We start from the raw sequence: 54,522 nt of genomic DNA on the forward strand, positions 1-54,522 counted from the left end.
ACCCTGGAGAAATCGCATGAGGACCAGCAGGACCGCGGCCCAGTAGCCGATGCTCTCGTACGACGGGATCAGTCCGATCAGAATGGTCGGCACGCCCATGAGAAGCAGTGTGATGAGCAGCATCGATTTCCGGCCAACCTTGTCGCCAAAGTGTCCGAAGACAACACCGCCCAGCGGACGCGCGAAGAAACCAACCGAGTAGGTCGCGAACGCGGCGAGGGTTCCGGTCAGTGGGTCGAACGACGGGAAAAAGATCTTGTTGAAGATCAGCGCCGCCGCCGTGCCGTAGAGAAAGAAGTCATACCACTCGATGGTGGTTCCCATCATGCTGGCCAGGCCAGCAGTGACGTACTGGCTGCGCGAGCGCGCAGCCTGAGCAACAGGTTTAGTCATGGTGACATCCTTTGAGTTGAACCGGGACATCAGCGGTCACTTGACCGCAAGCGACGGCACGCCGTGGGTCTGGCGAGCCCAATAGTCGAAGGTCGCTTTGACGATGGAGGGCTTGAGCAGGTAGTCGTGTGCTTCGGCGGCGAGTTCGTCGTTGACGGGGGTCAAAGGACCAAATGCCTGGGCCCGAATCTGCATGCGTGCGGCCCGCTCCAGGTACACCGAAAGATAGGTTGCTTCCTCGCAGCTGGCGCCGGCCGTCAGATACCCATGGTGCGCCAGGATGATCGAACGCTTGTTGCCTAGCGCTTTGGAGATGATGACGCCCTCCTGGTCCGCAATGGGCACACCCGGCCATTCACCGAGGAAGGCGCAGTCGTTGTGCAACGGCGTCATGTCCATCTGGGAGATGACGAGCGGCTGGCGTGCTGCGGCCAGCGCGGACGCCCAAGGCGAATGGGTGTGGATGATCGAGTTGACGTCTGGGCGTGCGTCGTACACCCAGAGATGAAAGCGCGTGGCAGGATTGGCCATGCCCTCGCCCGAGAGGGTGTTCAGATCACGGTCGACTTCAATGAAGTCCTCCGGCGTCGCCTCATCGAAGCCGAGGCCGAAGCGCAAGGTCCAGTAGGCACCTTCCCGCTTGGAGCGAAAACTGATCTGACCTGCAAGGCCTGCTTCTTGCTCCGTCATCGCAAGGATGCGGCAGGCGTAGGCCATCGTTTCCTGAATGCTGCGCTCTGCGCTTTGCAAGTGCTTGGCCATATCCTGCGTCGCGCGCTGGTCGAAGTAAGACTTGTCTCTGAGTGGGGCGTTCATGGTGGTTCTCCGATATGGAACAAAATCTTCGGCGTGGGCACCGAAGTCAGAGTCATTCTCTTGATCCACGTCAAAGACGGCCATAGCCTTGGCCTCATAGCAGCTATTCCTGCCCGCCGCCCCCCATCCCCGCCGCGACATGCGTCGCGCACTGAATCAGATCGGCCGTCAACGCCGAGGGCGTCCGGTCGGCCCGCGTGATCAAGACGACTCTGCGACGCAGCATCGGGCGTGCCACTGGCACCTTGCGCAACCCATGCTCTTCCAGGAGCTTTTCAGGAATTCGGGAGGGCAGGATGCAATCGCCGATGCCGGAGGAAACCAAGCGGAGCATCACGTCGATGGTCTCGACCTCCGCCACGAACATTGGCTGAAGACCAGCACTATGGATCATGCGCCGAAGTGCGTATTGCGGTGGAAATCCCACCAACCGCATCTCCAGCTTGGTGAGGTCTTGGGCCCCCACGATGGCGCTGTCACACCGCACGATGAGCGCCATCTCGCACTCAATCAGCGAACGAGAAGTCAAGGCGCCTGAGTCAACCGCGGAATCGTAGACAAAACCCAGGTCTGCCTTGCCGCTTTCAACGAGAGCCACCACCTCCGGCGAACTGCGGCCCATGAGTGAAAGGTTGACGTGCGGGTGCGTGCTTACGAAGCTTGCGATGACGTCACTCGTGAAGTAGTAGCTCAGCGTGTGGACTGTCGCCAGGCGGACCGTTCCGTGCGTGACGCCCTGTCTGCGGACGCTCTCCACGGCAGCGTCTATGTCCCGGTACGCGGGGCGCGTCGCTTCATAGAGCTTCACTCCGGATTCTGTGAGCTCCAGCCCTCGCCCGGTTCGGATGAAGAGCGCCTGTCCTAGCGTCGCCTCCAGGGTCGCAAGCTGCTTGCTGAGGCCCGACTGGGTCTGATCCAGAACATCAGCCGCCTTCGAGAGCGATCTCAATTCGGCGATCGACAGGAAGTAACGAAGCTGCCGGTCAAATATCTCCATGTTCAATTCCTTGAGGTGTTACTTCGAGCGGCATGCAAGTATCGCGCCTCCAGCTGTGTTTCTTGTGGAAATTTCATAAAGAGGCTTTCAGCGCATCCTGTCAGCCAATGCCAAATCGCTTTCTGTCATGGCTGCTATGAAACTTCCGCTATAGCTCGCTTCACGGTACCGTCAAACAATCTGCCAAGTTCTCAGATTAACCAAGACAGGATGAAAACATGAGTCAATGGCATTCGACATTCAAATCAACAATGACCAGGTTGGCCGCGACGTTTGTCTTTGCTCTCGCGGGGGTCGCCGCAAACGCCCAAACAAGCAAACCGCTCACGATCGTGGTGGCCTATCCAGCGGGTGGCAGCACGGATGCGATGGCGCGCATCATGGCCGACAAGATGAAGGTGCCACTCGCGCGCCCCGTCATTATCGACAACAAGCCAGGCGCCGGTGGGCGGCTCGGCGCGGGCTTGGTGAAGAACATGGCCGCGGACGGTTCGGCAGTCCTTTTCGGATTGAATGCCTTAATCGTCCAGTCGGTCATCTACGCAGGCAAGAACAACTTCGACCTGGTGCAGGATTTTGTCCCTGTTGCAAAGGCGACAAGCATTCCCATGGCGATCGCTGTTCCTTCGAATTCGCCAATCAAAACAATCGAAGACCTGAGAAATTTCACGAATACACACAAGAAAGAGAGCAGCTTTGGCAGCTCCGGGCCTGGTTCACTTGGCCACCTCACCGGTGTTCGGCTCGCCAATGCCATGGGCATCGAGTGGACGCACATTCCCTACAAGGGAGGCGCCCCGTTGGTCAGCGATCTGCTTGGCGGACACGTGCTGGCCGGCGTCGATGCGCTGGCAGAGTACGTCGAGAATCACCGAGCGGGCCGCATGCGTGTGATCGCCGTGTTCAGCCCGCAGCGTTCGCCCCTCGTCCCGGAAGTGCCTACCATTGCGGAACTCGGCGTGAAGGGTGTCGATACCGAGGCGTGGTGGGGCTTCTGGGCTCCGGCAAAAACTCCGGCTCCGGTAGTGGCCCAGCTTCAGGAGTCCATCAATAGCGCGCTGCAGGACCCCGATGTTGTAGCTCGTTTGAGCAAGCTGACCGCCAAGGTGAGTTACTTGCCGTCCCAACAGTTTGGGAAGCTGGTGAAGAGTGAGTTTGACCTTTGGCCCCCGCTGGTGCGCGAGGCGAAGATCTCACCGGAGTGAGTTCCAGAAGGGGAGCTATACGCGGTCTCGGATTAAGGACTGAAATGCGTCTCTACGACACACAGCGGTCCGGCAACGCCTGGAAGGTGAGGCTTCTCGCGAGCCTGTTGAACATCCGCCTTGAGCGCGTGACGCTCTCTATCGATGCCGGGGACCTTGGCAGCGCCGCGTTTCGCCGAGTGAATCCACTGGCACAGGTCCCGACCCTGGAACTGAACGACGGGCGGACGATCTACGAGTCGCAGGCGATCTTGCACTACCTCGCGCACCGAACTTCCCTCTGGCCGGAGGACCGCTTCGGCCAGTCGCAGGTGCTGACATGGCTTTCATTCGAGCAATCGCAGCACATGCATCCGCTGGCGCAGTTGAGGCTTCGGCTCGCACTTCACCGCAGCGCCGATGCGAGTGCGCCCGAGATGCTTGCGCTTCGCGCGCAAGCGCTGAAGGCGCTCACGCAACTGGACGCTCGCTTGAGCGCTCAGGCTGCTGCCAACGGGCCTGATGCCTGGGTCGCCGGTACTTCGATCTCGATCGCGGATGTGGCCTTGTATCCGTACACACGACTGGCGCCCATGGGGGGCATTGACCTCAGCGCTTTCCCGTCGATCTGTGCCTGGCTCGAAAGGATAGAGGCGCATCCGGGCTACGAACCGCTCATCCCAGGCCAGCCGGATCTGAACTACACAACCAAGGAAAATTCAAAATGAACCAGCAAGTGGATACCTTCCATCTGGACAAGAGCGAGCTGATCGCCAGGTCGGAAGCCCAGATGCAGCAGCACCTTCACGGAGATGACTACACATTGGCCCAGAAGGTCGCGCTGACGTGTCGGATTCTCTTCGACAACGGCCACGACTCCGGTCTTGCCGGCCAGATCACCGCGCGTGACAGCAAGGGCTTCTGGACGCAGCGACTCGGGCTGGGCTTCGACGAGATCTCCGCAGGCAATCTGCTGCTGGTCGACGAGGACATCAACGTGCTTGAAGGTGACGGGATGCCGAACCCGGCCAATCGCTTTCACGCCTGGGTCTACCGTGCGCGGCCTGACGTGAACTGCATCATTCACACCCATGCGGTTCACACCGCAGCGCTGAGCATGCTGGAAGAGCCCCTGCAGGTCTCCCACATGGACAACTGCGTGCTGTACGACGACGTGGCGTTTGTGGCGAAGTGGCCCGGCGTCCCTGTGGGCAATGACGAAGGTGAACTGATCTCCCATGCGCTCGGCGACAAGCGGGCCCTTCTCTTGGCTCACCATGGCTTGCTCGTCGCATGCTCCAGTGTCGAAGAAGCTTGCGTGATTGCGCTGGCGTTCGAGCGCGCGGCAAAGATGCACCTCCTCGCTGCAGCGGCGGGAACGATCCAGCCAATCATGCCCGAACTCGGCCGGGAGGCGCATGACTGGATTCTCAAACCGAGCCGCAATGCTGCCGGATTCGCCTATTACGCGCGTCGCAGCTTGAAGCAGAACGCCGATTGCCTCGGTTGACCAAATGACCCATATGAACGATCGCAGTCAACTATCAAAGTTCGGCATCAGCACCCAGCTCTCCATGCTGGGGCGGAACCCTGACGAGCAGTCCGGCTTCGTCAATCCACCCCTGTTCAAAGGGTCGACCGTGGTCTACAAGACGCTGGACGACCTCCAGAACAGGCGCAACCGCTTCCCGTACGGCACAGCCGGTTCGCCGACGATCGCCAACCTCGAAGCATCCTGGACTCACATGACAGGCGCGGCGGGCACGGTGCTCTCGCCCTCGGGCTTGGGCTCGGTCGCGCTTGCGCTTTTGGCTACGACGAAGAGCGGCGACCACATCCTTGTGACCGACAGTGCCTACGGCCCCACCAGAAGATTCTGCGATGGCTTGCTGGCACGGTACGGAATTCAAACCACCTACTACGATCCCCTGCTGGGCTCCGACATCGAGTCCCTCATCAAGCACAACACCTCTGTCATCTTCCTCGAGTCGCCCGGCTCAAGGTCGATGGAGATCCAGGATGTGCCCGCCATCGTGGCCGTTGCCAAGAAGCACGGCGTGAAGGTGATCGCCGACAACACCTGGGCAACGCCCGTATTCTTCCAGGCCCATGCGCACGGTGTCGACATCTCCGTCGAGGCGGGGACCAAGTACCTGGGGGGGCACTCCGACATCTTGCTTGGCCTCGCGTCGGCGAATGAAGAGCTGTGGCCGGCCCTCCGGGCCACGTATGACGCGATGGCCATGCTGCCTGGAGCGGACGACTGCATCCTCGCCCTGCGCGGCCTGCGGACCATGCACCTTCGACTCAAGGAGGCGGAGCGCAAAGCCCTCGACCTGGCAGCGTGGTTCAAGGCTCGCCCGGAAGTTCGCGCTGTCCTGCATCCGGCCTTCGAGTCCTGTCCCGGCCATGCCATCTGGGCGCGAGACTTCAAGGGCTCGACAGGCCTCTTCTCGGTTGTACTGGATGAAAAGTTCAAGAAGGACGAGCTCAGCCGGATGCTCGACAACATGTCGATCTTCAGCATGGGCTTCTCATGGGGCGGCTATGAAAGCCTCATCGTTCCTTTCAACTGCAAGGATCTCCGAACCGCGACCACCTGGCCGTATGAAGGCTATGCGTTGAGGATCCAGGTCGGCCTCGAGGATCTGGACGACTTGAAGGAAGACCTGCGCCAGGGGCTTGAACGGCTCCATTGAATTCTGGGAAAGCACGGCTGGAACGATCAGCTCGAGCCTCCCCACTTCTCGCTTCAACCCACCCCAATAGAGGATTTTTACTATGAAATCTCTGTGTTCCTGGTCGGCCGCAGTCGGCGCTCTGTTCTTGACCTGCTTCAGCATCTCGGCTGCGGCTCAGCCTGCGGGAAAGCCTTTGACCATCGTCGTGCCTTACCCGGCCGGTGGCAGCGCTGATCGTGTCGTCCGTGTTCTCGCCGAGAAGTTGCCTGCACAGCTATCCCGCCCCGTCATCATCGACAACAAACCGGGCGCCGGCGGGCGACTAGCTGCGGGATTGGTTAAGAGCATGCCGACGGATGGTTCTGTGGTGATGGTCGGCATCAATGCCCTGGTGCTGCAATCCATCATCTATGCAGGCAAGAATAATTTCGATCTGGTCCGCGACTACACGCCAGTAGCTGCTACCGTGCGCAGCACCATGGCGATTGCGGTGCCTCCGAGCCTTCCCATCAAGAACATCAAGGAGCTGGTGGAGTACTCCAAGGCGCACAAGAACAGTCTCTTCTACGGAAGTTCCGGAAGCGGATCGATGGGCCATCTCACTGGCGTTCGGCTGGCGAAGGCGTCTGGAGTGGAGTGGTCGCATGCGCCCTACAAGGGTGGGGCCCCCCTGGTGGCGGATCTCTTGGGGGGACATGTGCAAGTGGGCATCGATGGATTGGCAGAGTACATCGAACATCATCAACAAGGCCGCCTTCGTGTCATCGCGGTCTTCAGCAAAGAGCGTTCGCCTCTCGCGCCGGAGGTTCCGACCATCGCTGAACAGGGATTTGCGAGCGTGGCGGACGACAGCTGGCATGGCATCTTCGCCGCCGCAGCGGTACCCAAGGCCCAGGTTGCACAGATTCAGGATGCGATCGAGAAGGTGCTCAAGGATCCCGAGATCCAGAGCAAGTTGGCCAAGGCGTCAATGCCGGCCAACTTCATGCCGTCGGCCAAGTTTGGTGAGTTCGTGCGGCAGCAGTTCGCGACTTGGGAGCCGGTGATTCGGAGCGCCAATATCACGCCCGAATGACGATCGGCTGTGGAAGCTCTCTGCGGCCTCATCCGAACCTTGTCAAGCATCAATCACCGAGGCCTTCATGCAACTTGCCAGATTTCCCCGCGTACGACTGGGGCATCTCCCCAGACACCTCTGGAGCCGATGCCGCGGCTCACCGCCTTGCTGGGCGGGCCCAAGTTGTATGTCATCCCCGCTGATCAATTGGCATTGATCCCGTGGGCCAGTGCCACACCGGCAACCGAGGCGCCGGCGACCCAGCATTCGGCTACGACTTGGGTCTTGAGTTCTGGGCTGTAGTCGCGCCGCTTGGGGGCGTTGGGCGCGCCTCGTTTGCCATCGTGTGCATGATCTCCATCGCGCACACGATGCCAGTTCAACGGGTCTATCTCAAGGTGGGTTTGCCGGACGCATACCTTGCGCCTACGTCTTGTGGATGGGCAGGCGCAGAATGCTCTTGACGACGTGAGTCATCGCAGCTGACAGAAGATGTCAGCGCTGGGCTACGTAGAACGCCAGGCCGCTGGAATGCGACGAATAGCTCACCTTGGTTCCAGCAGGAAATTGGATCACGTCACCGGCCTTCAACTCGTAGACCTGTCCGTTCGCTTGATCCTTGACGGTGATCTCGCCCTCCAGCACCAGCTTGAACTCGTCGAAGTCGTAGCTGTAGGGCATGGACTGTCCCTTGCCGATCCGGAACAGTCCGGCCGTGATGGGAGCGCCCTCTTTGCTGGAAGCGCCGAGGTCGTCGCCGAATGCGACGGTATCCGGGATCTTCAGATCGGTGAGTTGCTGGCGTGTAGCGCCCTGGAATACATGGATGCTCATTTGTTTTCTCCTAGTCTATCAATAATTGTTGACTCAAACGGACGCTGGTTCTTTGTGCAGATACGGTGCGATATTTCGCATCGCACGCGAGACGCAGTCTTTTCTCTCGCGTCTTCAATGCATCATTGAATCACCCGCGTCACACCGCGGCCACGTGGATCAGCAGCCGCTTCCGGCGTTTTGCCATTGATCTTGATGACCTGGATATCGCCGCTGAATGCTTGCCCCTGCAGCACATAGCCCTTGGCGTTGATCTGTTTCGCGAGTTCGCCTTCGATGGGCATGTACGGTTCCCAGAAAATCGTGTTCGGTGGCAGCAACTGATGATGGAAGCGCATTGCGGCAACCGCCTCAGGCAACGGCATGTTGAAGTCGTAGACGTTGTTGATTACCTGGAAGATCGAGGTGAAAATACGCGAACCACCTGGCGTACCGATCACGAGCGACACTTTGCCATCCTTGGTCAGGATCGTCGGCGTCATCGACGACAACGGGCGCTTCTTCGGAGCGATCGAATTCGCATCGCTACCGACCACGCCGAACATATTTGCCACGCCCGGCTTGGCCGAAAAGTCGTCCATCTCGTCGTTCAGCAAAATACCCGTGCCTTCCGCTACGACCCCAGAACCGAAAGGACCATTGATCGTATAGGTGTTCGACACGGCGTTACCCCACTTGTCGATCACCGAAAAATGCGTCGTCTCAGCCTTCTCCGGCATCGACGTACCCAGTCCAGGCTGCACGCTCTTCGTGTCCGACGGCGTAGTGGGGTTGACCTCGGCGGAACGCCGCACAATGTACGCGTCGTCGGTCAGTTGCGCGACAGGAACCTTATAGAAATCAGGATCGCCTAGATATTGCCCACGATCGGCAAACACACGCTTTTCGATCTCCGCGATCAAGTGCACGTACTGCACAGAATTGTGGGTTACGTCCTTGAAATCAGGTGCAATGTTTGCCTTCATCTTCAGCAACTGCACGAGGCCAATCCCACCCGAACTCGGCGGTGGTGCCGTGATCACGCGATAGTCGTTCCAACTAGCCTCAATTGGCTGACGCCACACCGCCTTGTATTCCTGCAGATCGCGCTTCGTTATCAGGCCACGTCCGCGCATCGACGCAGCAATCAGGTCTGCCGTCCTGCCGTTGTAGAAGTCTTTTGCACCCTGGCTGGAAATACGCGTCAGTACAGCGGCGAGATCGGGCTGCTTGAAGTTGGCGCCTTGTTTCAGATTGCCGAAATACGTATCGAAGTTGGTCTTGCCGGCGAAGTCTTTTGCAGCCTCGTCGCGCCGCTGCTGCAACTGCTCGCTGACTTCGAAGCCGTTGCGCGCGTACTCGATCGCCGGGGCGAGCACCTGCTTCCATGTTAGCTTGCCGAAGCGGCGCTGTGCTTCCCACATGCCATCGACGGTGCCTGGTACACCCGCAGCACGATAACCAAACAGGCTCATGCCATTGACGACTTTACCCTTGTCGTCAAGATACATGTTCTTCGTTGCAGCCAGCGGCGCGCGCTCGCGATAGTCCAGGAAATAAGGCTTGCCATTGACATAGAGTGTCATGAAACCGCCGCCGCCGATGTTGCCCGCTTCCGGATAAGTCACGGCAAGCGTGAAGGCAATCGCGACTGCGGCATCGACGGCATTGCCACCTTCCTTGAGGATCTTCTCGGCGGCATCTGCACTGTACTTGTCCGCAACAGCTATCGCCGATGCAGCAAGAACAGTCGGTTGCGTTTTTTCAGGCGCTTTCGCATAGGCCGGTGCGGCTTCGAAAAAGCCCGTTGATACAGAAACAAGCGTAAATACTGCAAAGCTAGTTGCGGAAATTTTTGCTCTATCAAATAAGCTCATTTGTTTTCTCCTGGTCTATCAATAATTGTTGACTCAAACGGACGCTGGTTCTTTGTGCAGATACGGTGCGATATTTCGCATCGCACGCGAGACGTAGTCTTCTTTCTCTCCCACCGGGGCGACGTAGTGCAGTGCGCTTTCCGCCGCTTCGACTCCCTCCAGCCGGGCAACGATCCAGGCCGCGAGATACTGCGATGCCAGGCATCCACCGACAGTGGCCACGTTGCCCTTGGCAAAGAAGGGCTGGTTCAGCACCTCGATGCCGGCTTCCTGGACCCAGGGTTTCGTCGTCAAGTCGGTGCATGCGGGGACACCGTCGAGCAAGCCGAGCTTGGCCAGCACCAGCGTGCCGGAGCACTGCGCGCCCAGCAATTGCCGGGAGGGATCGAGTTGCAGCCGCGACATCAGCGCCGCATCCGCAACCACATCGCGTGTCAGAAGGCCGCTGCCCACGATGACCGCATCGGCGGCACTGGCTTCTTCAAGGGTGGCTTGCGATTCAATGACCACCCCATTCATTGAGCGCACGCGTGCGCTGGGGCTGGCGATCGAGACGCGCCAGCCCGGCTTCTTGACGCGGTTGAGGATGCCAAGTGCGATAAGTGAGTCGAGTTCGTTGAAGCCTTCAAAGGTGAGGATGGCGATGTGCATGGTGTCGTCTGCTCCTGGCAAGGTGGGTGGCGATAGGGCATCGTAGGACCAACGCGCAATACAATCAAATTATTGTCATGAATACATTGATGCATGGCCCACGCCCGCTACAAGCAGTTGGTCGACGCGCTCGCCGCTGAAATTCGCGCAGGTCGCCTGCCGCCGGGTACGCGCTTGCCAACCCACCGGCAGCTCGCTGCCAAGGAGGGCCTTGCCCTGGTTACCGCGACCCGCGTCTATGCGGAACTCGAGGCCATGGGACTGGTCAGCGGTGAGACTGGCCGCGGTACCTTTGTCAGAGAGACCTTGCTTCCTCGCGGCCTGGGCATCGACCAGCATGCCGCTGCAGCGGACATGGTGGATCTGAACTTCAACTATCCGTCGCTGCCAGGCCAGGCCGAGTTGCTGCGAGTGGCCTTGCGCCAGCTCGCCGCCTCTGGGGACTTGGAAGCCCTGTTGCGCTACCAACCCCATGGAGGGCGCCAGCACGAGCGGGCGACAGTGGCTCGCCATCTCGCATGCCGGGGTCTCACGGTGACTGCGGGCCAGGTGATGATCGTGAACGGAGCCCAGCATGGGTTGGCAACAACAGTGATGGCGCTGCTGCAGCCAGGTGACGTGGTTGCGGCCGACGCACTGACCTATCCGGGGTTCAAGCTGCTGGCCCAAGCGCATCGCCTGGAGCTGGCGCCTATCCCGGCGGCTGGACACGGCCCCGACCTGGACGCGCTGGAGCGGTTGTGCATGAGGCGTCGGGTGCGGGCCATCTATGCGATGCCGACGCTGAACAATCCGCTGGGGTGGGTGATGAGTGCAAGCCGGCGGCGGCAACTGGTTGCCATCGCCCGTCGGCACGGGTTGCTCATCATCGAGGATGCGGCCTACGCCTTCCTCGCTGAGGATCCACCAGACCCATTGGCAGCGCTTGCCCCTGAGACGACGGTCTACGTCTCGGGGCTTTCCAAGAGCGTAGCAACAGGGCTGCGCGTCGGATTTGTCGCAGCACCGGCTGAATCGGTGCCCAAGCTCGAGCGAGCGATCAGGGCCACCACCTGGAATACGCCCGGCGTGATGACGGCGATCACATGCGGTTGGCTAGCCGACGGCACCGTCACCCGCCTCGAATCGGAGAAGCGCCGGGATGCAACGATCCGGCAAGCGATCGCCAACGACATCCTCGTCAGAATGCCTCGCGTTAGCCATCCCGCGTCCTATTTCGTCTGGCTCCCTCTGGCGGAAGAGGTCCGTGCCGACCAGGTGGCGATGGCGCTCATGCGCGAACGGATCTCGGTGTCAACAGCTGAACCGTTCGCAACGTCCGCCCAGGTGCCGCATGCCATCCGCTTGGCATTGGGATCCGTCGATCTGGACACGCTCCGAGCGGCGCTGAAGAAGGTCAGGCGCGTAATCGATGACCAAACCTATTGAGGCCCAGGCATCTGGGTGCGCGTGCCTCGCCCCACGACCAATTGCTGCATGAAGTGAGCTGTCGTGCCAGGGGCGACGGAGGTCGGCTTATGTTAAGGCTTGTACGACGCCCGCCCTCTGTGGCGTTCGAGTCAGCACGGGCCCGCTTGCGCGGGCGGGCATCCTGCAACCCTTAACAGTACACGACGCTTTCGCGGCTTGGCATTCACTCGGCACCTCACATCTACAGGTGTGTTTACGACTTTAATTGCTCGGAATAGCGGGTCTTAGTCGCTCACCCTGCCGCGCGAGGCCTTGATCTCCGAGCGCTGGCTTTTCCCGGCCAGGCGCCGCTGCTTGGAGCCATAGGTCGGCTTGGTGGCGCGCCGCGCCTTCGGGGGATTTGAGACGCTGTCCACCACCTCTTGCAGCCGCGCCAGTGCGTCGGCACGGTTCATCTCCTGGGTGCGGTGCTGCTGCGCCTTCAGCACCAGCACGCCCTCCTGTGTGATGCGGCTGTCATTGAGCGCCAGCAAACGCTCCTTGATGGCATCCGGCAGCGAAGAAGCGGCAATGTCAAACCGCAGGTGCACCGCGCTGGACACCTTGTTGACGTTTTGCCCGCCCGCCCCCTGGGCGCGGATGGCGCTGAACTCGACCTCGCGCTCATCCACCGGAAACTTCAGGGGCGCAGGCATGTTTCAGCGCCGGATGGGAGGCATCAAGCCGGCTGGGCCAGCTCAGCCAGGCCAGCGATGGCCAGCGCATAGCCCTTGACGCCAAAGCCGGCCATCACGGCCTTGGCCGCCGGTGAAATATAGGAGTGGTGACGGAAGGCCTCGCGCGCATGCACATTGCTGATGTGCAGCTCGATCAGCGTCACGCCCGCGCCCTTGATGGCGTCATGCAGGGCCACGCTGGTGTGCGTGTAGGCGCCGGCATTGAGCACCACGCCGGCCAGCGTGCCGGCGGCCTGGGCGCGCCCGGCTTCATGGATGGCGTCGATCAGCGCGCCTTCGTGGTTGCTTTGGCGAAAGTCGAGTTTGAAGCCGTGGCTGGCGCAGGCCTTGAGGCACAAGGCCTCGACGTCGGCCAGGGTTTGCGAGCCGTACACGGCGGGCTCACGCGTGCCCAGCAAATTGAGGTTGGGGCCATTCAAGACCAGTACTGTTTTCATGAAAAATCTTTCTGTGGTATCTCTGTTTCAAGCAGGGTTCAGCGCACGTCCTGAAGCGCCACGGTGTGCCCGGTGGCAATCGAGCGCCGCACGGCTTCCACCGTGCGCAGGCTTTGCAAGGCATCCGCAACGGTGATTATCGGTGCCGCCTTGCCCGCGATCAAATCGCAGAAATGATCGAGCTGCGCCGCCAGCGGATCCACGGCCTCCAGCGCCAGGGTGGATTCGACAAAAGGCGTCCACCAGCCCGGCTCCTTGCCGCCTTCCGCATAGGTCCAGGTGCGCAGGGTGGGCACCGCCAGGGAACCCCGCGTGCCGGCGATGAAATAGCAGTCTTCAGACGGATAGCGCGGGTAGGCCGTGTTCTCGCCCGAGGTCTGCTCCCAGCTGCGTGGCGACGCCACGGTATCCGACAGCGTGAAGGTTCCCAGTGCGCCGCTGCCGAACTGCAGCGTCATCACCACCGTGTCTTCCACCGCAAACTGGCGAACCGCGTTGGAGGCCACCGCATGGACGGAAGTCACTTCACCGCACAGGTAACGCAGGTTGTCCATCTCATGGATCAGATTGATGAGGATGGGGCCGCCGCCCGCCTCCTTGCGCCAGGCACCCTGCTCAAAATAACTGTCGGGCTTGTAGAACTGCGCGCTGCCCATGACCGTGACCACACGGCCCAGCTGGCCGGACTGGATGGCGCGCCGGGCCAATTGCAGCGTGCTGCTGTGCCGGCGATGGTGCCCGACCAGCATGGGCACAGGGCTCCGCCCCAGTGCATCGGCCAGTTGCTGGCCGGCTTCCAGCGAGTCGGCCACCGGCTTTTCGATGATGGCGGGCACGCCATGCCGGGCGCAGCTCAAGGCACCCGGCACATGCAGATGATTCGGCGTGGCCAGAATCACGCCATCCGGTTTCTGCACCGCAAAGAGCGCCTCCAGACTCTCAAAATGCGGCACGCCCAGGCTGGCGGCCAGGGCGACCGAGGCCGGCATGGGATCGACCACCGCACACAAGCGGGTGCGGGGATTGGCCTGAAGCAACTCGATGTGCCTGCGACCTATCAGCCCCGCACCGGCCACGGCCAGCTGAAAAATCCGGGTATCGCTGGAGGACATGCTTACTTCGCACCTTCAAAAAAATTGACCAGCAATTGGGCAAAGGCCGCGGGCTGCTCCACCGCACTGAGGTGGGCGGCGTCCAGCGTGCGCAGCTGCGCACCGGCAATCGTGTCGCAAATGGCCTGCGACATCGCCACCGGCGTGGCTTCGTCACGCGTGCCGCCAATGACCAGCGCAGGGCACTGGATACGGCGGTTGCTGGTGCGAAAGTCAATGCCGCTCACGGCCTCGCAGCTGGCGGCGTAAGCCGCTGCATCGATGATTTCCAGCTGATGACGCAGCGCCGCCACACGTGCGGCACCGCCCCCTGCCGCATCGGCGCGGAACTCCGGCGTGAACCAGCGCTGCATGGCGCCCTCGGCAATCGCGGGCACGCCCTGCGCCAGCACCGTGTTCACGCGCGCCTGCCAGCCGACGCGCGCGGCCTCGTCATACCAGTTGGCGGCGTTGGCAATCACCAGGCTTTTAACCAGTTGCGGATGCCTGACAGCCAGCGCTTGCGCGGTCATGCCGCCCATGCTCAGGCCGACAAAGTGCACCGGGCCAGCCGCTTGCGCGGCAATCAGGTCGGCGGCGTCATCGGCCAGCATGTCCAGGGTGTAAGGCCCGGGCACGGCTTCGGATTGGCCATGGCCCCGGTGGTCGTAGCGCAGCACCGTGTAGCGCTCTTTCAGCAAGGCAGCTACACCGTCCCACATGTGGAGCTCACAACCCAGGGCATGGCTTAGCACCATCACGGGGCCCTGGCCTTCTTTGATCCAGTTCAAAACCGGCTTTTTCACGTTCCGCTTCCTCCATCCGCCTTGGCGGCCAGCAGGCCTTTTTCACGCAGGATGTCGCCCGCCACCGCAAAGGCGTGGTTAGCCGCCGGCACACCGCAATAGACTGCGGCCTGCAGGATGACTTCCTTGATCTCGTCCGGCGTGAGGCGCGACTCCGGCGGACCATCCAGTGCGGCCCGCACATGCATGGCAAATTCTTCGTAGGCCTTCAGGGCAATCATGGTGGACAGCACCATCAGGCGCCGCGTCTTGTCACCGAACGCAGGACGCCCCCAGACCTCATTCCAGGCATAGCGCGTGATCAGGTTCTGAAACTCGCCGTTGAATTCATTGCTGTTGGACAAGGACTTGTCCACCCAGGCGTCACCCAGCACCCGGCGCCGGTTGAGCATGCCTTTGTCATAGTCAGTCATGGAATCTTTCGTGCTCATGGCATGGCCTTGCGTTTGTTGGTTTCTGTCTGTTGAATCAGCTCATCCAGTGTCTTGACATGGGCGCGCGTCAGTTCCGCGGCGTGTTGGGCCAGGTCGGGGCTGAACCATTCGTCGGCCGCCGCTAGAGGCAACACCGCCCTGAGCGCATCCAGGTTGGCGCGCATGCGCTGCGTATCCACTTGCAGGCCGGGCAGGGCCTGGGCCATCGCGCGGGCAGAGCCGTGGGCCGACATCAGCAAGCCCGGCCACTCGGCCAGTTCGGCCTGCCAGTTGCCCAGCGCGCGCTCATGCTCTTGCGGCATGGCCGCCAGCAGTGCGGCCACACGTTGCGGTGCGCGTTGCGCGGCGGCCAGCGCCACCATGCAGGCCACTGGATTGCGCTTGTGCGGCATGGCCGACGAGCCGCCGCGCCCGGGCTCCGATGGCTCGGCCAGCTCACCCACTTCATACTGGCCCATGAGGGCAATGTCCTTGGCGATTTTTCCGAGGCTGCCGACCAGCAAGCCCAGCTCACAACCCAGCGCCACCCACTCGTCGCGCTGGGTGTGCCAGGTCGATGCCGGTGCGCGCAGCTTCAGGTCGGCGGCCATGTGCGCAATGACGGCCGGCCCTTTGCCCTTCATCTGCGCCAGGGTGCCCACGGCGCCGCCCAATTGCACGCTCAAGGCATTTTCCTTGCTGAGCTGCAGGCGTTGCAGGCCACGCACCAGCGGCGCGGCCCAGTCGGCGCACTTCAGGCCAAAACTGATGACCGAAGCCGGCTGCATCAGCGTGCGCGCCAGCACCGGATCAGCCGCATGGCGCCGGGCCAGCGCCAGCAAGGCCGTCACGGCCTTGCCGACATCGGCTTCAATCAGGTCCAGCGCGTTACGCGTGACCAGGGCCAGCGCGGTATCGATCACATCCTGGGAGGTCGAGCCGAAATGCACGAAGCCCGCCGCCTCCTTGTTGAAGAGACCCACGGTTTCCTTGAGGCTCTTGACCAACGGGATGGCAATGCTCCCCGCCCGCCCGCTTTCGCGCACGATTTTGGCGACATCGAACAGCTCGACCTTGCAGGTGCCGATGATGGACTGCGCAGCGGCTTCCGGGATCAGGCCGACGCGAGCCTGCGCACGCGCCAGCGAGGCCTCAAAGCGCAACATGGCTTCCAGGAAGTTGCGCTCATTGAACGCCTCCAGGACCTCGGATGTGGATAAAAAACCTTCAAAAATGCTGCTCATGCGATGTGACGATTCCGTAGATAAATGGGGAGGCCGCTCAACGCCTCAGGCGGATCTGGTTGGGCAAGGGGACGGAGCGCCGCAGCACATCCTCACCCAGCCACAGGGCCGAGCGCCAGGCACGCTGGGCCACGGTGGGCAAGGGCATCTGCTGGTAGTCGTCGTTGAACACCTCAAAGCTGTAGTCCCCCCGGTAACCCAGGCCATGGAGCTTGGTCACCAGCGCGGCCAGCGCTTCGCTGTGCACCCCTTCGCCCGGAAACACGCGGAAATGACGCGCGGTCGCAATGCGTTCCTCGACCGATTTGATCTCGGTCCACATGAAGTCGGCCAATTGCACCAGAAATATCTTGTCGGGGTCCAGGATATCCAGCTCGTCGAGCGGCGTGCTGGTCGCAAACATGTGAAACGAATCGAAGCCCAGGCCCAGATTGGGCATGTCGGCCCGGCAAACAATGTCCCAGGCCTGCGGGAATTCGTTCACCACGCGGCCCCAGGACAAAGCCTCGTAGGCGATTTTAATGTTCATCGGTATGGCCAGCATGGCCAGCTTGCGCAGATCTTTGACCAGCGCCTCGATGTCGTCCGTGGCATGCACCGAAGTCGACGAGCAGATGAGCAACAAATGGCAGTCGAGCGCGCTGCACATCTCCAGCATGGACTTGGCGATGTCCATCTTGTAGTCATGCAGATGGCCGGACAGCCCTTCGAAATCACGCAGCACCTGAAAGCCCGTGACGCGCAGGCCGCTGGCACGCACGGCGGCCACGGCGGCGTCCATGCCGTCGGGATGGCCGACCAGATCCCTGGCGGCCAGCATGATCTGCGTGAACCCCGCTTCGCGCACGGCCTTGAGCTTGGCTTCAAGAGGTCCGGCCAGCGAGATGGTGTCCATCCCGAAATCGTCAATGTTTCCGCTGTAGTGGCTCATGATTTCGCGCTCGCTTAACGTTCGTTATGGACCAGCTCGAAACTCACGCTGCCCATCCAGGTTTTGGTCAGGGCGCCCCGGTCTTCGGTGTGCACGCCGCGCGACTCCACAAATTCCACGCCCCGCAGCGTCAGCTCGGAGGCCGCGGCCAGCACGTCGGCGCTGCCCAGGCCGATGCGCTGGAAGTGTTCATCGCCCTCCACGTCCAGCACGCTGGCTTCCGGCTCAATCAGTTGCAGATAAAAGCGCGCCGATGGCTGGCAGGGACTGCGCAGGATGCGCCCCTTGGGCAAGATGCCAAATCGCTCCTCATCGGGCAGCTCGGTAAAACCAAACAGCTCGCGGTAAAACTCGGCCCAGTCCTCGGTGCGGTCGTTGCCTATGTACTGCACAATGCCGAAGAAATGCAGTCCCGCCACCGCCGGCGGCTGCGGATCCACGGTCGGGATAGGCACAAAGTCCACGTCGTAGATAGAAAACTTGTCGTAACGGTCGACAAAATAAATGCGGCTCTTGCCCACGCCGTGGATGGCCGGAATGTTCAGCTCCATGACCTCCACGCGGGACGGCACCGCCCAGGCGCCACGCTCCAGCGCCCGCCGGTAGGCGGCAGCCGCATCGCGCACACGCAGCGCCACGGCGGCAATCACCGGCTTGTCGGTCGGTGCGGCGCCGTCGGGCAGCGCCGGAATGTGGGCATTGACAATCACATTCATGCTGCCCTGCCGGTACAGCATCACCTCACGCGAGCGATGGCGGGCGATCGGGCGAAAGCCCATCATCTCCAGCACCTGCCCCAGCGCCTGGGGCTTGGAGGTGGTGTATTCAATGAACTCGATGCCGTCCAGCCCGAGGGGGTTGGCGACCTCCAGGATGGACTCGCGGTCGCTGGCTGTCGCCTGGCTTTGGATGCTCATGATGCTCTCCGGTTCAATACAGATGGTTCGATAAACAGGTTCAAAGCGGCACACCGGCCGCAGCGGGCACCACGGCGCCAGGCACATGACCGCCGCCCAGGAAAAGCCGCTCGATATTCGGGTCGGCCAGCAGCTCGGAGGCCTTCTTGTGCAGCACCAGCTGCCCCGACTCCAGCGCAATCGCGTCGTCGGCCATCTTGAGCGCGCTCTTGACGTTTTGCTCCACCATCAGCACCGTCGTGCCCTGGGCGGCCAGCTTCTGCAGCAGCTTGAACACGTCCTGCACCACCATGGGCGACAGGCCAATCGAGGGCTCGTCAATCAGCAGCACCTTGGGGCGCAGCAGCAAGGCGCGGCCGACCTCCAGCTGCTTTTGCTCGCCACCCGACAGGGCTGAAGCCTGCGAGTGCAGACGCTCCTTCACACGCGGAAAAAACTCCAGCACCTCGGGAATGCGCTCATGCGTGGTCTTGGTACCCAGCGTGATGCCCCCCAGCTCCAGGTTCTGCCAGACGGTGAGCTGACCAAACAGGTTGCGCCCCTGCGGCACAAAGGCAATGCCCTTGGCCAGCAACTCTTTCTGGCTGGCACCGGAGATGTCCACACCATCGAGCAGGATGCGGCCCTGGCGCGGCTTGAGCAGGCCAAACAGCGTTTTCAGCACGGTGGACTTGCCCGCGCCATTGGGGCCCAGCAGCAAGGTGATGGAGCCGCGCCTGACCTTGAAAGACAGGTTGTTCAGGATCATGAAGTCCTTGTAACCGGCCACCACATCGTCGAATTCAATACAAATATCGTTGGCCATGTCAATTTCCTAAATAGGCGTCAAGCACCTCTTTGTTGCCGCGGATTTCCGCCGGTGTGCCAATCGCCAGCACCCGCCCTTCCACCATCACCATGATGCGGTGGCACAAATCCATCACAAAGTCCATGTTGTGTTCAATCACCACAAAGGAGCTCTTGCGGCCGAATTTCGGATTCTGGTTGAGCTCCTTGAGCAAGGAGGAAATGCCGCCCACCAGGCTGGGGTTGACACCCGCGCAAGGCTCGTCGAGCAGCACCAGATCGGGCTCGGCCATGAAGGCCATGGCAATGTCCACCAGCTTCTGCTGCCCATAGCTGAGCGTGCCGGCCAGCTTGTCGGCCACGTGCCGGATGCGGAACTGGTCGATCAGCGCATCGGCCTTGCCGCCCAGGCCCGAGTCGCCGGGTGCAAACATGCGGCTGAGCATGCTGCCCTTGTGCTCCTGCGCCGCCACGATCAGGTTGTCGCGCACCGTCATCTTGCCAAACACCTGCAGGGTCTGAAAGGTCCGGCCCACACCCTGACGGCTCAGCGCCAGCGGCGAAAGCCCGGTGATGTTCTTGCCATTGAGCTCGATAGACCCCGCGTCCGGGCTGATCTGGCCGAGCACGCTGTTGAACATGGTGGTTTTGCCGGAACCATTGGGGCCGATGACGCCAAAGATTTCCCCCGGCATGACCTCAAATGAAACACCGCCCACCGCCTGAATGGCTCCATAGGCCTTTTTAAGGTCGCTCACTTTGAGCAAAGACTGTGTCATGACGAAACTCCCATACGGCTGGCAGCCGCGGCCTTGGCCGCATTCGTGGCTGAAATCTTGCGCGCTGCCGAAGCTTCCCTGGCCGCACGCTTGGCACGGATGCGATCCGGGATGCTCAGCAAACCATCGGGCAGCCACACCATCAGCACCACCACCGCCGCACCGAACATCGGCAGGTACCAGTTGGCAACGTAAGGCACGTCGCGCAGCCATTCGGGCAACACAACACCGATGGCGGCACCGACGACGGGGCCGAGGAAATAACCAGCGCCGCCCACCACCACCATCAGATACATCATGATGGAGGCGCCCACCGCAAACGGCGCCGGTTCAATGAACTGCACCAGCGAGGCAAACAGCGCGCCCGCCATGCCGGCGTACACCGCGCCGATGGCAAAGCTGAGTAGGGTGTAGTTGCGGATGTCCACGCCCAGGCTTTCGGCGCGTATCGGGTTGTCGCGCAGGGCCGTGAAGGCCTTGCCCCAGGGCGAGCGCAGCAAGCCCCACAGCAGCCCCGCCAGGATCAGCGCGACCGCCAGCACGAAGTAGTAGTAAGACAGGTTGCTTTCCAGCGAAAAGCCCAGCAGCGATGGCCGCGCAATGTTGTTGATGCCGAAGGTGCCGCCGGTGAGCCACTCTTCGTTGCGCATCACCAGCCAGATGGCGGTGTTGAAGCCCAGCGTGGCAAACGCCAGGTAAATGGTCTGCACCCGCAAGGCCGGAAAGCCGAGGATCAGCCCCACCACGAAACAGATCATTGCGGCGGCGGGCAAGCCGAGCCAGAAGCTGAAGCCGGCCTTCATGAGGATGGCCACGGTGTAGGCGCCAATGCCGAAGAAGGCGGCGTGCCCCAGGGACTTCTGGCCGGCATAGCCTATGGTCAGGTTCAGCCCCATGGTGGCGATGATGAATATCAGCCAGTAGGTCAGCAGGTAGATGCCGTAGTTTTTCAGAAAGGGAGGTGCCACCAGCACCAGCAGGGCGCCCAGAAGGGTCAGGAGCAGCGCCGTTTTGTTGTTAAAGAGCTTCATACCTTGCGCTCCTCTTTTTTGCCCAGCAGGCCCTGGGGCTTGAACAGAATCACGACCATGAAAATCAGCAGGGCCACCGCATCCTTGTAGGCCGGCGAAATATAGGCCGAGGCCAGGTTTTCACAGACGCCCACAATCAGCCCGCCCACCAGGGCGCCGCGCGAATTGTTGAAGCCCCCGATGATGGCGGCAAAGAAAGCCTTGGTACCCAGGCCCTCGCCCATGTCGAACTTGGCGAGGTAGGTGGGCGTGACCAGCAGGGCCGCCGCCACCGCCAGCACCGCGTTGATGGCAAAGGTGTAGAAAATCATGCGCGGCACATTGATGCCGAGCACCGAAGCACTCTCGGTGTTTTGCGCCACCGCCTGCATGGCCCGGCCGGTGACGGTTTTCGCCAGGAAGGCCTGGGTCGCCATCACGATGACCATGGCCAGCGCAAAGGTGCCGATGTCCTGCAGGGTCACGGTGACGCCCGCAATGTTGAACAGCTTGTCGGCAAACAAACCGGGGAAAGGATGCGCTTCAGCGCTGAATCCGGCCCGCACGCCGTTGCGCATGGCAATCGACAGGCCGATGGTGGCCACGACGATGGGCATCATGCCGTACTTGAACAAGGGGTCGACCACGCCGCGCTTGAACACCCAGCCCAGCAGCAGCACGGCCAGCAGCGCGGTGAGAACAAAGCTCACCAGCATGGGCGCGCCCAGTGACATGAAGCCCAGCATCATGAAGGCCGGCAGCATGACAAATTCGCCCTGGGCGAAGTTGATGGTGCCCGAGGCCTGCCATAGCAGGGTGAAGCCCAGGGCCGCCAGCGCATAAATGCTGCCGGTGGCCAGGCCGGAGAAAAAGAGTTGAAGGAAGTCGGTCATGACGGTGTCTGCCTACGAATGCTGCAATCGGGTTTCAATCGCCGGCTCCACAGCCCAGGGCCACGGTACCGGCATCTGCGCAACAAGCCTGCGGGGCTTGTGCGTTGGAGCGCTCGCCAGCGGCTGGCGAGCGGTGCTTTACTTTTTGGCAGCGGCCCCCAGAGGCGGCAGCGTGGCGACCACTTCCTGCTTGCCGTTCTTCACTTCGATCATGAAGCTCTCACGGTCCAGGTCACCCTTGCTGTCAAACGTCACGTCCATCAGCACGCCAGGCTGGTCCGCCGCCTTGACCTTGAGGGTGTGCAGCGCGGCCGCCACGGCCTTGCGGTCCAGCTTGCCGGCCTTCTCAATGGCGGCCTTCAGCACATACACGCCGGAGTAGCCCTTCATGCCGTTGTGGTCCGACACATATTTGTATTCCTTCTCAAACTTGGCGCGGAAGGCGCGGATGGCGGGTAGTGGTGCATCGACCGTCAGCCCCACGTGGGCGATGGCACCGTTGGCCGCATCGCCAGCCAGATCAATCACCTTCTGGCCGGTCAGGGTGGTTTCACCGATCACGGGCTTGTTCCAGCCCTGCTTGCGCAACTCGCGCAACAGGCGGGCCGATTCCTCTTCATTGGTATAGGCAAACAGGCCTTCCGCATTGCTCTGCTTGGCACGCAGCACGGCGGCAGAGAAATCCACCTGACCCGATTCGGTGGAAATTTCCGACAGGATCTTGGTGGGCGAATTGGCCAGGGCCTTCTTGATCATGTCCAGGCCACCCTTGCCGAAGTCATTGTTCACATAAAGAACGGCAATGCTTTTGAGCTTGGCCTGCTCGCTGATGTAGCGCGCCACCTTGGGCATGGCAGCGGCCTGCGTGAAGCTGGTGCGAAACACATAGGGATTGCCCTGCTCGGTGATGCTGGCGGCCTCGCCGCCGGTGAAATTGGGCACCTCGGCGCGACGCGATTCGGCCATGCTGACCATGATGGAGCCGGAGAACACGGGGCCGAAGATCGCGAAGACGTTGTCGTCAATGGCTTTTTGCGTCAGGCCCTTGGCCACGCCGGGGTTGCTCTGGGTGTCGGTGGTGACGGACTGGATTTTCTTGCCCAGAATGCCGCCGGTGGCGTTGATCTCCTTGACCGCCAGCTCCACGCCATTCTTGAAGTTGGTGCCCGCCGTGGCGCCGGCACCGGACAACTCGACAATATTGGCAATCTTGATCACATCCTGGGCAAATGTGACTGTAGCGCCCGCGGCAATTGCGCAAGCAGCTATCAATTTAAGAGCAAATCGTTTCTTCATGGTTGTCTCCTTTAAGGGTTAAAAAATCAATACGAAAAAAATCAGGGGGATACGAGTCGTGCTTCCCCGACTCCCGGGACTGGAACGCTGGCAGATTGGGCGGTCTGGATGGGCTGGCCTGGGCGCCTGATCTCACCCCGCATGGCGGCCGGATACAGGAGTTCGCGAATAAAGGTGGCGTCCTTGCGAACGGCTTGCGCCGCCTCGGTGTAGCCGAAAAACGCCAGGTAGTCGGGCGCCTGCTGGACAAGCATTTCAAAGCCGGGCTGCGCCAGCAGATGGCGTGCCCGAGCCGCCTGCACCAGCGGTGTCGGCTGGTTCTTCATCTGGATGTCCATCACGGCAGCATGCGGGGCCAGCCGCGACACATCGCATGGCAGGGGATCGCCGGCCTTGAGCCCCAGCGGCGAGGCGTTCACCACCACCTCATAAGCCGACGGGTCGCTGCTGCTCGCGGCCACGATCTGTGTCGTGGGCATCTGCGTCGCTGCAGCAAGCTGGCTTGCCAGGGCCTGCGCCTTGCCGGGCGCCGGATCGTAGAGCGCAATTGCGGCAGGTGCGCGGCTACCCGCCATCGCCAGCGCGGCGGCAATGGCAGAAGCGGCGCCACCGGCACCCAGAATCAGCACGCGCCTGCCCGCGTAGGCCACGCCAAAGTAGTCCAGCGACAAGGCAAAGCCCTTGCCGTCAAACAGCGCGCCTTCAAATTCGCCGGTTGCGTTGCGGCGTATGCCATTGACAGCGCCCGCCACACGGCCAGCGTCGTTGCAGTGCGAGAGCAAACCCATCACCCGCGATTTGTGCGGAATGGTCAGCAGCATGCCCTTGACGTTTTTGGCCAGAAAGGCGTTGCGCACGAAAGCCTCGATGTCCTGGATGGCCACATGCACCGGCACCAGCACCGCATTGATGCCCAGCGTCCTGAAGATCAGGTTGAACACCTCGGGCGCCCGCACCTGGGCCACCGGATCGCCGGGGATCAGATAAACATCGGTCGTGCCCTGAATGGTGGAAAGCATGGGGATGGCGGCCTTGGATGATCGATAATCGATTAATTCAGGTAAATTTCGCCTGAACTTTAGTGGTTTCTCGTTTGACTTAAAAGCATAAATAAACAGTTTGCGCGATTAACGAACAAAAAAGATCGATGATCGTACGAAACAAGGGTTAGCCCCGGGTTTTTCCGGCCCGCATCCCCCCAATACTCAAGCCATGACCGCCGCCATCCCGCCCACGCCTGCCCCGCCCGCGCTCGACAAGCGTGACTGGATTGCCGGCCTCGAAAAGGGCCTGTCCATCATTGAGTGTTTTGACGATGCCAATCCACGCCTGACCGCCAGCCAGGCCGGCGCGCATTGCGGCATGACACGCACGGCGGCGCGCCGCTACCTGCTGACGCTGGAACATCTGGGCTATGTGGCCAGCGACGGCAAGCTGTTCTGGCTGACGCCGCGCGTGCTCCGGCTGGGCCAGTCTTACCTGGAATCCGCCCGCCTGCCCCGCATCGTGCAGCCCTTTTTGCAGCGCGTCACGGCCGGCACGCAAGAAAGCGCCTATGTGAGCGTGATGGATGGAGACGATGTCGTCTACATCGCGCGCAATGGCTCCACCCGCGCCCTGAACACCGGCTACGTGCTCGGTTCGCGCGTGCAGGCGCAAGTCACGGCCGCCGGTTTGCTGCTGCTCTCCATGCGGGACCCGGAATCGCTTGAGGAATGGCTGGCCAAGCATCAACTGAAGGCCTACACCTCCTACACCATTGCCAGCAAGGAACGCCTGCGCATCGAGCTGAAGCGCGTGCGTGCGCAAGGCTGGGCCATGTCCGAGCAGCAGCTGGAACTCAATTACCGCGGCATTGCCGTGCCGCTGCGCGACCGGCACGGCGCAATACTGGGGGCCTTGAGTGTGACCATGCCCATGGGCCACGAGTCGAGCGAAGAGGCGGTGGCGCGCGTGCTGTCGGTGCTCAGCGAAACCGCGCAGGCGATGCGCCACCTGATCTGAACGCTGCGCGCCAAGGCCCCCGCGCCTGACCGTCGCCGGCGTTGCCGCGCCCGTAGTCGCTACTGATTCGATAGCTACATTCACCCGAATCCATTGGGCCGTAAGGCATTTTCATCAACAACACCCCCCAGGCCGTCACCCGCCCAGTGAGGTCAGCGCGCCGGCCAACGCACTGATGAGGGCATGGATGGATGGCTGGCCGGCCTTGCGCCGCCTGCACCTTTGGCGCCAATCCCGCACAATCGCCGCAGCCGACCACAGACCCCATGCAGACCCGACGCTGGTGCAGCTCGGCCCGGTGAGCGTCACGCCGAAGGCGGTGCTGGCCGCCCTGGCCTGCGTGGCGGCGGCAGCCTGCTATCGCTTTGGCGCGATTTTCATGCGGCGCGCCACGCTGGCGCACGAGGCCTTGCCGGCCTCCGCCGCGGTGCATGCGAGCGGCACACTCATGCTGGCGATTCCGGCCGGCCTCGCAGCGTACGGTGAGGACCGCAGATGCGAGATCGGGGCGCGCCGCAGATTCGTTCACATCTTCTGGCGCATGATGTCCGGCGTGCTGACCCGCACATCGGCGTTTTGCGCGCGCTGCCGCAAGGCATGCTCCATCACCACCAAGGCCAGCATGGCCTCGGCGATCGGCGTGGCGCGAATGCCGACGCAGGGGTCGTGCCGGCCCTTGGTCACCACCTCGGCGGGCTGGCCGCTGGTGTCAATGGACTGGCGCGGCGTGATGATGGAACTCGTTGGCTTGATGGCGATCGCCACTTCCAGGTCCTGCCCGGTGCTGATGCCGCCCAGCACACCGCCGGCATTGTTGGACAAAAAGCCTTCCGGCGAGAGCGCATCGCCATGCGTGGTGCCGCGCTGGGTGACGCTGGCAAAGCCGGCGCCAATCTCGACGCCCTTGACCGCGTTGATGCCCATCATGGCAAAGGCGATGTCGGCGTCCAGCTTGTCAAACAGCGGATCGCCCAGGCCCACCGGCACGCCCGTGGCCGTGACGCGTATGCGCGCACCGCAGGAGTCGCCGGCCTTGCGCAGCGCGTCCATGTAGGCCTCCAGGTTGGCAACGTCGGCCACAGGCGCAAAAAGCGGGTTGTGGGCCACATGCTCCCAGGACTCGAAGGGAATCGCGATATCGCCGATCTGCGTCATGCAGCCGCGAAAGCTGGTGCCGTATTTCTCAAACAGCCACTTCTTGGCCACGGCCCCGGCGGCGACCATGGGCGCCGTCAGGCGGGCCGAGGAACGGCCGCCGCCGCGCGGGTCGCGCAGGCCGTATTTGTGCAGGTAGGTGTAGTCGGCATGACCGGGCCGGAAGGTCTCCAGGATGTTGCCGTAGTCCTTGCTGCGCTGGTCGGTGTTTTTGATCAAAAGGCAGATCGGCGTGCCGGTGGTCTTGCCCTGGTACACGCCGGAGAGGATTTCCACCGCGTCGGGTTCGTTGCGCTGGGTCACGTGGCGGCTGGTGCCGGGGCGGCGGCGGTCCAGATCGCCCTGGATATCGGCCTCGCTGAGCGACATGCCGGGCGGGCAGCCGTCAATCACGCAGCCAATGGCCGGGCCGTGGGATTCACCAAAGTTGGTGACTGCGAAAAGGGTTCCAAAGGTATTGCCGCTCATAGGCCATGATTATCCCCGACAGCGCCCGGAACCCGTGCAAGGGACTGGCGCCGCATCTGGAATGGTTTGTGCTTGCTGCAGCGCACCATTCCTGATGTCCCGATTGAAGGAGCATGCCATGCCGGATCGCACCACCACCGAGTTTTCGCACGTCAAGCCGGGTAACACGGCGTTTGTCTCCGGTGGCCTGCGCGATTTCTTCCTGTACCGCGACCTCGGCATCGCCGAAGCGACGCACGGAAAAGTCATAGCGCACCTGGTCAAGGCAAATTCCGCACCAGAAACGGGCACAGGCTGGCACCGTCATGAGGCAGATTTCCAGATCGTGGTCATGCTCAAGGGCTGGGCCCGCTTCATGTACGAGGACAAGGAAACCCTGGTCGAGGCCGGCGACGTGGTACATCAGCGCCCCGGCATACGCCACTTCCTGTTTGACTACTCCCCCGACATGGAATACCTGGAAATCGTGTCGCCAGCCGACTTCAAGTCTATTGACGTCGAGCCGGTCTGCAATACTCCGCCCCCCACACCATGGAAGTGAGGCTGGCCCCGACGCATGCCGCACTCAAGCCAAGGCCGATTCAGAACTCCGCATCGAGTTCGTCAATATCGTCGGGCTCCTTCCTGGCCGCGGCCACCCATTCCTTCATGGCCGGCAGGTCCATGATGCGCTTGCCGTAGGCAGCGCAAGCCTTGTCGAGCGGCACGTCATAGGTCAGGAAACGCGTCACCACCGGTGCATACATGGCATCGGCCACGCAGGGCTGCTGGCCAAACAGGTAGGGGCCGCCGTAGGTGGTCAGGCACTCCGTCCAGATTTCCAGCACGCGGTCGATATCGGCCTGGGCCCGTGACCAGACCTTGAAGCCGGGGAAATGCGCCTTGATGTTCATAGGCAAGGATGAGCGCATCGAGGCAAAGCCCGAATGCATCTCGCCGCAAATCGAGCGGCAATGCGCCCGCGCCTTGACGTCCGCAGGCAGCAGTTGCGCCTTGGGCTTGATCTCGTTGAGGTATTCGGCGATGGCCAGCGTATCCCACACCTTCACACTGCCGTGCTGCAGCGACGGCACCCGCATGCTGGAGGAAAGCAGCAGCATTTCGGCCTTCATGGCCGGGTCGTCGGGCGGAATCACCTTTTCCGTGAACTCCAGGCCCGCGAACCTTGCCAGCAGCCAGCCGCGCAGGGCCCAGGCGCCGTAGTTCTTGCTGCTGATCGTCAGGACGGCTTTGGCCATGAGCGTGCTCCTCAAACCGGGAAAGTTGGCCCCCACTATCCATGGGTGCCGGCTCACCTTCGCAAGGGTTGTGCCAACCGGCCACCCCTGCAGCGCAGCACTGGCCCATAACTTGCCTGCAGCGAGCCCATCCGGGCCACAAGCCCCGCCTTCTATGTCAGGACACCCATGCTTTACCAGGCTTATCAAACCCAGTCCGACCTGATGTCCCCGTTTCGCCTGCTGGCGCAGTGTGGCAGTGCCGCATTCTGGCTCGGTAAAACGGAAGGCAGCCTTCTGCGCAAACTGTCGGCGGCCATGGAGGTTTTCTCACGCCTGCGGCTCACCCATTCCCGGCCGGCCTACGGCATCTCCACGGTGAAAGTGGACGAACACGAACTCGCGGTGACAGAGGAAATCATTCTGTCCCTGCCCTTTGGCACCCTGCTGCGCTTCAAAAAGGAAGAGGCCCCAGGCCGGCCTTACCAGCCTGCGGTGCTGCTGGTGGCGCCGCTGTCGGGCCACTTTGCCACGCTGCTGCGCGAAACCGTGCGCACCCTGCTGCAGGACCACGACGTCTACATCACCGACTGGCACAACGCGCGCGACGTGCCGCTACACCATGGGGCGTTTGGCCTTGATGACTACATCGGGCACATGATCCGCTTCATCCAGGCCGTCGGCCCGGACACCCACGTCATAGCGGTGTGCCAGCCCTGCGTGGCCGTGCTGGCCGCCACCGCCATCATGGCGGAAGACGACGACCCGGCCCAGCCACGCAGCCTGACGCTGATGGCCGGCCCCGTGGACTGCCGGGTGAACCCCACTGCGGTCAACCAGCTGGCCACCAGCAAACCGATCGACTGGTTCGAGACAAACCTGATCAGCCATGTGCCCCTGCCGCACGCCGGCCACATGCGCCGCGTCTATCCCGGCTTTGTCCAGGTCAGCGCCTTTCTCTGCATGAACCTGGAACGCCACAAGAAGTCGTTCCAGGACATGTACCGCTACCTGGTGGACGGCGAGGTGGACAAGGCCGACGTGATCCGCATGTTTTATGACGAGTACCTTGCGGTGAACGATTTACCGGCCGAGTTCTACCTGGAAACGGTGGAAAAGGTGTTCCAGACCTACGACCTGGCCCGGGGCAAACTCGGCTTCCGCGGACGCATCGTGAACCCCGCGGCGATACGCCGCACGGCGCTGATGACGGTAGAGGGTGAGCGCGACGACATCTGCGCCGTCGGCCAGACCGTGGCCGCTCAAGACCTTTGCAGCAGCATCCGCCCGTACATGAAGACCCACCATATCCAGACAGGTGTGGGGCATTACGGGGTGTTCAGCGGGCGCAAATGGAACCAGCAGATCTACCCGCGGGTGCGGGAGATGATTCACGCCAGCGCAGGATAAGGCGGGAGGGTCAGGATGCCCGGCCCCCATCGCCTCAACAGGGATTTGACTCAGCCATCCTTGGCCTCGTCCTCGGCCGGCCAGTCGCGGATATAGGCCTTGAGCATCTTGTTTTCGAAGTTCTGGCTGTCGACCACGGCCTTGGCGACGTCGTAAAAGCTGATCACACCCATCAGCATTCTCTGGTTCATCACCGGCATATAGCGCGCATGGCGGTCCAGCATCATGCGGCGCACTTCGTCGAGTTCGGTCTCGGAGGTGCAGGTCAGCGGATGGTCGTCCATGGCGGTTCGCACCAGCGTGCTGCCGATCTCGCCGCCGTTTTTGACGAGGCAGCCAATCACCTCGCGAAAGGTCAGCATGCCGACCAGGTCGCCATGCTCCATGACGACCAGCGAGCCGATGTCCTTGTCCGCCATGATCTCGGTCGCCTTGGCCAGGGGTTCATCAGGCTGAACGGTGTACAGCGTGTTGCCTTTCACGCGCAGAATGTCTAGGACCTTCATCACTTTCTCCTCGGTTGTTCGCGGATTGTCCCAGCGCCACGCAGCGCTGGAAAACTCAGTCTTAATATAGCCCACAATAAACGGCTGGCCGCAAGGATTTCCACTCCTGTCCCTGCTTGGCATGGACAGGCCGGCCGGATTTCACCGCCCGCTTCCGCTTATAACGATTGGAGACCCCTTCATGCCTGGTTATTCAGACCCCGGTTTCGACACCCTGGCGCTGCACGCAGGCGCCGCACCGGACCCGGCCACGGGCGCGCGGGCCGTGCCCATCCACCTCACCACGTCCTTTGTTTTCGAGTCCAGCGACCATGCCGCCAGCCTGTTCAACCTGGAGCGCGCGGGCCATGTGTATTCACGCATCAGCAACCCCACCAATGCGGTGCTGGAGCAACGCGTGTCGGCACTGGAAGGCGGCATAGGCGCGATAGCGACTGCCAGCGGGCAGGCGGCCCTGCACCTCTGCATTGCCACGCTGATGGGCGCCGGCTCGCACATCGTGGCCAGCACCGCACTCTATGGCGGCAGCCAGAACCTGCTGCACTACACTCTGCGCCGCTTCGGCATTGACACCACTTTCGTCAAACCCGGTGACATTGACGGCTGGCGCGCTGCCGTGCGTCCCAACACCAAGCTGTTTTTCGGCGAAACCGTAGGCAATCCCGGCCTCGACGTGCTGGACATCCCCACGGTCGCAGGCATCGCCCATGAGACCGGCGTGCCGCTGCTGGTGGACTCGACGCTGACCTCGCCCTGGCTGATCAAGCCCTTCGAGCACGGCGCCGACCTGGTCTACCACTCCGCCACCAAATTCCTGAGCGGCCATGGCACGGTGATAGGCGGCATCGTCGTCGACGGCGGCTCTTTTGACTGGGAAAAATCCGGAAAATTCGCCGAGCTGAGCCAAGCCTATGACGGTTTCCACAACATGGTGTTCACCGAGGAAAGCACGGTGGGCGCATTTTTGCTGCGCGCCCGCCGCGAAGGCCTGCGCGACTTCGGCGCCTGCATGAGCCCGCACACCGCCTGGCTGATTTTGCAGGGCATCGAAACCCTGCCGCTGCGCATGGCGCGACATATGGGCAACACCGAAAAAGTGGTGGAATTCCTGGCCAGCCACCCCCTGGTGTCGCGTGTCGGCCACCCCCTGCTGGAATCGCACCCCGGCCACGCGCTGGCAAAAAAACTGCTGCCGCGCGGCGCCGGTTCGGTGTTCAGCTTCGACATCAAGGGCAAGCGCGAACAGGGCAAGGCCTTCATCGAGACGCTCAAGGTCTTCAGCCACCTGGCCAACGTCGGCGACTGCCGCAGCCTGGTGATCCACCCGGCCAGCACCACCCACTTCCGCATGACGGACGAAGCGCTGCAAGGCGCCGGCATCACCCAAGGCACGATTCGCCTGTCGATCGGTCTGGAAGACCCGGACGACCTGATTGACGACCTCAAACGCGCCCTCAAGGCCGCCGAAAAAGCAGGAGCCTGAACATGGAACTGCTCGTCAACGGTCACAAAACCTATTGCTACACCGGCGGCAAGCCTTTCGAGGCGGCCAAGCCCACCGTGGTCTTTATTCACGGCGTGCTCAATGACCACAGCGTCTGGATATTGCAAAGCCGCTACCTCGCGCACCACGGCTGGAACGTGCTCGCCGTGGACCTGCCCGGCCATTGCCGCAGCCAGGGCGAGGCGCCGTCCAGCGTGGAGGAAGCGGCCGACTTCATCGCCGCACTGCTGGATGCCGCGGGCGTCTCCCGCGCCGCGTTGGTCGGCCATAGCTGGGGCTCACTGATTGCGCTGGAAGCCGCCTCAAGGCTGAAAGACCGTGTCAGCCACCTCGTGCTGGTGGGTACCGCCTTCCCCATGAAAGTCTCGCCGGCGCTGCTGGAGACCGCGCTGAACGAGCCGATGAAGGCCCTGACCATGATCAATGTGTTCTCGCGCAGCACGCTGGCCGCGCCGCCCTCCGTGCTGGGCCCGGGCACCTGGGTGTACGGCGTTGGCATGGCGCTGGGCCGCCGCGTGCTGGCCAGCAACCAAAAAGTCAATGTGTTCCACCGCGGCTTCAAGGCCTGCGACAGCTACGCGAATGGCGAGGCGGCGATTCAAGCCATCACCTGCCCGGTGCTCTTCGTGCTGGGTGCGCAGGACCAGATGACACCACCCAAAGCCGCACAAGGGATCATCACTGCGGCGCGCAAGGCAGGCAAGGCCGTGCAGATAGCCAGCCTGGCGGTAGGGCATCACCAGATGAGCGAGGCGCCGGAGGAGGCCTTGTTTGCGATTCGGGACTTTCTGAAGAACTGAGCAAGCCGCGCGGGGCTTTCCAGGCCTGTTGGCGGGCGTGGAGCATTGCCGTCACGAACTGGCGTTCCGGACAGATCCCATGTTGTTCACTGCGTCGCGCTACAGGTGTATCACGGCAAGAACTGCGGCACCCTGGCCGAGCACACGGCTGCGATGCCCCTGGCCAACAATGTCTCGAGCAGCAACGCGCTTGCGGGAACGATTCGCTGCCGCTCACCGCCACCCGCCTCGAATTCCATCTCACCGCTCAGCACGATGATCCACATGCGCAGGGGCGAGGGATGAAGCTCACCGATCCAGCCGCTCGGGGGGGAGCAAGAACCCGTAGCGTGACGCCGGAGCCAAGGCCGAAACGCTGAAAGGCGGGGGCAGTAGGCGCGAACTCGCAAAGAGATACCTCAATGCTGAGGGGCGCGAAATGCGAGACGCCTGTGTTGTCAGCGTAGAGGCGCTGGTAGGTAAGCGTGTTGGACATCTCGTGCCTCCTTCTGCCTCCCAGGCGTTTGAGCCAGGCCTGAGCCGGCTCACTTCACGGGCGCCGGATTTGGGGGTGGAAGCGGAATCGGCAAGATGCTCGTTACGCGCCAACCGGAAGCAGTCTTTACCAAGGTTTGATTCATCAAGAATGGGGCATCTGGCGCCGGTTGGCCGGGTGCTCCGACGTTGAACATGACGGGAACAAAGAGCTGCGCAGCGGTGTCGCTCAAGACGATTACCTTCAGCCCCCCATTGTCTGGAGTGAGTTTCCAGGTTCCTTGGTATAAAGCTTCAAAGCGTTTTAGCGCCGCTTCCCGGCCCCAGATTGGCGAACCGCGCGTGATCCAAAGAAAGCTTGGCGAATCAAGCAGAAGATCGCGTACAGCGGGGACGTCGTGTGCATTTTGCGCGGTGATAAAGCGGTCAAATACGGCTCTGACATCGTCCTCGTTGGCGCCGAACGCCGATCCAGAAACGAGCAGTGCACCCGCAAACAACAGTCCGAACCGACGGCGAGTGAGATGAGCGCTCATGATTCTTCTCCTCTCTCGTATCGCGGCAAAAAAATGGCCATGCCGCACGGCCCAACGCTCCGCTTGAGGAGCGCGACGCTTTTTGCCGCGTCCCTCTCGAAGCGGTTGTTAGGCGGCACGTCGAATTATTGACGCATCAACTCCATTTCTTGCCGAGTTCGTCAAGTGCGGCTCGCTTCAGATCGTCCGGGCTCATGACAACCCGAAACTCGACATCGGCCTGAAACGTCAGAAACCACGGCTCTGCCAACGCTGGAGTCTTCGATGGATCCGGCAAATCGACGATGAGAATGGCTCCTCGCTGCCCATTTTGCTCTGTGAAATAGACCGCTTCTGGCTTGGTGGCCTCCAGAATCCGACTCAACTTTGAAGCGGCCGTGCCATCTTTCACCGCCGCGTTGAATGGTTGGTGTGGGATTTTGACGTTAAGTAGCATTCGCATGGCTATTCCTCTGCTTGATGTTTGCGTTGCTTGTGCGCTGCGGCGCCCAAGGTCTCGGTGAACGGCGGGCCGGACACCATGTGGGCCGATTACGGCCCATCCGCTCGACCTTCAGTTGGGCTTCCGGGCTGCTAGGCCAACTTGCCCAGAATGTCGTTCATTTCGTCCTTGTTAAAGGCGCGCAGGGTCTGCGTGCGAATATTGCCGGCGGCACCTATGGCCAGGGCAAAAGCGGTTGCCGACTCGTCGTTCTTTGCTTCAATAATCGAAACCACGTCATAGGGCCCAAGTGTCCAGTAGATCTGGGTCATGCTGGCGCCGTACTTCTTGGCTGCGTCCTGGACGGCCGCCGCGCGTTTTGTGGTGTCCTTCACGCTGCGGATTCCCTGATCCGTAAAGTTGGAAAGTGCGATGTAAGTCCCCATGATGGGCCTCCTGTTGAGAAGCGGAACCTCAAACATTGAACAGGCCAGCGGCGGTCCCGAAACGCTGGCCAGGTTCATGCACAGAACAAACAAAAGGTGTCACGGCGTGGTGCATCCGCGCCGCAAGGCCACGGCCATGTTGCTGCCCTTGATCAGGCACAGTCCCGGGGTTTGATACGTGGGCTTGGCGCCGGCACCTCATCCCTGACACGGTGCAGGAGATGGCCGACACATCGACGGCAACGCCCCAAACAGCAGAGACACACGCCAAGGCAGTTTCCAGTTCACCCGAACCGCCAAGTCTGATGCCTGTGAAATTCGCCTTCTGATTTGTAGCACCGGCATGCGCCGCCAACAAGAAGGACCGGCTATCCGGACATGGGCCTTACCAAGATTTACACCCATCCGGCTGGCCGCGGGCTTGGGGACATCACAAGGCGCGGTGGCCCATCCCCCCTGAAAAACTCAGGCCGTGCCCCAGTACTCAGGCGCCGCGTGCAGGGCTTGCAGAAGTAGTTGCACCGCAGGCCCATGCGGGGTGGCCTGCAGGCCGGCACGCTCCAGCGAGTCCAGCAGGCGCGACAGGGTTTGCGCCTGAGGCGTCAGGGGCCCGAAGAAGCGCGTGCCCTCGCCATCGGCAATCAAGACCGTGGGAAAGGTTTCCACCTCCACATCGCCCACCAGATCCGCCTGGTCTTCAATGTCCAGCCAGACAAAGCAGAGCCGGGGGTAGCGCGCCGCCATCTGCACAAACACCTCCTCGTAGTCACGGCACAGGCCACACCAGTCGGCGCACAGGCAAATGACCCAGTGACTGGGAGGGGTTGTAAGAGGGGTGGCAGACGCAGGGGACATGGGAGCAGATTCACGGTGACCGGCGCCGGGACGGTAGCGGCCATCAGAGGCTCCCATTATGGCCAACATGGCCCAGGCAAGCTCGGCCGCAGGGTATCAGCGGCGGCTGACATCAGCCAGAATAGCTATATTTTTTATAGCGCATCCCGCAGACGTATATTGGGCCAGCGTGCTTTTTTCCATAAATTTTCCACTGAAGCGGCCTTGTCCAGCAACAACTGCTGCATCAGCGGCTCCAGCGGGGTCGCGTCCGGATCGGCCAGCAGCAGGTAACGGGACTCCGCCCCCCCCTGCGCCTCGTTGAGCTGGCCCACCCAGTCCAGCGCCACCAGCGTCTCCAGCACCGGCTCCAGCTGCAGCACATCCACCTGCAGCAGCACGGCCAGCTGGGAGGCGCTCACGCCCTTGCGTGAAGTGGCGAGCGCCTTGTCCAGCTGCTGCAGCACTTCAACCGCCAGCTGAAAATACCAGCCGTGGGCGCTGCCGCGGCGCGCCACGCCCGCCAGCAGACTGGGCAGGTAGGCGGCAATCACCGCGCCCATCAGTACGATGACCCAGGAGACGTAAATCCACACCAGCAGGATAGGCAAGGTGGCGAAAGCGCCATAGACCAGCGAATAGGTCGGCACCGCGCCCAGGTAAATGCTGATGACTTTCTTGCCAATCTCCAGCCCCGCGGCGACAAACAGGCCGCCGGCCCAGGCGTGCGCCCACTTGACATAGGTGTTGGGCACGTAGCGGTACAGCGCCGCCATGCCGCCGGCCACCAGGAAAAACTGGAAGATGTCGAGCAGAAAGCGCAGGCTGACCGGCATCACCCCGACCAGGCCGCTGGACGCCGACAGCACATAGGACGTCACCGCCAGGCTGGCCGCCAGCACCAGCGGCCCGAGCGTGATGGCCGCCCAGTAAATCAGCACGCGCTGCGCCAGCGGCCTTGGCGTCCTGACCCGCCAGATGCCGTTGAGGGTGCGGTCTATGGTCAGGATCAGGGCAATCGCCGTGACCAGCAGCACCGCCAGGCCGGCAACGCCCAGCTTGTTGGCCTGCCGGCTGAACTGGGTCAAATAGCCCAGCACCTGCCGCGCAATGTTGTCGGGGATCAGGCTTTGCACCAGCCAGGCCTGCAGCGCACCCTGCAGTTTCGAAAACATCGGAAAGGCCGTGAAGATGGCCAGCGCCACCGTAAAGAAAGGCACCAGGGCAATCGAGGTGGTGAAGGTCAGACTGCTGGCCGTCAGGCCCATGTGGTCTTCACGAAAGCGGTCGCGCAGGGTCAGCGCGGTGTGGCGCCAGGGAAAATGGGACAACTCGCTCAATAAGGCTTGCAGGGACTGCTGAAATTTCATCCCCGGTATCATGCCATCGAGCAAATGATGAACATGAACAAAGCAAACCAGATTGAAATGACGCGCTGGCTGGCGCTGGGCAGCCTCGCCGGGCTGATTGTGCTGGGCCTGGCCTGGGAAATGTGGCTGGCGCCCATCCGGCCGGGCGGCTCCTTGCTGGCCCTCAAGGTGCTGCCCCTGTGTGTTCCGCTGGCCGGCATCCTGAAAAACCGCATGTACACCTACCGCTGGGTCAGCCTGATGGTGTGGCTGTATTTCACCGAAGGCGCAACCCGGGCCTGGAGTGAGCGCGCGCCGGGCAACTACCTCGCCATGGTGGAGGTGCTGCTGTGCCTGCTGCTCTTCACCGCCTGCGCGCTGCATGTGCGCGTGCGGCTGAAAAATACGCCCATCGCCGCCACCGGAGACGCCGCATGAGCACGACCGACAACGAATTGATCGAAGCCCTGCGGCGCATCGCGGGCCCATCCCATGTGCTTTGCGACGGCGACCTGGCGGCCTGGGAGCAGGACTGGCGCAAACGCGCACGCGGCAAGGCGCTGGCGGTCGCGAGGCCAGCCAGCACCGCGGAGGTGGCGGCCATCGTCAAGGCCTGCGCGGCCGCCGGTGTCAGCATCGTCACCCAGGGCGGCAACACCGGGCTGGTGGGCGGCTCCACACCCGATGCCTCGGGCCGGCAGCTGGTGCTCAGCCTGCAGCGCATGACGGCCGTGCGCCAGCTGGATCCCGAAAACCTCACCGTCACCGTCGAGGCCGGCTGTGTTTTGCAGAACCTGCAGGACACCGCCGAAAAGGCGGGCTTGCTGTTCCCGCTGAGCCTGGCCGCGGAAGGCAGCTGCACCATTGGCGGCAACCTGGCAACCAACGCCGGCGGCACTCAGGTGGTGCGCTACGGCAATGCGCGCGACTTGTGCCTGGGTCTGGAAGTGGTCACCGCGCAGGGCGAGGTCTGGAATGGCCTGTCTGGCCTGCGCAAGGACAACACCGGCTACGACCTGCGCAACCTCTTCATCGGCAGCGAAGGCACGCTGGGCGTCATCACCGCTGCCACGCTCAAGCTTTATCCCCGGCCGGCGGCGCAGCTGACTGCCTGGGCTGCCGTGCCCTCGCTGGAGCAAGCCGTGGCCCTGCTCGGCCTTGCGCACCGGCATCTGGGCGCCGGGCTCACGGGCTTTGAGGTCATGGGCCAGTTTGCCCTGAGCCTGGTGGCCAGGCACTTCCCGCAGATGCGCGTGCCTTTCTTGGATGCCGACAGCACGCCTTACTGCGTGCTGCTGGAAAATTCCGACAGCGAATCCGAGGACCATGCGCGCGCGCGCTTCGAAGCCTTGCTGGAAACCGCGTTCGAGAACGGCTGCGTGAGCGATGCCGTGGTTGCCGAGAACCTCACGCAGGCGCACCAGCTCTGGCACATCCGCGAAAGCATTCCGCTGGCCCAGGCCGAAGAGGGCCTGAACATCAAGCATGACATCTCCATCCCGGTATCGCGCATTCCCGAGTTCGTGCGCAGCACCGATGCCCTGCTGAAACAGGCGATTCCCGGCGTGCGCCTGGTCAATTTCGGCCACCTGGGCGACGGCAACCTGCACTACAACGTGCAAGCACCGGCCGATGGCGATGCCAAGGCCTTTCTGCGCGATCAGGAAGAGCGTGTCAACAGCCTGGTCTACGACGCGGTGCAGCGGTTTGACGGCTCGATCTCGGCCGAGCACGGTGTCGGCAGCCTCAAGCTGGAGAAGCTGGAAAAGCACAAATCCCCGGTGGCGCTGGACCTGATGCGGTCCATCAAGCAGGCGCTGGACCCGCAGAATCTGATGAATCCGGGTCGAGTGCTGCGGGCGTAGGTTTGCCGTCCCTGCCTGGCTCCCACACCAGGCGCTCGCCGCTCTCCCTGAAGTGCGTCCCGAACTCTTCGGACAGGTCCCGCATGCGGCGGCACAGCTGGGCACGCACGGGCTCCTGGGCCAGGTGGACTTCGGCAAGCGTCAATAGCACGGGCAAGAGCTCGAGCCGAAGCAGCCGGCCGGCTTCGAGCGTGACCAGGAACAGGAAGGACCAGTCATTGTGCAGCCAGGGGTCAACGGCATAGTCGTCGATGAAGTCGCCCGTGTCATAAAGAATCGGCTTGCCCTTATAGATCTCGACCCCGTGAAACAGGTGGGCGCTATGCCCGAAATACACGTCCGCGCCCAGCTCAATCGCCGCGTGTGCAAAGTCGCGGAAATGGCGCGGTGGATACAGGGTCATGTTCGGCCCCCAATGGTTCGAGAGCACGACGATGTCGGCGCCGGCGGAGCGCGCCGCCTGGATGCCGGCACCGATCTGCGCCAGGGTGTCGGCGTCGGTCGAGACCGGCAGATAGTAGGTGCCCGGATGCGTGGCGGTGGCCGCAAACGCCGCTTCGTTGTCCGTCAGCGCGATGAGCGCGATGCGGGTTCCGTCCGCGTGAATGAAGGCCGGGCGCCTGGCCTCGTCCAGGTCGTGCCCGGCGCCGGCATGCGCAATACCGGCGCGGTCCAGGTAATACAGGGTATCGAGCAGGCCCGCCTCGTTAAAGTCGAGCACGTGGTTATTGGCGAGCGATACGGCGTCGATCCGCGCGGCACGCAATACCTTGACGACCGCCGGGCCGGCGCGAAAGTGGAACACTTTTTTTGTGCGCGTCCACGGTGTGGCGTGGGTCGTGATGGCGCATTCCAGGTTGATGATGCGGGCGTCGGCCGCCGCCATGACGGGCAGCACATCGCCCCAGGGTTTTGCCGCCGGCTTTCGCCGCACGGCGTGGTTGACGAGCCGTCCCAGCATCACGTCGCCCGCCAAGGCCAAAGTGGTCACGTTCACCTCCTGGCTGATCCAGCACCTGCGGCAGGCAAGGGCCAGCGCAGCTGCTTACTCTTACTTTAAGGCGTTTAAGGCACTCCGCCCTTGCTTCGAAAGAAGTCCGCCACGGTGCCGTGGTCGTCGGGCAGCGCCTGATCAACGAAGAACAGCACCAGATCCCGGCCAAGGTTCAAATCGCGCTTGTGCGGAACGGCAATGCAGCGATCGGATGTTTAGAGGTCCTCCGGGACGGCCTCGTCAAGTTCAAGGGTGTCCGACCCGCAGTCAATCACGCCCGTATCGGGACGAATGAAGGCACGGCTGTCGACCGGGGTACCGAAGCTGACGAAATCAAAGGCATCACGCAGATCAGCGCATTTGATGGCGACCACGGCTCCCGAATAAAAATGCTGGATCCGAACTTTTTACCGTGGAACAGAATTCATGGCGCCCGCCGGGAGGTGCTGCGCCAGGAAGCACCCCAACGCCTCGCGCCATGCCTCACGCGTGAACAGAAAGCCGTCGTTATGGCCGCCGGCCAGCTCCAGAAACACTTTCGGCTCCCTGGCGGCGGCAAACAGCCGCTCGCCGTGGCGAAACGGCACGATGTCGTCCTGGCGGCTGTGGGCGATGAGCACCGGGCTCGAAACGCGCCCGAGGGCCTCCAGCGCGTCGTAGCGGTAGCGCGCCAGCCACCGCGCCGGCAGCCAGGGGTAGAGCTCCGCCGCCAGCTCGGGCACCGAGACGAAGCTCGAGGCGAGCACCAGCGCCCCGGGGCGCTCGGCCGCAGCGAGCCGGGCGACGACGGCGCCGCCCAGGGACTCGCCCACCAGCACGATGCGCTCGGGCGGGACTCCCCGCTGCGCCACGAGGTAGCGCCAGGCGGCGCGGGCATCGGCGTAGGTGCCCTCCTCGCTCGGCTTGCCTTCGCTGCGGCCGTAGCCGCGGTATTCGAACAGCAGCAGCGAGTATCCGAGGTGGTGGAACATGATGGCGTAGTCCAGCCGGTGGGAGATGTTGCCGGCGTTGCCGTGGGCGAGCAGCACCACGCCGCGCGCCGCCGGCGCGGGGACATACCAGGCCTCGATCCGGACCGCGTCTTCCGTCGTCAGCCACACCGCCTCATAGGCTAGCCCGGCGTCCTGGGGCGTATGCAGAATCTCCCGACCCGCGTCGGGGAAATAGATGAGGTGCCCCTGCAGCACGAACACGATGGCCAACAGCGCGGCATACGCCGCGCCGCCCACGGTCAACACTTTTAGCAGGACATCCATCCCTGCCTCAAGGGTGCCGGCGGCGCAAGTGCGAGACGGTCAGACCGATGGCCACGCCTGCCAGCAGGCCCAAACCGCCGCTCAGCAGCGCTTCGCTCATGAACGGTTGAGACGTAGACGGTGATTCGGGCAAGGCAGATGGCAACAGCGCTCTCCACTCGGTAGCCGTGATCTGTGTCATTTTCGATGCATCGCTCAAGCCGAAGACGCAGATCTCACCGCCTGGCAGTTTGCAGAAGCGCTCGGTAGGACAGCTGGTAAGCATGTCCTGGGGAGCACCCTCAGCGCACTTCGCGCCCGCGCTGCGCAGGACCTCCAAAGTAGCCTCGGGATGCTTGGTGAGTTGCTCGGGCATGGCGGGCTCCAGCACAACATGTGCGCGACGCCGTAGGGTAGTGGTCAGTTTCTTGCCGTTGAGGGAAAGTCAGTATACGGAGTGTTAGGCCGCTGCGCCTCTCGACTCATAGTAGTCGTTGATTGCATGCGCCTCCAGCTCAATCTTCACCAAGGCCCCGCGCGCAATATCTTCCTCAACCATGGGCCGCGGCATGAGGCCCCAGCCCAGTCCCGCACACAAAAACGCGTGCTTGGCGCCGAGGTCAGCCAGGTCAAAGGCGCATGGTCCGGTCCGGCGCGATCGCATTGGGTGCCATATGGCAACGCCCCGGTGGCCGATTTGCCGGCGCGCAGTATGGTCGGTGGGTTGCACTTCATCGCCCACCTTACGCTCCCCTACGGCCGTGTGCTTCATGACCACCTTGTGTGCTAAAAAGATCAACCATGACCAAATCAAAACCCAGGCAATCGGTCCCGGTGCCTCGCGCCAGGGATTCCGTCAGCGCCACTGCTGCGCTACCGGACGATTGCCAGGTTGTGCTGGTGTTGCAAGGCGGGGGTGCGCTGGGGGCTTACCAGGCCGGTGTTTACGAAGGATTGCACGAGGCCGGTATCGAACCCGATTGGGTGATCGGCACCTCGATTGGCGCCATCAACGCATCATTGATCGTCGGCAATCGGCCCGGGCAACGCGTGGAGCGCCTGCGCACCTTTTGGCAAACGGTGGCGCTCAAGGGATTGGCTTCGCTGTGGCCAGCACTGCCAGGCCAGCCCACGGCATGGTCGAATTTCCAGACGATGAGCCAAGGGCTGCCGGGATTTTTCGCCCCCAACCACCAGGCCTGGATTCATCCGCAGTTACCGCTGGATGAAGACGCCACCGGCTACTACCAGACAACGGCTCTGCGCGAGACGCTGGCGTCACTGGTGGAACCCGACCGACTCAACGCCGGGGCACCACGCATGACCCTGGGCGCGGTTAACGTGCGTACCGGCGCAATGCGGTACTTCGACAGCCGCGATGAAACCCTTGAGCTGGCCCACATACTTGCGTCTGGCGCCTTGCCACCGGCTTTTCCGCCCGTGCGGGTGGGCGATGAGTGGTACTGGGACGGTGGCATCTACTCCAACACCCCGGTCGAGGCCGTGTTTGACGACCATCCGCGCCGCAACTCGCTTGTTTTCGCGGTGCAGTTGTGGCACCCGGACGGCGATTCGCCGCGCACGATGTCGCAGGTGACGACTCGACAAAAAGACATTCAGTATGCGAGCCGGGTGGACAGCCATGTGCAGCGGCAGGCACAAATCCATCGGCTGCGGCACATCGTGCGCGAGCTGGGCAAGGAACTGCCTGCGGCGGCCCGAGCCCGGCCAGAAATCCAGGAGATGGTGCGCTATGGCTGCGGCACCGTCATGCACTTGGTGAATCTGGTCGTGCCACGCCTGCCTGGTGAGGACTATTCCAAAGACATGGACTTCAGCAGAACAAGCATAGAGTCACGCTGGAATGCCGGTATCCAAGATGTCAGGTCGGCGTTCGCTAAACGTGCCTGGCTGCAACCGGTCGATGCGATGCAAGGTCTCGTGGTGCACGAGCCGGATCCGGGCCGTCCGATTGAAAAGTCGATGGATTGACCGCGGACGAAGCTCAAGACGGCAGCAGGTGCGGCCAACCCGCTGGATGCTCTGGCGGTATGAGGCCCTGGATCGCTATGTTTTTAATAGCAGCTTGCGGCCAATGCATAAGGGCTTGACCCGGATTTCTTCATGAACCAGGAAGTCATTGCACACAACCGGGAGCCAATACCAGTGCATCCCGCAGGAAGGTGAAGCGCGGTCTGGCAAAGCCGCCCACGAAGCGTCCAGGGCAGGAGACCAGCAGCCAAACCCAGTCCGCATAAAATCTGCCTTCCTCGGCCTGGAAAAGTTGCTGCTGCAGCGGGACAAGGCACCCAAAATCATCAAGCTGTTAGCCATCCATGAACACCTCTCCCGAAACACGCCCTAACCGCCCGCTTCGCTCCCAGTACGAAGACTTCATGCGCCACGTGGACACGCATGGTGTCTTCAAGGCCGACCGCACCGGCACAGGGACCAAAAGCGTGTTTGGCCACCAGATGCGCTTCGACCTGAACGAAGGTTTTCCGCTGGTGACCACCAAGAAGGTCCACCTCAAATCCATCGTGCTCGAGCTGCTGTGGTTTCTGCAGGGCTCCAGCGACAACAACTGGCTGAAGGAGCGTGGCGTCACGATTTGGGACGAATGGGCGCGCGAAGACGGCGACCTGGGCCCGGTCTATGGCGTGCAGTGGCGCAGCTGGCCGACACCGGACGGCGGCCACATCGACCAGATTGCCGAAGTCATCAAGACCCTGAAAACCAACCCCGATTCGCGCCGCATCATCGTGAGCGCCTGGAACGTGGCCGAGCTGTCCAGGATGGCGCTGATGCCCTGCCACGCCTTTTTCCAGTTTTACGTGGCGCCTGCCACTGAGGCTGGCGGTAAAGGCAAGCTCAGTTGCCAGCTCTACCAGCGCAGTGCCGACATCTTCCTCGGCGTGCCCTTCAACATCGCCAGCTACGCCCTGCTCACCCACATGGTGGCGCAGCAGTGCGACCTGGACGTGGGCGACTTCATCTGGACCGGCGGCGACTGCCACATCTACAGCAACCACCAGGAACAGGTGGCGCTGCAGCTGAGCCGCACCCCCTACCCCTACCCCACGCTGAAGATCAAGCGCAAGCCTGATTCCATCTTCGACTACCAGTTTGAAGACTTCGAGTTCCTGGACTACCAGCACCACCCGGCCATCAAGGCGCCGGTGGCGGTGTAAATGGATTTAGGGCAGCCCATGAACATCAACATGATTTTTGCCCGCGCCGCCAATGGCGTGATCGGCAACAACAATCGCCTGCCCTGGCATTTGCCGGAGGACATGGCGCACTTCAAACGCCTGACCCAGGGCTGGCCCGTCATCATGGGGCGCAAGACCTGGGACTCGCTGCCCGCCAAATTCCGCCCCCTGCCCGGCCGCGCCAACGTGGTCATCACGCGGCAGCCGGACTGGCAGGAAGCGGGTGCGCAGCCCGCCGCCAGCCTGGCCGAGGCGCTGAAACTGTGCGCATCCTCGGAACAGGTCTGGGTCATTGGCGGCGCGCAAATCTACGCCCAGGCCGAGCCCCTGGCCGACCGCATTGAAGTCACCGAAATTGCCCAGAACTTTGAAGGCGATGCTTTTGCACCCCGGCTGGGGCCGGAATGGACAGAAGCCGCGCGCGAAGACCATGTGTCGAGCAACGGGCTGAAGTTCAGTTTTATTACCTACGGCAAACACAACACCAACCAAGGGAATTGACATGTCAGAAGGCGGATTTCACGTACACGGGCCACACGACCATGAGCTGGAGCATGCGGCCCAGGGCGGGCATGGCGCTCACGAGAATGGTGGCGGCGGCATGATCGCGCAGATCGCCGTCATCACGGCCATCATCGCCACCGTAGGCGCGATCTTTTCGTATATGGGCGGCGCCACGCAAGCCAATGCCGGCCTGTACAAAAACAACGCATCCATCAAAAAGACCGAAGCGGCCAACCAGTGGGCCTTCTACCAGGCCAAGAGCACCAAGCAGTCGCTGGCCGAATTTGCCCGCGACTTGGCGCCCGAAGATAAAAAGGCCGGCTACCAGGGCAGGGTTGATCGCTACGACAAGGAAAAGAGCGAGATCAAGGTGGTTGCCGAAAAGCTGGAAAGCGAGGCCACAGCCTGGGACAAGTCCTCCGACGAGCAGATGCACCAGCACCACCGCTGGGCGCAAGCCACCACGGTGCTGCAGGTTTCCATTGCCCTGGCGGCAATTGCACTGCTGACACGCAAGAAGTGGCTGGAGTACGGGATGTTCGCGCTGGCCGGTGTGGGCCTGGCGCTGGGCGCCCTGGCTTGGCTACATATTTGATAGCAACTTATGCCCGTTCTTACTGGGCTGGAGCCCCGAAACCATGAAAATTGCCACCTGGAACGTTAATTCACTGGCGGTGCGGCTGCCGCAGGTACTGGACTGGCTCGCCGCCAATCCGGTCGATGCGCTGTGCCTGCAGGAGCTCAAGCTCAGCGACGAGAAGTTCCCCCTCAAAGAGCTGGAAGCGGCGGGTTACCAGAGCGCGGTATTTGGCCAGAAAACCTACAACGGCGTGGCCATTTTGAGCCGCACGCCGGCACGCGACGTGGTGAAGAACATCACCGGCTTCGCCGACGAGCAGTCGCGCGTGATTTCCGCCACGCTGGACACGCCCCAGGGCGAACTGCGCGTGATCAATGGCTACTTCGTCAATGGACAGGAGCCGGGCAGCGAGAAGTTCGCCTACAAGATGCGCTGGCTGGACGCGCTGCGCGAGCAGGTGCGCGCGGAGCTCGCGGCGCATCCGAGGCTGGTGCTGCTGGGCGACTTCAACGTCGCACCTGAAGACCGCGATTCCTACGATCCCGAGGGCCTGCGCGAAACCATTCATCACACGACGCAGGAGCGCGACCACTTCAAGGCGCTGCTGGGGCTGGGCCTGATTGACGCCTTCCGGCTGTTCGAGCAGCCCGCGAAGAGCTACTCGTGGTGGGACTACCGCATGCTCGGCTTCCAGAAGAACCGCGGCCTGCGCATCGACCATATACTCGTGAGCGACGCCCTCAAGCCGCTCGTCAAGGCCTGCGTCATTGACCGCGTTCCGCGCAAGAACAAGCAACCTAGCGATCACGCACCGGTGATCGCCGAGTTCACCTAGCTATAAAAACAATAGCTTCTTTCGACCGTAGTACAAGAGCTACAGCCCAGATTCACTCAAGATTCAATTCCTGAATCTTGCGCGTGATGGTGTTGCGGCCAATCCCGAGTTTTTGCGCCGCCTCAATCCGGCGCCCGCGCGTGTTGGTCAGCGCGGTCTGGATCAGCCTGGACTCAAAGCGGCGTGTCAGCACGTCCCAGATATCGTGGCGCCCAGCGGCCAGCAAGGCCAGCGCCTCGGCTTCCAGCCCGCTCTCCCAGCCGGACGCAGCGCCCACTGGAAGCGCTGCCACCGGGGCAAACGCTTCGGGCAGCGGCGCAGCCGGCACCGGCTCAAGCGCCCCGCCCGCCTCGGGCTTGGCGGCCTCCATTTTTTCAAGCGGCGCCACGGCCTTGAACATCTCCGACACGCTATCCAATACTTCAGGCGGCAGGTCTTTGGGCTCAATCACCTGCGCGGGCGCCATCACGGTGAGCCAGTGGCAGATGTTCTCGAGCTGGCGCACATTGCCGGGAAAACTGAAATTGCTCAGCAGCTGCAGGGCCGTGTCTGAAATGCGCTTGGGCTCCACGCCCAGCTGCTTGGCGCTTTGCTGCAGGAAATGCCGGGCCAGCATGAACACATCCTCGCGCCGCTCGCGCAGGGCGGGCAGGCGCAGGCGAATCACGTTGAGGCGGTGAAACAGGTCTTCGCGGAAACCGCCTTCCTTGACGCGTTGCTCCAGGTCCTGGTGGGTGGCAGCAATCACGCGCACATTGGCCTTGACGGCGTTGTGGCCGCCGACGCGGTAAAAATGCCCGTCGCTGAGCACACGCAGCAGGCGGGTCTGCAGGTCAAACGGCATGTCGCCGATTTCATCGAGAAACAGCGTGCCGCCCTCGGCCTGCTCAAAGCGCCCACGCCGCATGCTCTGCGCGCCGGTGAAGGCGCCGCGCTCGTGGCCGAACAGCTCGCTCTCCAGCAGGTCCTTGGGGATGGCCGCCGTGTTGATGGCCACAAAGGGCCCGTTGGCGCGTGGCGAATGCTTGTGCAGCGCGCGCGCCACCAGTTCCTTGCCGGAGCCCGATTCACCGGTGATCATCACCGTCACCATGCTCTGGCTCAGCCGGCCAATCGCGCGGAAGACGTCCTGCATGGCGGGCGCCTGGCCCAGCATTTCCGGGGCCGCCGCCATGCGCTCTTCGGCCACTTCCTCGCGCTGGCTTTCTTCGACCGCGCGGCGGATCAGCTCCACCGCCTTAGGCAGGTCAAACGGTTTGGGCAGGTATTCAAAGGCACCGCCCTGAAAGGCGGCCACGGCACTGTCCAGGTCCGAGAACGCCGTCATGATGATGACCGGCAGGCCGGGCAGTTTCTCCTTGACCTTCTCCAGCAGGTCCAGGCCCGAGCCGCCTGGCATGCGGATGTCGCTCACGAGGATTTGCGGCCCGTCTTCTTCAGTGGCGGTTTCAAGCGCCGCGAGCACTTCGCGGGGGTTGGTGAAGCTGCGCGTCGGAAGATCCTCGCGCAGCAGGGCCTTTTCCAGTACAAACCGGATGGATTGGTCATCGTCAACGATCCAGATCGGTTTCATGTTGTGCGGTCCCTTTCTTGCGTTCAGTGCCGTTCGCACTGATGGCGTTATTGATCAATTCATGAAGAGAACACACTTCAAGGCAGCGGTATCAGCAGCTTGAAATCTGTACGGCCCGGCACGCTGTCGCACTCAATCAAACCGTGGTGTTGCTGGACAAAAGTTTGCGCCAATGTCAGCCCCAGCCCCGAACCACCGTCACGCCCCGAGATCAGCGGAGAGAAGATGCGGTCTTTGATGGAGTCCGGCACACCCGGTCCATTGTCAATAACATGCAATTCCAGTGCCAGGCGATAGCGCTGCTTGCCAAAAGTAACCTGTCGGGCAATTCGCGTGCGGAAAGTGATCTGCGCATCGCCGGCCGCCACGCGCTCGGCCAGCGCCTGTGCCGCGTTGTGGGCGATGTTCAGCACCGCCTGGATCAGCTGCTCACGATCGCCGCGGAAATCGGGAATCGAGATGTCGTAGTCGCGTCTCACGCGCAAGCCTTTGGGAAACTCGGCGAGTATCAGCGAGCGTACGCGCTCGCAGACTTCGTGGATATTCACATCGCCCACCAGGTGCGGCCGGCGGTGCGGCGCCAGCAGGCGGTCCACCAGGGTCTGCAGGCGGTCGGCCTCGTGGATGATGACCTGCGTGTACTCGGTGAGGTCCTTGTCGATTTCCATCTGCAGCAGCTGCGCCGCGCCGCGAATGCCGCCCAGCGGGTTCTTGATTTCGTGCGCCAGATTGCGGATCAACTCCTTGTTGGCCTGGGCCTGGTCGATCAGGCGCTCTTCGCGCTCCTGCTTGGCCTGCTGCTCCAGCGGCAGCATTTCCACAATCACCTCGCCCGGCGTATCGGTTTGGGCCACCACCACATGCACCGGCAGGGGTTCGTGGTTGATGCGCTTGAGCCAGGCGTCATAGCGCAGGGCGGCAAATTCGTTGCTGTTCGCGCCCTCGAGCGCATTTTGCAGAATCAGCGGCTCGGTAAAAAACTCCGGAAACTGCGAGCCTTCGATGGTGCGCCTGGAGGTGCCCAGCGCATCTTCCAGCGCCGCATTGGCGAACACCACGCAGCCATCGGTGCTGACCACCGCCACCAGCGTGGCCAGAAGGTCAAACGATTGAAAGCGGGGCGAGCCCGAAACCGTGGAAGCGGCTGAAACGAGGGGGGGTTTTGGCTTGTTCAAGCCATCCATTTTGGCTCAGAAGCAGTGACGCTTATGCCTGGCTTATGCCTAGTTTTGGGCCGGCAGGCGGGAAATCTCGCGTTTGAGGCCGGCAATATCGCTCTGGCTGCGCGCAATGCTGTCCTTGAGTTCCGCCACGCGGTCCAGGTAGCGCTGGTAGTTGCGCCCTTCGATGCCCTGCTTTTCGGGCTCGCCGTTGTTGTACTCTTTTTGCTGCTCGGCCAGCCTGGCTTCTGCCTTCTTCAGCTCGGCCTCCAGAATGGCGCGCGAGTCGCTGTCGCGGGCGCGCTGTTCGGGGCCATCAGCGCGCGCGCCACCGGAAGGCGGGGTTGCCGTGCGAGCAGGTGCCTTGGGCACGACCGTGCCCTGCATCACGGTGACATTGCCGCCCGACAGCAGCTTGCAGTTGCGATTCTGGGCATCCTTGGCGTTGTTGATGTACTCGGGCGCACCGCCGTTGGCCGAGACGCAGCGGTAAACCTGCTGCGCCCCGGCCGACCCCGCGGCACCGGCCAGCAGCAGGGACACAAGGGGCAGCAATAAGGTGTTTTTCATAGGGAATCTGGGGAAACTGCAAGAGCGAAGTGATCTATCAAAGTGGTCTATCAGTATGCGGCAAAGCCTCAAATATACAAAGCCAAAACCCATCAGCCGCATGCCCATAAAAAAAGACGGCAAATGCCGTCCTTTTTTGACCACTAACTGTAAACAACAGTAAGCAGCCGCGGGTTACACCCTGGAACTACGCGCTGGTTACAGGGAGTAGTACATGTCGAACTCGATGGGGTGCGTGGCCTGGCGCAAGCGCGTCACTTCGCCCATCTTCAGCTCAATGTAAGCGTCCAGCATGCTGTCGGAGAACACGCCACCCTTGGTCAGGAAGCCGCGGCCCACGTCGAGGGCTTCCAGGGCCTGGTCCAGGCTGTGGCAGACGGTTGGCACTTTGGCATCTTCCTCGGGTGGCAGATGGTACAGGTCCTTGGTGGCGGCTTCGCCCGGATGGATCTTGTTTTCCACGCCGTCCAGACCGGCCATCATCAGGGCCGCGAAGCCGAGGTAAGGGTTCATCAGGGGATCGGGGAAACGCGCTTCAATGCGGCGGCCCTTGGGGTTGGCTACATAAGGAATGCGGATGGAAGCCGAGCGGTTTTTGGCCGAGTAAGCCAGCTTGACCGGTGCTTCGTAGCCAGGAACCAGGCGCTTGTAGCTGTTGGTGCCGGGGTTGGTGATGGCGTTCAGGGCACGCGCATGCTTGATGATGCCGCCGACATAGTAGAGGGCGAAATCGGACAGGCCGGCATAGCCGTCACCGGCGAACAGGTTCTTGCCGTCTTTCCAGATGGACTGGTGCACGTGCATGCCGGAGCCGTTGTCGCCCACGACGGGCTTGGGCATGAAGGTGGCGGTCTTGCCGTAGGCATGGGCCACGTTCTGCACCACGTACTTCAGGACCTGCGTCCAGTCGGCGCGTTCCACCAGCGTGCTGAACTTGGTGCCGATCTCGTTCTGGCCCGCACCGGCCACCTCGTGGTGGAACACTTCAACGGGAATGCCCAGTGATTCGAGGATCAGGGCCATTTCGGCGCGCATGTCCTGCATGCTGTCAACCGGAGGCACGGGGAAGTAGCCGCCCTTGACGGTGGGACGGTGGCCGCGGTTGCCGCCATCGAGCTTGGCGCCCGAATTCCAGGGGGCTTCGTACTCTTCGATCTTGAAAAAGGTGCCCGACATGTCGGTGTTCCAGCGCACGTCGTCAAAGATGAAGAATTCAGGCTCGGGGCCGAAGTAGGCGGTGTCGCCCAGACCGGAAGCCTTGAGGTAGGCTTCAGCGCGCTTGGCGACGGAGCGTGGATCGCGGTCATAGGCTTTGCCATCGCTGGGCTCCACCACGTCGCAGCTCAGGAACAGCGTCGTTTCTTCATAGAAAGGATCGATGTTGGCGGTGTTGGGATCAGGCATCAGCTGCATGTCGGAAGCTTCAATGCCCTTCCAGCCCGCAATCGATGAGCCGTCAAACGCGTGGCCCGAAGTGAACTTGTCTTCGTCAAAGTGGGACACAGGCACGGTCACGTGCTGCTCCTTGCCCCGGGTGTCGGTAAAACGGAAGTCAACAAACTTGACTTCGTTTTCCTTGACCATTTTCATGACGTCTGCGACGGTCTTAGCCATCAGAATCTCCTGTTGCTGGATGGTTGGTTGAATGAGAAATTGTTTGCAGGTCTGCTGAATGCACTTTTTGTGCCAAAGCCCAAGGCCCGTCAGTTTGCGACCCAACCCTCGATTGTGCCGCTATTGTGTCGCGATCCGGACGCCATTTCGTGCTTTCATGCAAACATTGAAAAGAGCCGGCCGCAGAACGCCCCATGATAGTGCAAATCCATATATGCACCATTCAGGTGCAATGAGTTATCGCACCAATTCAGGGCCAAATTTGAGATCGAATCGGCGCAGCCCCGCCAGCAAGGCCGGATAGGCCTGGTTGACGGCTTCTGGTGCGCCTTTCACGCCCAGCTCGATGTGACGGCCAAATTCAGGGTGGTCCACGCTCGGCAGGCTGAACACCTTGACACCCGAATGGGCCGCCTCAATTTCGAGCATCAGCGGTGTCAGCATGGCCTCCATGGAACCAAAAATGATCACCGACTTTTCGGCGTAGGCCAGCTTTTGGTGCAAATGGGCGTAGTGCTTGTCGAGTACCCACGCCATCATGGGCCAGGCCATGACCGGAAAACCCGGCACGAAATGCACCGCGCCAGCCCCGGCGTAGCAGCTAAAGCCGGGAATCTTGTTGTAGGGGTTGGGAATGATGGCGGCGCCCAGCGGAAACACGCCCATGTTCAGGCGATGGATGTTGTCATGGCGGTCGGGCTCGTAAGGCATGCCCTGCTCCTTGGCCACATCCTGCATGCGCTCATGGATCAGCGCCTCGGCCTCGGGGTGCAGCACCAGTTCAAGCCCCAGCGCCTGGGCCGCGCACTGGCGCGTATGGTCATCCGGCGTGGCGCCTATGCCGCCGCAGGAAAACACCACATCGCCCGATTCACGCGCCGCCGCAAAGGCCCGCGCCAAGGTGGCGGTGATGCGGGCCGGATCGTCGCCCACATAGTCGGCATAGGCCAGCGACAGGCCGCGCGCGCCCAGCAGTTCAATGGCCTTTGGCAGGTGCTTGTCGGCACGTTTGCCCGAGAGGATTTCGTCGCCGATGATGATGAGGCCAAAATGTGTGCTCATAAGGTCAGTCCTGATAGCTTGGTGGACTAGGGCCGCGGATCGGGCTTGCCGTCCAGCGAACCGAAACGCGGCGCCGGCTCATTCGCTATTGAATTTATAGCATCCTGCGCAAGCGGATCGGACACAAGGCCGCCATTTTCCTTGCGCAGCTGCTCCAGCGCGGCCAGCGTGTAATGGGTAAACCAAAGCGAGGAAAAGGCAAACACCAGGGTGTAGATCCAGATCGCCACCGGCACAAGAATCGGCGCCATGGCCACAAACATGGCGCCCGACGCCCAGATCAGGCTGGGGGCCGCACCCAGGTAACCGCTGAGCACGCCAATGATCAGCAGCGGCACGCGGTTCTCCTTGAAAATCCGGCGCCGCTCCTCAGCGCTCGCATGTTCCACCAGCGCGTCATAGGACATGACACGGTAGGTGAGCCAGCCCCAGATCAGGGGCGGCAGGACCAGAATCAGCGGCGGCACCAGCCACAGCGGAATCGACACCAGCAGCGCAACAATGGCCAGCGCGGTCGAGCCGAGCGACCAGAACAGGCTGGTCAGCAGCGAGCCGCCTTTTTTGCGCTCCAGCCCCGCAAAGCGCCGCTCGGCCACCAGGGCCACCATGGCCGGCGTCATGAACACTGCGACAAACAGCAGCGAGGCAATCACGATCACCGGAATCGCCAGAAACAGCAGCAGCGCAGGCGCCAGCACCAGGCGCAGGCTGCTCAGCCCCAGCCCTTCCAGCCAGTGCACCATGGCGCCCACCAGTTCGTAGCTTTCCAGATTGCTGCGCACCATGGCCAGCGCGTCTTCCCAGAAAAAATAACCCAGGCCCAGCGAAAGCGCCGCCATGATGATGAGGGGCAGGACGGACAGGGCGATGACGCGGGGATGCAGGCAGTACATCGCCGCCCGCCAGAAGGAGTCGAGGAGCAGATTCATGCGACAAGCATAACCCGATCACCCGGCTGTCAAGCGGCTTGTACTCACGCTTGAAACGGCCACTGAGCTCACGATGGTTTTGTCAAATTGACGTGCAGACCCAGCGGTGTCTTTTTTAGGGGGCTTCCCTTGAAAAAAGTAGGGCTGGCATTCCGGCCGCATGGAGTAATGTGAGCCAGCGGGGCAAACAAATCGCAGCCGCCATCGGTTTATGGCGCGCGCCCAATGACACCCAGGAGCATAGCCATGGCCACAAACAAACAAGTCGAAGCCGCGACCCGTTTGCGGCGCGCAATTCTCGAGGCAAAGCTCACCAGGCACGAACTGTTGCAGCTGGGGTTGTTGACCGCCGGCGGCATGCTGATCGCCGCGAAGGGACTCAGTGCGCGCGCCGATGGCGGCGGCCAGCTTGCCAGTCCATTCACTCAGCCCTTCGTCGAGGAAATGCCCATCCCCAGGGTCAAGGAGCCGATCGATCGTGCGCAACTCACGCCGACGGACAGGCCGCCCACGATCGAACCGAACAACGAACTGGGAGGCCACCCGCAGCGTTTTCCGAATGAACCGGTCGAAGGCCGCACTCGCACGCACCAGCGCTTCAATGAGTTCCCCCCTCAACGCTTTTACGAGCTGCACGAGCGCGAGGCGGACTGGAGCTTCCATCGGGACTTGCCATTGAACAAGATCTGGGGCTTCGATGGCGTCTTCCCGGGGCCGTTGTTCCTGGCGCGCTATGGCAAGCCGATTTTGGTACGCATTCACAATGACCTGCCGCAGGACCACAGGGGTTTCGGCATGCCTTCAACGAGCACCCATCTGCACAATGGGCACACACCGTCCGAGAGCGACGGCTTCCCGGGCGATTTTTTCCCCATCTTCAGCACGCTGCCCGACGGCTGCGGGCCGTCCAAGGCCACGCCCAACGCTTTGTGGTACGACCACCACTACCCCAATATCTATGCCGGTTACGACCAGTTTCCGGAAACCGGAGGCGATCCGCGCCAAGCCCTGGGCACGCTGTGGTACCACGACCACCGTATGGACTTCACCGCGCAGAACACCTACAAGGGGCTGGCCGGCATGTACCTGTTGTTCGATGCGCTCGATTCGGGCGACGAAAACGACACGGGTCCCGGCTTGCGTCTGCCCGACGGCAGGCAGCTCGCGCCGCTGCGCCTGCCTGCCGGAGACTACCGCAACCCGCGGCAGCTGTATGACGTGCCGGTGGTTCTTGCCGACAAGGCGTTCGACCAGGATGGCCAACTGTTCTTCGACATGTTCAACTTCGGCGGCATTCTCGGAGACAAGTTCACGGTCAATGGCAAGATCCAGCCCTTCTTCCGGGTGGCGCGCCGCAAGTACCGCTTGCGCGTGCTGAACACGGGACCGTCGCGCTTCTACCAGCTGTTCCTTACCGACAGCAACGGGAAGGAACTGCCGTTCACCGTCATCGCCAACGACGGCAACCTGCTGCCGGCGCCCGTCACCGTCACGAGTGTCAAGCTCGCCGTCGCCGAGCGCATGGACATCATCGTGGATTTCGATGAAGTGCTGAAGCGATCCGGGGGCAAGATGGGTGATGCGTTCTATCTGGTGAACCGGCTCCAACAGCTTGACGGGCGTGGCCCGACCGACAAACTGCTCAATCCCGGGGACAGGATCCTCAAGCTCATCGTGGACCGTGCGGCCAGCGATCCAAGCCAGGTTCCCGAGACCTTGCGGCCGCTGCCGCCTCTGCCCAGGTTTCCCGACCGGCTGCCGCAACGTACGGTGGTACTGAATCGCGACAGGGGCATGTGGACCATCAACGGCCAGATCTTCAATGTCTGTCAGCCGGCGTTCACGGTGCAGCAAGGTGTGCCAGAGGTCTGGACCATGAAGAACGGGGGCGGCGGCTGGTCACACCCGAATCACATCCACTTCGAGGAGGGCCGCATCCTCTCGTACAACGGCCGGCCGCCGATCCCGATCGAGAGCGGCCGCAAGGACATGGTCCGCCTCGACCCGAACGCCGAAGTCAGGTTTTTCATCCAGTTTCGCGACTTC

60 protein-coding genes (1 of these 60 only partly in view) are annotated in these 54,522 nt (G+C 62.2%); 20 read left to right on the plus strand and 40 right to left on the minus strand.

Features of this window, described 5'->3' with window-relative positions:
• The 3 genes from PJE01S_RS13715 to PJE01S_RS13725 form a co-directional block, all read right to left on the minus strand.
• On the minus strand, window positions 1–393 hold a 393-nt coding region (locus PJE01S_RS13715; RefSeq protein WP_157090330.1), incomplete at its 3' end, for an MFS transporter.
• 36 nt (window positions 394–429) lie between these two features.
• Complete coding sequence (locus PJE01S_RS13720; protein ID WP_068834321.1) at window positions 430–1,209, minus strand: aldolase; 780 nt, start codon at window positions 1,207–1,209, stop codon at window positions 430–432.
• Window positions 1,210–1,312: 103 nt separating this feature from the next.
• Entirely contained in the window at window positions 1,313–2,206 is an 894-nt protein-coding gene (locus PJE01S_RS13725; RefSeq protein ID WP_068834200.1) for a LysR family transcriptional regulator, read from the minus strand.
• Window positions 2,207–2,424: 218 nt separating this feature from the next.
• Here PJE01S_RS13725 and PJE01S_RS13730 point away from each other — a divergent pair, with 218 nt between their 5' ends.
• From PJE01S_RS13730 to PJE01S_RS13750, 5 genes are all read left to right on the plus strand, one after another.
• Window positions 2,425–3,411 carry a Bug family tripartite tricarboxylate transporter substrate binding protein gene (locus PJE01S_RS13730; protein WP_084389542.1) on the plus strand — a complete coding sequence of 329 codons (987 nt, stop codon included), beginning with the start codon at window positions 2,425–2,427 and terminating at the stop codon, window positions 3,409–3,411.
• A 44-nt stretch (window positions 3,412–3,455) separates the two neighbouring features.
• Complete coding sequence (locus PJE01S_RS13735) at window positions 3,456–4,118, plus strand: glutathione S-transferase family protein (RefSeq protein WP_068834202.1); 663 nt, start codon at window positions 3,456–3,458, stop codon at window positions 4,116–4,118.
• Window positions 4,115–4,900 (plus strand): aldolase, encoded by a 786-nt coding sequence (locus tag PJE01S_RS13740; RefSeq protein ID WP_068834203.1) that lies wholly within the window; start codon window positions 4,115–4,117, stop codon window positions 4,898–4,900. The genes PJE01S_RS13735 and PJE01S_RS13740 overlap by 4 nt, the downstream gene beginning before the upstream one ends.
• 13 nt (window positions 4,901–4,913) lie before the next feature.
• On the plus strand, window positions 4,914–6,089 hold the full coding sequence (gene metC / locus PJE01S_RS13745; protein ID WP_068834322.1) for a cystathionine beta-lyase: 1,176 nt from the start codon (window positions 4,914–4,916) through the stop codon (window positions 6,087–6,089).
• A gap of 175 nt (window positions 6,090–6,264) precedes the next feature.
• Window positions 6,265–7,146 carry a Bug family tripartite tricarboxylate transporter substrate binding protein gene (locus PJE01S_RS13750; RefSeq protein ID WP_169804382.1) on the plus strand — a complete coding sequence of 294 codons (882 nt, stop codon included), beginning with the start codon at window positions 6,265–6,267 and terminating at the stop codon, window positions 7,144–7,146.
• A gap of 185 nt (window positions 7,147–7,331) precedes the next feature.
• On the opposite strand, the gene PJE01S_RS13755 is transcribed toward PJE01S_RS13750, so the two are convergent.
• The 4 genes from PJE01S_RS13755 to PJE01S_RS13770 form a co-directional block, all read right to left on the minus strand.
• Window positions 7,332–7,511: a transposase gene (locus PJE01S_RS13755; RefSeq protein WP_084389543.1), complete on the minus strand. Its 180-nt coding sequence runs from the start codon at window positions 7,509–7,511 to the stop codon at window positions 7,332–7,334.
• A gap of 112 nt (window positions 7,512–7,623) precedes the next feature.
• Complete coding sequence (locus PJE01S_RS13760) at window positions 7,624–7,962, minus strand: cupin domain-containing protein (protein ID WP_068834205.1); 339 nt, start codon at window positions 7,960–7,962, stop codon at window positions 7,624–7,626.
• 122 nt (window positions 7,963–8,084) lie between these two features.
• Window positions 8,085–9,818 carry a gamma-glutamyltransferase gene (gene ggt / locus PJE01S_RS13765; RefSeq protein ID WP_068834206.1) on the minus strand — a complete coding sequence of 578 codons (1,734 nt, stop codon included), beginning with the start codon at window positions 9,816–9,818 and terminating at the stop codon, window positions 8,085–8,087.
• A 33-nt stretch (window positions 9,819–9,851) separates the two neighbouring features.
• A complete protein-coding gene (locus PJE01S_RS13770) occupies window positions 9,852–10,469 on the minus strand; it encodes a DJ-1/PfpI family protein (protein ID WP_068834207.1) in 618 nt (205 codons plus the stop codon).
• 93 nt (window positions 10,470–10,562) lie between these two features.
• Between PJE01S_RS13770 and PJE01S_RS13775 the strand changes: the two genes are divergently transcribed.
• Window positions 10,563–11,897 carry an aminotransferase-like domain-containing protein gene (locus PJE01S_RS13775; RefSeq protein ID WP_068834208.1) on the plus strand — a complete coding sequence of 445 codons (1,335 nt, stop codon included), beginning with the start codon at window positions 10,563–10,565 and terminating at the stop codon, window positions 11,895–11,897.
• A 266-nt stretch (window positions 11,898–12,163) separates the two neighbouring features.
• Here the strand turns inward: PJE01S_RS13775 and arfB are convergent, their stop codons facing one another.
• The 14 genes from arfB to PJE01S_RS13845 all read right to left on the minus strand — a co-directional run bounded on the left by arfB (window position 12,164) and on the right by PJE01S_RS13845 (window position 24,238).
• Window positions 12,164–12,574, minus strand: a complete 411-nt coding sequence (arfB, locus tag PJE01S_RS13780; RefSeq protein WP_068834209.1) for an alternative ribosome rescue aminoacyl-tRNA hydrolase ArfB — start codon at window positions 12,572–12,574, stop codon at window positions 12,164–12,166.
• 23 nt (window positions 12,575–12,597) lie between these two features.
• Entirely contained in the window at window positions 12,598–13,053 is a 456-nt protein-coding gene (gene aroQ, locus PJE01S_RS13785) for a type II 3-dehydroquinate dehydratase (RefSeq protein WP_068834210.1), read from the minus strand.
• Window positions 13,054–13,091: 38 nt separating this feature from the next.
• Window positions 13,092–14,165, minus strand: a complete 1,074-nt coding sequence (locus PJE01S_RS13790) for a Gfo/Idh/MocA family protein (RefSeq protein ID WP_068834211.1) — start codon at window positions 14,163–14,165, stop codon at window positions 13,092–13,094.
• Between the two features lie 2 nt (window positions 14,166–14,167).
• Window positions 14,168–14,902, minus strand: coding sequence for an alpha/beta fold hydrolase (locus PJE01S_RS13795; protein ID WP_068834323.1), 735 nt, complete (start codon window positions 14,900–14,902; stop codon window positions 14,168–14,170).
• A gap of 44 nt (window positions 14,903–14,946) precedes the next feature.
• Window positions 14,947–15,381 (minus strand): carboxymuconolactone decarboxylase family protein, encoded by a 435-nt coding sequence (locus PJE01S_RS13800; RefSeq protein ID WP_068834212.1) that lies wholly within the window; start codon window positions 15,379–15,381, stop codon window positions 14,947–14,949.
• Window positions 15,378–16,607: a 3-carboxy-cis,cis-muconate cycloisomerase gene (gene pcaB, locus PJE01S_RS13805; RefSeq protein ID WP_068834213.1), complete on the minus strand. Its 1,230-nt coding sequence runs from the start codon at window positions 16,605–16,607 to the stop codon at window positions 15,378–15,380. Before pcaB ends, PJE01S_RS13800 begins: the two co-directional genes overlap by 4 nt.
• Window positions 16,608–16,644: 37 nt before the next feature.
• The gene (locus tag PJE01S_RS13810; RefSeq protein ID WP_068834214.1) at window positions 16,645–17,538 is read right to left on the minus strand and encodes a sugar phosphate isomerase/epimerase family protein; all 894 of its coding nucleotides are present in this window, start codon (window positions 17,536–17,538) and stop codon (window positions 16,645–16,647) included.
• A gap of 14 nt (window positions 17,539–17,552) precedes the next feature.
• Entirely contained in the window at window positions 17,553–18,455 is a 903-nt protein-coding gene (locus tag PJE01S_RS13815; RefSeq protein WP_068834215.1) for a VOC family protein, read from the minus strand.
• Between the two features lie 40 nt (window positions 18,456–18,495).
• Entirely contained in the window at window positions 18,496–19,260 is a 765-nt protein-coding gene (locus tag PJE01S_RS13820) for an ABC transporter ATP-binding protein (protein WP_068834216.1), read from the minus strand.
• Window position 19,261: 1 nt separating this feature from the next.
• Window positions 19,262–20,020, minus strand: coding sequence for an ABC transporter ATP-binding protein (locus PJE01S_RS13825; RefSeq protein ID WP_068834217.1), 759 nt, complete (start codon window positions 20,018–20,020; stop codon window positions 19,262–19,264).
• The gene (locus PJE01S_RS13830; protein ID WP_068834218.1) at window positions 20,017–21,051 is read right to left on the minus strand and encodes a branched-chain amino acid ABC transporter permease; all 1,035 of its coding nucleotides are present in this window, start codon (window positions 21,049–21,051) and stop codon (window positions 20,017–20,019) included. The genes PJE01S_RS13825 and PJE01S_RS13830 overlap by 4 nt, the downstream gene beginning before the upstream one ends.
• On the minus strand, window positions 21,048–21,923 hold the full coding sequence (locus PJE01S_RS13835) for a branched-chain amino acid ABC transporter permease (protein WP_068834219.1): 876 nt from the start codon (window positions 21,921–21,923) through the stop codon (window positions 21,048–21,050). The genes PJE01S_RS13830 and PJE01S_RS13835 overlap by 4 nt, the downstream gene beginning before the upstream one ends.
• 138 nt (window positions 21,924–22,061) lie before the next feature.
• Window positions 22,062–23,219: an ABC transporter substrate-binding protein gene (locus PJE01S_RS13840; RefSeq protein WP_068834220.1), complete on the minus strand. Its 1,158-nt coding sequence runs from the start codon at window positions 23,217–23,219 to the stop codon at window positions 22,062–22,064.
• A gap of 41 nt (window positions 23,220–23,260) precedes the next feature.
• Window positions 23,261–24,238: a shikimate dehydrogenase family protein gene (locus PJE01S_RS13845; RefSeq protein WP_068834221.1), complete on the minus strand. Its 978-nt coding sequence runs from the start codon at window positions 24,236–24,238 to the stop codon at window positions 23,261–23,263.
• Window positions 24,239–24,431: 193 nt separating this feature from the next.
• Between PJE01S_RS13845 and PJE01S_RS13850 the strand changes: the two genes are divergently transcribed.
• On the plus strand, window positions 24,432–25,223 hold the full coding sequence (locus PJE01S_RS13850) for an IclR family transcriptional regulator domain-containing protein (protein ID WP_068834222.1): 792 nt from the start codon (window positions 24,432–24,434) through the stop codon (window positions 25,221–25,223).
• Window positions 25,224–25,748: 525 nt separating this feature from the next.
• Here the strand turns inward: PJE01S_RS13850 and aroC are convergent.
• On the minus strand, window positions 25,749–26,846 hold the full coding sequence (gene aroC, locus PJE01S_RS13855) for a chorismate synthase (protein ID WP_068834223.1): 1,098 nt from the start codon (window positions 26,844–26,846) through the stop codon (window positions 25,749–25,751).
• Window positions 26,847–26,964: 118 nt separating this feature from the next.
• On the opposite strand from aroC, the gene PJE01S_RS13860 reads away from it, so the two are divergent.
• Window positions 26,965–27,387 (plus strand): cupin domain-containing protein, encoded by a 423-nt coding sequence (locus tag PJE01S_RS13860; protein WP_068834224.1) that lies wholly within the window; start codon window positions 26,965–26,967, stop codon window positions 27,385–27,387.
• Between the two features lie 40 nt (window positions 27,388–27,427).
• On the opposite strand, the gene PJE01S_RS13865 is transcribed toward PJE01S_RS13860, so the two are convergent.
• Window positions 27,428–28,084: a glutathione S-transferase gene (locus tag PJE01S_RS13865; protein WP_068834225.1), complete on the minus strand. Its 657-nt coding sequence runs from the start codon at window positions 28,082–28,084 to the stop codon at window positions 27,428–27,430.
• 168 nt (window positions 28,085–28,252) lie between these two features.
• Here PJE01S_RS13865 and PJE01S_RS13870 point away from each other — a divergent pair, with 168 nt between their 5' ends.
• Window positions 28,253–29,473 carry a polyhydroxyalkanoate depolymerase gene (locus PJE01S_RS13870; RefSeq protein ID WP_068834226.1) on the plus strand — a complete coding sequence of 407 codons (1,221 nt, stop codon included), beginning with the start codon at window positions 28,253–28,255 and terminating at the stop codon, window positions 29,471–29,473.
• A gap of 50 nt (window positions 29,474–29,523) precedes the next feature.
• Here PJE01S_RS13870 and PJE01S_RS13875 read toward each other — a convergent pair whose 3' ends face one another.
• Window positions 29,524–29,979, minus strand: a complete 456-nt coding sequence (locus tag PJE01S_RS13875; RefSeq protein WP_068834227.1) for a CBS domain-containing protein — start codon at window positions 29,977–29,979, stop codon at window positions 29,524–29,526.
• 181 nt (window positions 29,980–30,160) lie between these two features.
• Here PJE01S_RS13875 and PJE01S_RS13880 point away from each other — a divergent pair, with 181 nt between their 5' ends.
• A complete protein-coding gene (locus PJE01S_RS13880; protein WP_068834228.1) occupies window positions 30,161–31,462 on the plus strand; it encodes an O-acetylhomoserine aminocarboxypropyltransferase in 1,302 nt (433 codons plus the stop codon).
• Between the two features lie 2 nt (window positions 31,463–31,464).
• A complete protein-coding gene (locus PJE01S_RS13885; protein WP_068834229.1) occupies window positions 31,465–32,283 on the plus strand; it encodes an alpha/beta fold hydrolase in 819 nt (272 codons plus the stop codon).
• 110 nt (window positions 32,284–32,393) lie between these two features.
• Here PJE01S_RS13885 and PJE01S_RS25960 read toward each other — a convergent pair whose 3' ends face one another.
• From PJE01S_RS25960 to PJE01S_RS13915, 6 genes are all read right to left on the minus strand, one after another.
• Window positions 32,394–32,549: a cupin domain-containing protein gene (locus tag PJE01S_RS25960; RefSeq protein WP_245660778.1), complete on the minus strand. Its 156-nt coding sequence runs from the start codon at window positions 32,547–32,549 to the stop codon at window positions 32,394–32,396.
• 258 nt (window positions 32,550–32,807) lie between these two features.
• Window positions 32,808–33,293 carry a nuclear transport factor 2 family protein gene (locus PJE01S_RS13895; RefSeq protein WP_068834230.1) on the minus strand — a complete coding sequence of 162 codons (486 nt, stop codon included), beginning with the start codon at window positions 33,291–33,293 and terminating at the stop codon, window positions 32,808–32,810.
• Between the two features lie 136 nt (window positions 33,294–33,429).
• Window positions 33,430–33,735 carry a panthothenate synthetase gene (locus PJE01S_RS13900; RefSeq protein ID WP_068834231.1) on the minus strand — a complete coding sequence of 102 codons (306 nt, stop codon included), beginning with the start codon at window positions 33,733–33,735 and terminating at the stop codon, window positions 33,430–33,432.
• Window positions 33,736–33,866: 131 nt separating this feature from the next.
• Entirely contained in the window at window positions 33,867–34,160 is a 294-nt protein-coding gene (locus PJE01S_RS13905; protein ID WP_068834232.1) for a GYD domain-containing protein, read from the minus strand.
• A gap of 465 nt (window positions 34,161–34,625) precedes the next feature.
• A complete protein-coding gene (locus tag PJE01S_RS13910; protein ID WP_068834233.1) occupies window positions 34,626–35,015 on the minus strand; it encodes a thioredoxin family protein in 390 nt (129 codons plus the stop codon).
• 134 nt (window positions 35,016–35,149) lie between these two features.
• The gene (locus tag PJE01S_RS13915) at window positions 35,150–36,364 is read right to left on the minus strand and encodes a YihY family inner membrane protein (RefSeq protein WP_068834234.1); all 1,215 of its coding nucleotides are present in this window, start codon (window positions 36,362–36,364) and stop codon (window positions 35,150–35,152) included.
• Between the two features lie 33 nt (window positions 36,365–36,397).
• Here PJE01S_RS13915 and PJE01S_RS13920 point away from each other — a divergent pair, with 33 nt between their 5' ends.
• Both PJE01S_RS13920 and PJE01S_RS13925 read left to right on the plus strand, forming a co-directional pair.
• Window positions 36,398–36,781, plus strand: coding sequence for a DUF2069 domain-containing protein (locus PJE01S_RS13920; RefSeq protein WP_084389553.1), 384 nt, complete (start codon window positions 36,398–36,400; stop codon window positions 36,779–36,781).
• Window positions 36,778–38,208 (plus strand): FAD-binding oxidoreductase, encoded by a 1,431-nt coding sequence (locus PJE01S_RS13925; RefSeq protein WP_068834236.1) that lies wholly within the window; start codon window positions 36,778–36,780, stop codon window positions 38,206–38,208. The genes PJE01S_RS13920 and PJE01S_RS13925 overlap by 4 nt, the downstream gene beginning before the upstream one ends.
• Here PJE01S_RS13925 and PJE01S_RS13930 read toward each other — a convergent pair.
• The 4 genes from PJE01S_RS13930 to PJE01S_RS13940 all read right to left on the minus strand — a co-directional run bounded on the left by PJE01S_RS13930 (window position 38,150) and on the right by PJE01S_RS13940 (window position 40,813).
• Window positions 38,150–39,199 carry a CapA family protein gene (locus tag PJE01S_RS13930; protein ID WP_084389544.1) on the minus strand — a complete coding sequence of 350 codons (1,050 nt, stop codon included), beginning with the start codon at window positions 39,197–39,199 and terminating at the stop codon, window positions 38,150–38,152. The two genes, PJE01S_RS13925 and PJE01S_RS13930, sit on opposite strands and share 59 nt — an antisense overlap.
• Before the next feature lie 218 nt (window positions 39,200–39,417).
• Window positions 39,418–39,576, minus strand: a complete 159-nt coding sequence (locus PJE01S_RS25175; protein WP_157090332.1) for a hypothetical protein — start codon at window positions 39,574–39,576, stop codon at window positions 39,418–39,420.
• 33 nt (window positions 39,577–39,609) lie between these two features.
• Entirely contained in the window at window positions 39,610–40,458 is an 849-nt protein-coding gene (locus PJE01S_RS13935; protein WP_068834237.1) for an alpha/beta hydrolase, read from the minus strand.
• Between the two features lie 7 nt (window positions 40,459–40,465).
• The gene (locus PJE01S_RS13940; RefSeq protein WP_068834238.1) at window positions 40,466–40,813 is read right to left on the minus strand and encodes a hypothetical protein; all 348 of its coding nucleotides are present in this window, start codon (window positions 40,811–40,813) and stop codon (window positions 40,466–40,468) included.
• A gap of 126 nt (window positions 40,814–40,939) precedes the next feature.
• Between PJE01S_RS13940 and PJE01S_RS26315 the strand changes: the two genes are divergently transcribed.
• The 6 genes from PJE01S_RS26315 (at window position 40,940) to xth (ending at window position 45,568) form a co-directional block, all read left to right on the plus strand.
• Window positions 40,940–41,227, plus strand: a complete 288-nt coding sequence (locus PJE01S_RS26315; protein WP_157090333.1) for an acetoacetate decarboxylase family protein — start codon at window positions 40,940–40,942, stop codon at window positions 41,225–41,227.
• Between the two features lie 11 nt (window positions 41,228–41,238).
• Window positions 41,239–42,429 (plus strand): patatin-like phospholipase family protein, encoded by a 1,191-nt coding sequence (locus PJE01S_RS13950; protein WP_068834240.1) that lies wholly within the window; start codon window positions 41,239–41,241, stop codon window positions 42,427–42,429.
• Window positions 42,430–42,773: 344 nt separating this feature from the next.
• A complete protein-coding gene (locus PJE01S_RS13960) occupies window positions 42,774–43,628 on the plus strand; it encodes a thymidylate synthase (protein WP_068834242.1) in 855 nt (284 codons plus the stop codon).
• An 18-nt stretch (window positions 43,629–43,646) separates the two neighbouring features.
• Window positions 43,647–44,150 (plus strand): dihydrofolate reductase, encoded by a 504-nt coding sequence (locus tag PJE01S_RS13965; RefSeq protein ID WP_068834243.1) that lies wholly within the window; start codon window positions 43,647–43,649, stop codon window positions 44,148–44,150.
• A gap of 1 nt (window position 44,151) precedes the next feature.
• Window positions 44,152–44,748: a DUF4337 domain-containing protein gene (locus PJE01S_RS13970; RefSeq protein ID WP_068834244.1), complete on the plus strand. Its 597-nt coding sequence runs from the start codon at window positions 44,152–44,154 to the stop codon at window positions 44,746–44,748.
• A 43-nt stretch (window positions 44,749–44,791) separates the two neighbouring features.
• A complete protein-coding gene (xth, locus tag PJE01S_RS13975) occupies window positions 44,792–45,568 on the plus strand; it encodes an exodeoxyribonuclease III (RefSeq protein ID WP_068834245.1) in 777 nt (258 codons plus the stop codon).
• 52 nt (window positions 45,569–45,620) lie between these two features.
• Here the strand turns inward: xth and ntrC are convergent, their stop codons facing one another.
• The 6 genes from ntrC to PJE01S_RS14005 all read right to left on the minus strand — a co-directional run bounded on the left by ntrC (window position 45,621) and on the right by PJE01S_RS14005 (window position 52,476).
• A complete protein-coding gene (ntrC, locus tag PJE01S_RS13980) occupies window positions 45,621–47,141 on the minus strand; it encodes a nitrogen regulation protein NR(I) (RefSeq protein ID WP_068834246.1) in 1,521 nt (506 codons plus the stop codon).
• Between the two features lie 77 nt (window positions 47,142–47,218).
• Window positions 47,219–48,325, minus strand: coding sequence for a nitrogen regulation protein NR(II) (gene glnL / locus PJE01S_RS13985; protein ID WP_068834247.1), 1,107 nt, complete (start codon window positions 48,323–48,325; stop codon window positions 47,219–47,221).
• A 39-nt stretch (window positions 48,326–48,364) separates the two neighbouring features.
• Window positions 48,365–48,871 carry a hypothetical protein gene (locus PJE01S_RS13990; protein ID WP_068834248.1) on the minus strand — a complete coding sequence of 169 codons (507 nt, stop codon included), beginning with the start codon at window positions 48,869–48,871 and terminating at the stop codon, window positions 48,365–48,367.
• Between the two features lie 198 nt (window positions 48,872–49,069).
• A complete protein-coding gene (glnA, locus tag PJE01S_RS13995; RefSeq protein WP_068834249.1) occupies window positions 49,070–50,485 on the minus strand; it encodes a type I glutamate--ammonia ligase in 1,416 nt (471 codons plus the stop codon).
• Between the two features lie 237 nt (window positions 50,486–50,722).
• The gene (locus tag PJE01S_RS14000; protein ID WP_068834250.1) at window positions 50,723–51,547 is read right to left on the minus strand and encodes a competence/damage-inducible protein A; all 825 of its coding nucleotides are present in this window, start codon (window positions 51,545–51,547) and stop codon (window positions 50,723–50,725) included.
• Between the two features lie 26 nt (window positions 51,548–51,573).
• Window positions 51,574–52,476: an EI24 domain-containing protein gene (locus tag PJE01S_RS14005; protein ID WP_068834251.1), complete on the minus strand. Its 903-nt coding sequence runs from the start codon at window positions 52,474–52,476 to the stop codon at window positions 51,574–51,576.
• Window positions 52,477–52,722: 246 nt separating this feature from the next.
• Here PJE01S_RS14005 and PJE01S_RS14010 point away from each other — a divergent pair, with 246 nt between their 5' ends.
• Window positions 52,723–54,522, plus strand: partial view of a multicopper oxidase family protein gene (locus tag PJE01S_RS14010; RefSeq protein ID WP_068834252.1) — the 5' portion only. Its footprint extends 78 nt past the window's final position; 1,800 of the gene's 1,878 nt are visible here — the first part of the coding sequence; its start codon is at window positions 52,723–52,725; its stop codon lies off the right edge, out of view.

The organism is Polaromonas jejuensis NBRC 106434 (genome assembly GCF_001598235.1).
Classification (GTDB): Bacteria; Pseudomonadota; Gammaproteobacteria; order Burkholderiales; family Burkholderiaceae_C; genus Polaromonas; species Polaromonas jejuensis.

Excerpts from the sequence above, each read along its gene's own strand:
- PJE01S_RS13720 (WP_068834321.1), bottom strand. The coding sequence starts at position 1,209 with ATGAACGCCCCACTCAGAGACAAGTCTTACTTCGACCAGCGCGCGACG.
- PJE01S_RS13725 (WP_068834200.1), bottom strand. The coding sequence starts at position 2,206 with ATGGAGATATTTGACCGGCAGCTTCGTTACTTCCTGTCGATCGCCGAA.
- PJE01S_RS13730 (WP_084389542.1), top strand. The coding sequence starts at position 2,425 with ATGAGTCAATGGCATTCGACATTCAAATCAACAATGACCAGGTTGGCC.
- PJE01S_RS13735 (WP_068834202.1), top strand. The coding sequence starts at position 3,456 with ATGCGTCTCTACGACACACAGCGGTCCGGCAACGCCTGGAAGGTGAGG.
- PJE01S_RS13740 (WP_068834203.1), top strand. The coding sequence starts at position 4,115 with ATGAACCAGCAAGTGGATACCTTCCATCTGGACAAGAGCGAGCTGATC.
- metC (WP_068834322.1), top strand. The coding sequence starts at position 4,914 with ATGAACGATCGCAGTCAACTATCAAAGTTCGGCATCAGCACCCAGCTC.
- PJE01S_RS13760 (WP_068834205.1), bottom strand. The coding sequence starts at position 7,962 with ATGAGCATCCATGTATTCCAGGGCGCTACACGCCAGCAACTCACCGAT.
- ggt (WP_068834206.1), bottom strand. The coding sequence starts at position 9,818 with ATGAGCTTATTTGATAGAGCAAAAATTTCCGCAACTAGCTTTGCAGTA.
- PJE01S_RS13770 (WP_068834207.1), bottom strand. The coding sequence starts at position 10,469 with ATGCACATCGCCATCCTCACCTTTGAAGGCTTCAACGAACTCGACTCA.
- PJE01S_RS13775 (WP_068834208.1), top strand. The coding sequence starts at position 10,563 with ATGGCCCACGCCCGCTACAAGCAGTTGGTCGACGCGCTCGCCGCTGAA.
- arfB (WP_068834209.1), bottom strand. The coding sequence starts at position 12,574 with ATGCCTGCGCCCCTGAAGTTTCCGGTGGATGAGCGCGAGGTCGAGTTC.
- aroQ (WP_068834210.1), bottom strand. The coding sequence starts at position 13,053 with ATGAAAACAGTACTGGTCTTGAATGGCCCCAACCTCAATTTGCTGGGC.
- PJE01S_RS13790 (WP_068834211.1), bottom strand. The coding sequence starts at position 14,165 with ATGTCCTCCAGCGATACCCGGATTTTTCAGCTGGCCGTGGCCGGTGCG.
- PJE01S_RS13795 (WP_068834323.1), bottom strand. The coding sequence starts at position 14,902 with ATGGTGCTAAGCCATGCCCTGGGTTGTGAGCTCCACATGTGGGACGGT.
- PJE01S_RS13800 (WP_068834212.1), bottom strand. The coding sequence starts at position 15,381 with ATGAGCACGAAAGATTCCATGACTGACTATGACAAAGGCATGCTCAAC.
- pcaB (WP_068834213.1), bottom strand. The coding sequence starts at position 16,607 with ATGAGCAGCATTTTTGAAGGTTTTTTATCCACATCCGAGGTCCTGGAG.
- PJE01S_RS13810 (WP_068834214.1), bottom strand. The coding sequence starts at position 17,538 with ATGAGCCACTACAGCGGAAACATTGACGATTTCGGGATGGACACCATC.
- PJE01S_RS13815 (WP_068834215.1), bottom strand. The coding sequence starts at position 18,455 with ATGAGCATCCAAAGCCAGGCGACAGCCAGCGACCGCGAGTCCATCCTG.
- PJE01S_RS13820 (WP_068834216.1), bottom strand. The coding sequence starts at position 19,260 with ATGGCCAACGATATTTGTATTGAATTCGACGATGTGGTGGCCGGTTAC.
- PJE01S_RS13825 (WP_068834217.1), bottom strand. The coding sequence starts at position 20,020 with ATGACACAGTCTTTGCTCAAAGTGAGCGACCTTAAAAAGGCCTATGGA.
- PJE01S_RS13830 (WP_068834218.1), bottom strand. The coding sequence starts at position 21,051 with ATGAAGCTCTTTAACAACAAAACGGCGCTGCTCCTGACCCTTCTGGGC.
- PJE01S_RS13835 (WP_068834219.1), bottom strand. The coding sequence starts at position 21,923 with ATGACCGACTTCCTTCAACTCTTTTTCTCCGGCCTGGCCACCGGCAGC.
- PJE01S_RS13840 (WP_068834220.1), bottom strand. The coding sequence starts at position 23,219 with ATGAAGAAACGATTTGCTCTTAAATTGATAGCTGCTTGCGCAATTGCC.
- PJE01S_RS13845 (WP_068834221.1), bottom strand. The coding sequence starts at position 24,238 with ATGCTTTCCACCATTCAGGGCACGACCGATGTTTATCTGATCCCCGGC.
- PJE01S_RS13850 (WP_068834222.1), top strand. The coding sequence starts at position 24,432 with ATGACCGCCGCCATCCCGCCCACGCCTGCCCCGCCCGCGCTCGACAAG.
- aroC (WP_068834223.1), bottom strand. The coding sequence starts at position 26,846 with ATGAGCGGCAATACCTTTGGAACCCTTTTCGCAGTCACCAACTTTGGT.
- PJE01S_RS13860 (WP_068834224.1), top strand. The coding sequence starts at position 26,965 with ATGCCGGATCGCACCACCACCGAGTTTTCGCACGTCAAGCCGGGTAAC.
- PJE01S_RS13865 (WP_068834225.1), bottom strand. The coding sequence starts at position 28,084 with ATGGCCAAAGCCGTCCTGACGATCAGCAGCAAGAACTACGGCGCCTGG.
- PJE01S_RS13870 (WP_068834226.1), top strand. The coding sequence starts at position 28,253 with ATGCTTTACCAGGCTTATCAAACCCAGTCCGACCTGATGTCCCCGTTT.
- PJE01S_RS13875 (WP_068834227.1), bottom strand. The coding sequence starts at position 29,979 with ATGAAGGTCCTAGACATTCTGCGCGTGAAAGGCAACACGCTGTACACC.
- PJE01S_RS13880 (WP_068834228.1), top strand. The coding sequence starts at position 30,161 with ATGCCTGGTTATTCAGACCCCGGTTTCGACACCCTGGCGCTGCACGCA.
- PJE01S_RS13885 (WP_068834229.1), top strand. The coding sequence starts at position 31,465 with ATGGAACTGCTCGTCAACGGTCACAAAACCTATTGCTACACCGGCGGC.
- PJE01S_RS25960 (WP_245660778.1), bottom strand. The coding sequence starts at position 32,549 with ATGTGGATCATCGTGCTGAGCGGTGAGATGGAATTCGAGGCGGGTGGC.
- PJE01S_RS13895 (WP_068834230.1), bottom strand. The coding sequence starts at position 33,293 with ATGAGCGCTCATCTCACTCGCCGTCGGTTCGGACTGTTGTTTGCGGGT.
- PJE01S_RS13900 (WP_068834231.1), bottom strand. The coding sequence starts at position 33,735 with ATGCGAATGCTACTTAACGTCAAAATCCCACACCAACCATTCAACGCG.
- PJE01S_RS13905 (WP_068834232.1), bottom strand. The coding sequence starts at position 34,160 with ATGGGGACTTACATCGCACTTTCCAACTTTACGGATCAGGGAATCCGC.
- PJE01S_RS13910 (WP_068834233.1), bottom strand. The coding sequence starts at position 35,015 with ATGTCCCCTGCGTCTGCCACCCCTCTTACAACCCCTCCCAGTCACTGG.
- PJE01S_RS13915 (WP_068834234.1), bottom strand. The coding sequence starts at position 36,364 with ATGAAATTTCAGCAGTCCCTGCAAGCCTTATTGAGCGAGTTGTCCCAT.
- PJE01S_RS13920 (WP_084389553.1), top strand. The coding sequence starts at position 36,398 with ATGAACAAAGCAAACCAGATTGAAATGACGCGCTGGCTGGCGCTGGGC.
- PJE01S_RS13925 (WP_068834236.1), top strand. The coding sequence starts at position 36,778 with ATGAGCACGACCGACAACGAATTGATCGAAGCCCTGCGGCGCATCGCG.
- PJE01S_RS13935 (WP_068834237.1), bottom strand. The coding sequence starts at position 40,458 with ATGGATGTCCTGCTAAAAGTGTTGACCGTGGGCGGCGCGGCGTATGCC.
- PJE01S_RS13940 (WP_068834238.1), bottom strand. The coding sequence starts at position 40,813 with ATGCCCGAGCAACTCACCAAGCATCCCGAGGCTACTTTGGAGGTCCTG.
- PJE01S_RS26315 (WP_157090333.1), top strand. The coding sequence starts at position 40,940 with ATGCGCCTCCAGCTCAATCTTCACCAAGGCCCCGCGCGCAATATCTTC.
- PJE01S_RS13950 (WP_068834240.1), top strand. The coding sequence starts at position 41,239 with ATGACCAAATCAAAACCCAGGCAATCGGTCCCGGTGCCTCGCGCCAGG.
- PJE01S_RS13960 (WP_068834242.1), top strand. The coding sequence starts at position 42,774 with ATGAACACCTCTCCCGAAACACGCCCTAACCGCCCGCTTCGCTCCCAG.
- PJE01S_RS13965 (WP_068834243.1), top strand. The coding sequence starts at position 43,647 with ATGAACATCAACATGATTTTTGCCCGCGCCGCCAATGGCGTGATCGGC.
- PJE01S_RS13970 (WP_068834244.1), top strand. The coding sequence starts at position 44,152 with ATGTCAGAAGGCGGATTTCACGTACACGGGCCACACGACCATGAGCTG.
- xth (WP_068834245.1), top strand. The coding sequence starts at position 44,792 with ATGAAAATTGCCACCTGGAACGTTAATTCACTGGCGGTGCGGCTGCCG.
- ntrC (WP_068834246.1), bottom strand. The coding sequence starts at position 47,141 with ATGAAACCGATCTGGATCGTTGACGATGACCAATCCATCCGGTTTGTA.
- glnL (WP_068834247.1), bottom strand. The coding sequence starts at position 48,325 with ATGGATGGCTTGAACAAGCCAAAACCCCCCCTCGTTTCAGCCGCTTCC.
- PJE01S_RS13990 (WP_068834248.1), bottom strand. The coding sequence starts at position 48,871 with ATGAAAAACACCTTATTGCTGCCCCTTGTGTCCCTGCTGCTGGCCGGT.
- glnA (WP_068834249.1), bottom strand. The coding sequence starts at position 50,485 with ATGGCTAAGACCGTCGCAGACGTCATGAAAATGGTCAAGGAAAACGAA.
- PJE01S_RS14000 (WP_068834250.1), bottom strand. The coding sequence starts at position 51,547 with ATGAGCACACATTTTGGCCTCATCATCATCGGCGACGAAATCCTCTCG.
- PJE01S_RS14005 (WP_068834251.1), bottom strand. The coding sequence starts at position 52,476 with ATGAATCTGCTCCTCGACTCCTTCTGGCGGGCGGCGATGTACTGCCTG.